We start from the raw sequence: 55,822 nt of genomic DNA, 5'->3' as shown, positions 1-55,822 counted from the left end.
CGGGCGCCCAGCGCGGACAGCTCCGAGGCGGCGAGCGGATCGTCGGTGACCACGATCACCTCGGCGACCAGGGCGCAGCGCAGCGCGGCGGCCACGGTGTCGGCGGCCACGGCCAGCGCCAGCGCCTCCCGCAGGGGCCCGGCCGCCGCGGCCATCCGGGTCTTGGCCCTGGACAGCACCTTCACGGGCAGGACCAGCGACCATGACGTCTTGGTGTGATGTGAGGTTTCGGCAGGCATCGCAACTCGACACTATGCGGCGACACCCGCGAAACTTGAGGCCCACCCCGGGAGTGGCATGCTCCTGGCGGGGAACGGCCGGAGGAAGGCAGGCATGAGTCACGAGTATTCGCCGCGGTGGCGCAAGTTCACGATCGTGGTGCTGCGCCCGTTGCTGTACGCGCTGCTCAAGCGCGACTGGCGCGGACGGCACAACGTGCCCAGGGAGGGCGGCATCATCATCGCCGCCAACCACCTGTCCTGGGCCGACCCCCTCGCGCTGGCCCACTTCGTGTACGAGTCCGGCCGCTACCCGGTCTACCTGGCCAAGTCTCCGCTGTTCGAGGCCAAGTTCATCGGGGCGGTGCTGCGCGGCACCGGGCAGGTCCCGGTGTACCGCGACCGCGCCGACGCCGCGCTGGCCCTCAAGACCGCCGAGGAGGCGCTGAAGGCCGGCGAGTGCCTGATGTTCTACCCGGAGGGCACCTGCACCCGCGACCCGGACCTGTGGCCGATGACCGGGCAGACCGGCGTGGCCCGGCTGGCCATCTCCACCGGCGCCAAGGTCGTGCCGGTCGCCCACTGGGGCGCGCACGAGCTGCTGCCGTACGGCAGCAAGAAGTTCCGCCCGTTCCCGCGCAAGACCATGCACGTGATCGCCGGCGAGCCGGTCGACCTGTCCAAGTACGCCGGCAGGCCGATGACCGCGACGGTGCTGCGCGAGGCCACGGGTGAGATCATGAGGGCCATCGCCGACCTGCTGGGCGAGCTGCGCGGCGAGGAGCCGCCCAAGGAGCTGTACGACCACAAGAAGGCGATCGCCGAGCGCCGCCGGCGCGAGGGCGGGGACGCGGCCGCCTCGTGACCGGGCCGCCCGGCCGCCGGGGGACGCCCGGCGGCCGGGCGTACACGGCGGACACGGGTACCAGGGCATCGACGACGGAGCGGGCATTGACGAAAGCGGCAGTACTGGGTGCGGGATCGTGGGGCACCACCTTCGCCAAGGTGTTGCATGACGCGGGCACCGAGGTGATCGTGTGCGCCCGCCGTCCGGAGATCGCCGAGCAGATCAACGAACGGCACGAGAACACCCAGTACCTGCCGGGCATCACGCTGCCGGAGGGGCTGCGAGCCACCGCCGACCCGGCCGAGGCGCTGGACGGCGCCGACCTGGTGGTGCTGGCGGTGCCGTGCCAGACGCTGCGGGAGAACCTGCACGCCTGGCGGCCCCTGCTGCCCGGCGACGCCGTGCTGGTCAGCCTGATGAAGGGGATCGAGCTGGGCACCGGCCGGCGGATGAGCGAGGTGATCGCCGAGGTCACCGACGCCCCCGCGGACCGGATCGCGGTGGTGTGCGGCCCCAACCTGGCCCGCGAGATCGCCGCCGGCCAGCCCGGCGCGGCGGTGGCGGCCTGTGTCGACGAGCGCACCGCCCAGCGCATCCAGGCGGCCTGCATGACCTCGTACTTCCGGATCTACACCAACACCGACGTGGTGGGCTGCGAGCTGGGCGGGGCGGTCAAGAACGTGATCGCCCTGTGCGTCGGCATCGCGGTCGGGCTGGGCTTCGGCGACAGCACCCGGGCGCTGCTGATGACCCGGGGGCTGGCCGAGATCGCCCGGCTGGGCGCGGCGCTGGGCGCCGACGAGCACACCTTCGCCGGGCTGGCCGGGCTCGGCGACCTGGTCGGCACCTGCAGCTCCCCGCTGTCGCGCAACCGCACGTTCGGGGAGAACCTGGGCCGCGGCATGACGCTGGAGGAGACCATCGCGGTCACCAAGCAGACCGCCGAGGGCGTCAAGTCCTCCGAGGCGGTGCTGGAGCTGGCCCGCAAGCACAACGTGGAGATGCCGATCACCGAGGTGGTGGCGGCGGTGATGCACCACGGGATGAGCATCGCCGAGGCGGCGTCCCTGCTGATGTCCCGCTCGCCCAAGCCGGAACGCTACGGCGTGTGAGGGCCGCCGCCCGGCGGGCTCAGCGGTCCCGCAGGGCCGAGGCGCACAGGCGTTCGCACAGGTCGCCGAAGCCGATGCCGGCCGCCGCCGCCGACTGCGGCATCAGGCTGGTGGCGGTCATCCCCGGCAGCGTGTTGGCCTCCAGGCACCACAGCCCGCCGCCCGTGTCCATCCGGAAGTCGATCCGGCTGTAGGAGCCCAGCTTGAGCGCGTGGTGCGCGGCCACCGCCAGCCGCTGCGCCTCGGCGGTGACGTCGGCGGGCAGGTCGGCGGGGAACGTCTCGACCGCCCCGCCCACCTGGTACTTGCTCTGGTAGTCGAAGATCTCGCCGAGCTGCGGCACGATCTCGCCGACCGCCAGCGCCCGGCCGTCCAGCACCCCGACCACCAGTTCCCGGCCGGGCACGAACCGCTCGATCATCACCTCGCGGTCGTAGGCGGCGGCCGTCTCGATCGCCCCGGCGAGCTGCTCGGGGGCCTTGACCACGGTGAGCCCGATGGTGGAGCCCTGGGTGTTGGGCTTGACGATGGCCGGGAACCCGATGCGCTCGGCGACCTCCTCCACGGTGGCCGGCGCCATCAGCCAGTCCGGGGTCGGCACCCCGGCGCAGCGGAACAGCCGCTTGGACACGTCCTTGTCCATCGCCACCGCGCTGCCCAGCACCCCGCTGCCGGTGTACGGGACGTTCGCCGAGTCCAGCAGCGCCTGCAGGGTGCCGTCCTCCCCGGAGCCGCCGTGCAGCGCCAGGAACACCACGTCCACCTCGCGCAGCGGACCGCCCTCGGCGACCAGCCGGGCGGTCACCTCGGCGGCCGGGATGTCGGACAGGCCCGGCGGATCGTAGGCGACGGTGGCGCCGACGAACGCGGCGACCTCCTCGGGGGCCAGCGGTCCCCGGGCGGTGTCGATGGCGACGACGTCGTGCCCGCGATCCCGCAGTGCCGTGAAGACCTGTGCGGCGCTGGCGATCGAAACGTCCCGTTCCGCGCTCGCCCCTCCGAACAACACGGCAATACGCATCAGCCATCCCCATTGCTGCTGTGTGCTGGGCCGATCCGGGTTCGGGGCCCGCGTCCGCAGCAGGGTAGCAAGACACCCGGGTGCCCCCGGAAGCCCCGGCGGCGGCCCGTGGCGGGCGGGTCCTTACCGGGTCGTAAGCGCCGGGAAACCGATCCGAAACAGCGGCGGGAACACCATTTCCCATCGAGTTCACCGCGAAGGGAAGACCACTGTGATGTTGTCGCCGGCGCCGCTGCTTCCGCACTCGCCCGTCCCGGCCGCCGCGCAGGCCGTGCCCGGCCACAACCGCTGGCACCCCGACATACCGGGCGTCGCCGAGGTGATCACCGGCGGTTCGATACGGCTGGAGTGCGAGGGCGGACCACCCGGCCGTGAACCGGTGCTGTGCGGGCCGATCGTGGTGGTCGGCGCGGAGGCCGGCGACGTGATCGTGGTGGACGTGCTCGAGGTGGGGCGCGGCGACGGGGATTCCGGCCGCGGCCACCCCGGCGTCATCGGGTGCGCGCCCGCGCCGCAGAGCCTGCCGGCCGCCGGGCTCGGCCCGGTGGACACGCGCGGCGCGCTGCTCGGGCGGGTGCACCCGGGGCTGTTCGGCTACGAGCAGGTCGCCGCCGAGGCGGTGCCGACCGTGGCGCGCGGCCGGGAGATCGGCTCCTGCGCCATCGCACCGCTGACCTCCGGTTCGCGGATCCTGCTGCCCGTCCACGTGCGCGGCGCCAAGCTGTCGGTGGGCGACCTGCACTTCCCCGGGCGCGGGGCGCCGGACTGCGGCCCCGCCCGGTCCGGCTGGATCGACCTGCGGATCAACCTCACCAAGCAGGGCGTCGAGCGGTTCGGCATCCGCGGCCCGATGCTCATGCCCGACCCGGACGTCGCCTGACCCGTCCCACCGGCCCCGGTCCGCCGTTCTCGCGTCGTTCGGTGCCGGAACGGGCCGGTTCGCGCCGCCCGGCGGCCGATCCCAGACCGTCGGCGGGGATTGTCTTGAACCGTGGCCAGGTAGACGCCTGTTCATGATGCGACAGACGATCCTCACGGCCGCGCTGGCGCTGGCCGTTCCGACGTTGCCCGCCCTGCCCGCCCTGCCCGCCCTGGCCGCGCCCGGTGACGGGCGGATCACCGTCCGCCCCGCCGGCGTCTCGGAGGACACCGCCCAGGACGCGACCCGGGTCTGCCGGTTCTACCTGGACGCCACGGGCTTCCAGGACGACCGTGCGCTGCGCTACCGGCTCCAGCGCGAGAACTCCTCCTCGACCGTGATCGTCTCCGGCACGATCCACCTGGACAACGGCTCCGGCAGCAGCGGCGTCATCCGCGTCCCCGACGGGGAGTACGCGCTGACCTGGAGTTCGATGGGCTCCCTGGTCGCCGCCGGCCAGAAGAGGATCACCGTCGACTGCAAGGGCTCCACCGGCTCCCAGCCCGCCTCCGGCAACGCCTCCACCGGCACCGGCCAGCAGGCGGCGGAGACGACGGCCCAGGCGGACGACGACCCGTCCTTCCTAGACCTGTCCCGGTTCCTGTAGAACGCCCGCCGGGACAGAGCCCCGGTCCGACCTAGCCCCGGACCGGGGCGCTTCATGTCCGGAGGCGTGCCGGCCGGCAGGTCCTGGCGCTCTCCTGCTCACCGGCCGGGAAATCCCGCCGGGAAAATGCGTTGCCCCGTTCCCGAACGGGTGGCAGAGTCTTACCCGTCAGCCGGAAACGAGAACGGCGCACGAGGGACCCTGAGAGGAGGACCGGCCATGAGGCGGCTATCGCTTCGACTGCCCTGGGCGTCACTCGCCCGCCACGGCCGGATCCTTTATCCCTGATTTCCGGGCCGCGACGATCGCAGTGACGCCTCCTCGATCCACCACGCGGCTCTACTCCAACAGGCAGAGAGGCCACTCTCAGGAAGTGGATGTTCCGGGTTCGAATCCCGGGAGCCGCACCATGCCCTCGTGGTCCAACCGGTAGAGGCGCTTCGTCGAGAGCGAAGAGGTTGCAGGTTCGAATCCTGCCGGGGGCACGCGGCACACGGTTTTCCCCGTCCCGGGGGCGGCGCCGACGCGGGAGAGTCGGGCCTGCCTGTAAAGCAGGTGCCTCGCGCTGAGTGGGTTCGAATCCCACCCGCCCCACCGAAACGGTGACACAATGATCGCTCCGCCGGATCTCCGGTCGCCGAGGGGGGCCATGCAGGATCGGGAGCTGAAGCTCAACTCGCTGTCGCGGTACGCCAAGTCGTCGCCGTTGTTCATCCTCGAGGAGCACGGGCACTGCGAGGTGCCGGCGGGCTGCGGGGGAGTGGTCCTGCGCTGGCGGGACCCACGGGCCGGCGTGCCGTTCACCCTGTGGTCCCACACCCCGGGCCGGGTCAGGCTGTGGCTGGACGGGACCGAGCCGCCGTCGTCGCGGCCGGTGGTGGGGTTCGGCGAGCACGCGCTGGCGCTGGCGATCGAGGGCGTCGATCCGGCGTTCATGGTGCTGATGTTCGCCGCCGGCGACCGTCCCGACCAGGACCGGCACGTGAAGCGGTCGGCTCCGGAACTGGTCCGGCACACGCTGACGACCGCTGACGACGGGACTTGGCGGTACACGTTCGACGAGCCGCGCGACGATTCCTGGAAACTCCCCGGATTCGACGACTCCGGCTGGCCGCCGATGGTCCGCAACGAGGAACGACCGCCGCCCGAGGACCCGGAGAAATGGGATCCCGCCGCCTACCGGATCACCAAGCTCACCGGATTCGGGGCCGTCGGGCTGGGCGTCGAGGGGCGGGACGACCGGGTGTGGATCCGCAAGGAGTTCACCATTCCGGCGCCCGGCGGGCAGGAGGCGTGATGCGACCGCTGGTCCTGATCCCGCAGTTCTTCGGCAGCCTGGTGTTCGACCGGCGCACCTCGCGGTACCTGCCGTTCGACGACGCCGCCACCGCCGTGCTGCGCCGGTTGCACGACGCGCCGATCGAGGCCGTTCTCGCCGATTCCGCGGACGACGAGCGCGAAACGGTCGTGCGGTTCTTCGAGCATTTCTACGAGCTGGGATTCTTCACCGTCGACGGCCGGTTCGCCGGGACCGTTCTCGGCGATGTGCGCGTTCCGCCGGACCATCTGGTGGGGCCGCTGGCGGTGCACCTGGAGGTCGCCTCGTCGTGCAACCTGACCTGCACCCACTGCTTCGCCGGTGAACTGCCGCGCCGGGAGCGGCGGCTGACCCTGGCGGAGATCGACCGGCTGTTCGCCGAGATGGCCTCGCTGGGCAGCTTCCGGCTCGGGCTGACCGGCGGGGAGCCGCTGCTGCGCAGGGACCTCTTCCAGATCATCGACCTGGCGCTGGAGCACGGGCTGGCGCCCTGCGTCACCACCAACGGGCTGCGGATCACCGAGGAGATCGCCCGCGAGTTCGGCAGGCGCGACCTGGTGTGGCTGAACGTCAGCCTGGACGGCGCCACCGCGGAGTCCAACGACCGGATCCGCGGCGCGGGCACGTTCGAGCGGGTGCTGGAACGGCTGGAGGTGCTGCGCCGGCACGCCCGGTTCACCCTGGCGTTCACGATCATGAGCGGCAACGTGGCCGAGGTCGAGGAGTGCGCCCGGCTCGCCCACCGGGTCGGCGCCGACACCGCCGTGTTCCGCCCGCTGTACCCGGTGGGCGTGGCCCGCGACCACCCGGAGCTGATGCCGAGCTTCGCCGAGTACAACACCGCCCTCGACACGCTGGCGCGGATGGGGGACGACGGGTCCATGGACCTGCGGCACATCGACCCGTTCGGCCCGCACTCGCGGAGCGAGACCCAGTCCGTCGTCCACCAGAACTACGGGTGCGGCGCCGGCAACCTGGTCTGCTCGATCTCGGTGTCCGGCGACGTCAACCCGTGCAGCTTCCTGGGGCCGCAGTTCGTGGCCGCCAACGTGCGCGAGTCGTCGCTGGCCGAGATCTGGCACCACAGCGCCGGGTTCCGGGCGATCCGGGCGCTGCCGCACTCCGAGCCGGCCAGCGGGCGGGGCAACACCGCCACGTTCGCCGGGGGCTGCCGGGCCCGCGCGCTGGTGCTGAACGGGTCGGTCAACGCTCCCGACCCGTGGATCACCGACCAGGTGAGCCTGGAACGGGACCCGCACCGGACGGTCCGCAACCCGCTGTCCATCGTCGACGTGACCCCGCGCCGCCGGGGCTCGTGCGGGTGAGGCGCATGGACCTGGAGACCGTCGGCGACCCCCGCGAACTGCTGGCGCTGGCGCGGGAACTGGAGGCGGCGGGGGACCGGCACCGCGCCGCGACCGCCTACGACCGGGCCCACGGGCTCGACCCGGCCGACCCCGAGATCGCCGAGGCCCGCGCCGCGCTGCTGGACTCGCTGGCCGTGGTGGAGCACGGCATCACGTTCCGCTACGTCCCCGGCGGCACCTTCCTGATGGGCTCCGAGACCGGGGAACCGGACGAACGGCCGGTGCATCCGGTGCGCCTGCCGCACTACTGGCTGTCGGAGGCCCCGATCAGCTGGGCCGCCTACTGCGCGCTCATGGACTGCGAGCCGCCCCCGGACGGGTCGCCCCGCGGTGGGGACGACGACTTCGGCTTCTTCCTCGAGAACAAGATCCGCCTCCAGTACTGCGAGGACGCCACCACCCGCGCGGTCGACTGGCACGCCCACGCCGCCCCGCACAAGTGGTACAGCGGCGACCGGGAGATCGACTCGCGGGACATCTTCGGCACCCCGCCGCGCGAGGACCCCGAGCGGCCCTGGCGGTACGACACCAAGCCGATGGTCAGCGTCTCCTGGGAGCAGGCCGCGGAGATGGGCCGTCGCCTGACCACCGGGCGGGCCGTCTACCGGCTGCCCACCGGGGCCGAGTGGGAACGGGCCGCCCGCGGCGGGCTGATCGGCCGCCGCTACCCGTGGGGCGACGAGCCGCCCACGCCGGAGCGGTGCGACTTCGACCGCTTCGACGAGTTCTCCGTCCTGCCGTCGCGCCGCCTGCCGCCCAACGGGTACGGCCTGTACGCGATGTCGGGCTCGGTGTGGGAGTGGACGGCCGACTGGTACGACGCCCGGTACTACGCCCACAGCCCGGAGGCCGACCCGACCGGACCGGCCGAGGGACAGGAGAAGGTGCTGCGCGGCGGATCCTGGGCGGACTGCGCCGATGTGGTCACGGTGTCGTTCCGGATGTCCTGCGCGGTGGGCGACCACGGCAACTACATGAGCCCCACCATCGGCTTCCGGCTGTGCCGCCGGGAGCCGCGGACCCGGCGCTAGTCTGGAGGCGCATGTCGCACCGGCGCGGTCTCCGAAGAAGCCGCAAACTCTCTCAGGGGACCCGGCCGGGACTTGCGTGGCAGGCGGTCGGAGTCCTCCGGCCGCCTGTCGTGCGCCGTCAGCGCTGCAACGCCGCCACCGGCTCGATCCGCATCGCCCGGACCGCCGGGAGCAGGCCCGCCACCGTGCCGGCCGCCGCGCCGCCCAGCGACGCCGCCACCGCCACCCCCAGATCGATCACCGGGGTCCAGCCGTTCCACAGCGACACCCCGGAGATCACCGCCACCCCGGTCAGCGCCCCCGTCACCCCGCCGAACCCGCCCAGCAGCGACGTCTCCCCGAGCAGTTGCAGGAAGATGTGCGACGGCCGGCCGCCCACCGAACGGCGCAGCCCGATCTCCGGGATCCGGGCGGCGATGCCCGCGGTCGCGGCGTTGCCGATGGACACCGTGCCCATCGCCATCACCACCACGCTGAGCATCAGGCTGATCCGGGTCACGTCCCCCTCGATCTCCCGGCGCAGCGTCCGCGGATCCGGCGGGGCGACCGCCTCCAGCGCCCCGGGTCCCTCCGGGCGCAGCGCCAGCGGCGCCTGGGCGCTGATCGTCTGGGCCGCGCCCGGCACCGTCGCCACCAGCACGTCCCGTTCGGCCTGCCCGGCCCCGGCGGCCAGCGGATCGGCGGTCCGCGCCGGGACCAGCAGCGCCAGCATCGCCTCCGGCCGCCGCGCCACCTGGTCGTACACGCCGATCACGGTGTACGGACGGTCGCCGATGAAGATCGCCGTGCCGATCCGGGTCACCCCCAGCTGCCGGGCCAGCGGCGCGGGCAGCATCACCACCGGCGCCGCCCGCCGTTCGTGGAAGTCCCCGTAGGCGCGGCCCGCCGTGATCCGCGGCCGCATCGCGCGCAGCGCCTCCGGATCGGCGCCCATCAGCTTGATGCGGGACTGCTCGGCGGTGAAGGCGGCGAACCGCCGTACCGGCTGCTCCTCCAGCAGGATCCGCCGGCCCGCCGCCGCCACCCCGTTCAGTTCCCGCAGCCGCGCCAGCCGCCGCTCGGAGTGCCAGTCCGCGGCCAGCCCCGCCTGCCCGGGCCGCACCAGCACCTCGGTGGCCCGCCGCACGTCGAACGACTCCGACACCTGGTGCTCCAGCGTGGACCCCAGGCCCAGGGTGGACACGAACGCCGCCGCGCCCAGCACCGTGCCCAGCGCGGTCAGCAGCGACCGGCCCGGATGCCGCAGCGTCGAGGTCACCGACTCGCGGCCCAGATCCCACGGCCGCAGTCGCGGCGGGCGCACCCCCAGCGCCGCCATGGCGTCCCGGTGGCGGGCCCCGGCCCGCCGCAGCGGCCTCATGCCGGTCCCACGACCCCGTCGACCACCCGGAGCCGCTGCTCGCCGGCGGCGGCGACCTCCGGCTCGTGGGTCACCACCACCACGGTCAGCCCGGCCCGGCTCAGCTCCCGCAGCAGCTCCAGCACGTTCGCGGTGTTGGCCGAGTCCAGGTTCCCGGTCGGCTCGTCGCAGAACAGCACCCGCGGGCGGGCGGCGATGGCCCGGGCGATCGCCACCCGCTGCCGCTCCCCGCCGGACAGCGTGCGCGGGTCGGCGTGCAGCCGGTGCGTCAGCCCGATCCGTTCCATCGCCTCCGTGGCGAGCGCGCGCCGCGCCCGGCGGCCGTGCGGCCCGTACAGCATGCCGATCTCCACGTTCTCCAGCGCGGTCCGCCCGGGCAGCAGATGGAACGCCTGGAACACGAAGCCGAACATCTGCCCCCGCACCGCGTTCCGCAGCACCTCGGCGGCGCCGCACAGCTCCACCCCGTCCACCCGGTAGGACCCCGCGGTCGGGGTGTCCAGCAGCCCCAGCAGGTTGAGCAGCGTCGACTTGCCCGAGCCGGACGGGCCGGTGATCGTCACGTACGCGCCGCGGGCGATGTCCAGGGTCGTCGGGCGCAGCGCGTGCACCGGGAAGCCGTCGTCGTAGACCCGGCTCACCCCGTCCAGCCGCAGCAGCGCGGCGCCGTCAGCCTCGGCCACCGGTGCCTCCGAGGTTGCTCTCGCTCACCACGACGGGGGTGCCGGGGCCGAGCACGCCGTCCGGCACCGCGTCGGTGATCTCCACCCAGCCGCCGGCCATCTTCCCGGCGGTGACCGTCACGTCGGTGCGCCGCCCGCCGGGGCCGAGGACGGTCACCTGGGTGCCGCCGTCCGGGCGGGAGAACACCGCGGTCACCGGCACCGCCAGCACCTCGGCGGAGCCGTCGGCCGCGCCCACGTCGATGCGGACGGTCCGGTCCTCGGCCGGTTCGAGCGGCGCGCCGGTGAACTCCAGCCGGATCCGGAACCCGCTCTCCTCGCCCTGCCCGCCGTTCACCACGCTGCGCCCCACCGAGACGATCTCCGCCTCGGCCCGGCGGCCCGCCACGTCGTCGGTGACCTGTGCCCGCAGCCCCTCGCGCAGCAGGTCCACCTGCTCGGCGGTGGCCAGCGTCTCCAGGTACGGGTCGCCGCCGTCCAGTTCCACCAGCGGGCTCCGGGCGTCGGACAGCACCGACCCGACCTTGACCCGGACCCGGGTGACGCGCCGCCCGGTGCGGTCCACCCGCAGTACGGCCGAGCGGGCGAGCACCGGCCCCGAGGCGGGCGCGTCCGCCTGGGGCGACGGCTCCCGGCCGCCGGGGTCCGGCTCGCCGTCGCCGCCGTCGCCGCCGCCGCCGGTGTCCGGCGCGGCCGAACGCGGGGCGCGGTGCCCGCGGTCGCGGTACAACCTGTCCACCGCCGCCTGGGTGACCTCGTCGTATGCGCCGCGCGCCCCGGTGCGGTAGCCGAGCCGCCGCAGGACCTGCTGGATCTCGGCCACGTCCGGGCCGGTCATCCCGGGCAGGATGTCGCGGTAGAGCGCGAACGGCATCCGGACGACGAACATCGGCTCGCCCGAACGGACCAGCAGCACCTGTCCCTCCCGGAGCCTGTCGCCCTTGCGCACCGGCACCGAGGTCACGACGCTGGCCTCGCCCACCGCCGCCGCCGGGGGACGCAGCGGGACGCTCGGCCCCGGCTTGACCCTGCCGCGCAGGATCACCGGCTCGGTCAGCCGCCGTTCCTCCGCCACGGCGGTGACCACCGACGCCTCCGGCGGCGCCGCGTCGGCCACCACCTGCGCGGGCGACTTCAACCGCGGGCCGACCACCACACCGCCCACCGCCAGCGACACCACGACCGCCGCGAACACCGCCACCCCGGCCCGCCGCCCCCGCCGCACCGTCCGGCCACCGGGAACGCCGGACTCCTCCTCCGGCTCGCTCATGTTCTGCCGATCAGGGTGGCGGCGCGGGTGACGAGGGTGTCCAGTGTCGCGGTGAGCTCGGTGAACTCGGTCTCGTGGCGGCGCATCACCTCGTCCTGGAGTTTCCGGGAGATCTCCGTCAGCGTTCTGGTACGGCCGGTGCTCTGGTTGCACTCGGCGTACACCACCGCGAACTTGACCTCCTCGGCGGTGGGCACGTAGGCGCGGGCGGGGATCGCGGGTCCGACCTGCACGGTGCCTCTGCGCGGGGTGGGCCGCCAGGACTCCTCCCGGCCGCCGAAGCCCAGCCGGACGCCGAAGCTGCGCGGCTCCGGCTGGCCGGCCGAGGACGCGGGCGCGCCGGCGGCGCCGGGATCACGGCCCTGGCCCTCCTTGCCGGGGCCGGCGCCGCCGCCGGGGGTGGCGACCGGCCGGTATCCGCTCTCGGCGAGACAGCTCAGCAGCGCCTTGTTGAGGCGTGTCCATTCCGGGTGGGCCTGTAGTTGCCGGCCATAGTCGGTGATCAGTTTGTTGGACAGGTCGTTGATGCTCGAATAGAGCCGCTTGGCGGACGGCCCGATCTTGCGCCAGGCGTCCTCCTGGCAGCGTTCGTGGCTCTTGTCGAAGGACTTGTCGAAGCTGACGACGGACGGCGGCTGGGCGGGAGAGTTCCACTCGTAGCCGAATCCGTACCGGCGGGCGTGCGCCTCGTCGGGCGGCCCGAAACGGGCCGGGGTGATCCGCATGAGGTTGCGGGCGCGGTCCGGTTCCGGAACTCCGGCCTGCGCCAGTTGCGGATATCCCGCCTGTTTCATGCATTCGGCGGTGAGCTTGACATGGGCATAGTTGAGCAGTTCGACCTTGTATTCGGGGAACTGCTCGAACGAGAGCCGCCCGGCGGACTCGGGTGCCGGGCCGGCGCCGGAGGAGTCGCCGGAGGAACAGGAGGCGCACAATGCGCCCAGCGACAGGGCGGCCAGCCCGCCGGAGATCCATCGAGCTTTTCTCACCATCGTCACTGTCCTATCTCGGCGGGCCGGGACGCGAAAGGCGGCCGTCGGGGACCGGCCGGGGCCGGGTCCCCGACGGACCCGGCCCCGCGGTCGCGTGCTAGCAGCGCACGTGCCAGTTGTTCACGTCCTGCCACCCGCTCGGGAAGTTCCGGTAGACGCCGTCCCGCGGCATGGTCACGTAGCCGACGCCCTCGTTGTACATGCGGACCGAGCACGCGGTGTCGCGGTTGCGGTACGAGCGCGAGTTGTCGTGGAACCGCACGCCGCTCAGCCCGCGGTTGTTGAACGTGTCGTCCTCGTGGTAGTAGTCGCTGTACCAGAAGTGGCGGGTCGGGTTGGAGTTCTCGGCGATGGACGTCGAGTAGTAGAAGAAGCAGATCTCGCCGGTGTTGCAGGCCAGTTGCCCGTCGCCGATGTCGGCGGCGGAGGCGGCCGGCGCGGCCAGGATGGCCGCCCCCGCCATGGCGCCGATGAACGCGCCGCCGGTGGCGGCCCTGACCGCCGTTGTCCTCAGTTTGCCGAGCATGATGTCGGCCCTCCTTGCCGTCGCTGCGGCCGGGCGCCCGAAGAAGCCGCAAACCGAACCCCCGAACCGTCGCCGGCATAATCGCATCTGGCGATGCCGGTGCAGCCGACGGAAAAGAGTTCTCTCTCTCAAGGCCCCCGTGCCTGTTTGCGTGGATGTCCAGGACATTAACACGGCATTTATGGCGACGGTGGAGATCATTTGTCCGGAGTCGGCCGGAGGTGCCGTTCCGGTCGGTCATTTCCGGTGCTTTCGCGGCGCGGTCCGAAGATCGTCGATATTTCACGCCGTCTCCTTTCCGGTGGTGGATCGGCGGAGCCGGCCGTGGGGGCGGTCGCCGCCGGTCCGCGGGACCGCCGTCCCGTGCGGCTCCGGTCCGGCTCGACGGACCCGTCCCCGGGACCGGCCACCGGGTTTCGGGCGCTCGCCGGGGCGGCCGGAGCGGTGGCCGGACCCGGTCAGACCGGCTTTTCACCGCCGTGGCACGGCCAGCGGATGGCCGGGCACGATCACGTCCACCCCCGGCAGCGCCGCGATCGCGGCCGTGACCGCCGTGTACCGTTCGGGGGCGCGCAGGACCACCCGGAACACCGCCGGGACGCTCCCCGGCTGCAGGGACGCGGTGGTCCCGGGATTCTCGGCGATGCGGGTGCGCAGACGTTCGGTGGCCTGCTGCGCCGACTCGAACGTGACCGACCTGACCTCGGGAAGGGCGGCCAGCCGCCGTTGGACGTCCGCGCGCTGGGCGGCGGTGACGTCGCGTCGCCCGCAGGCGGGGTTGCCGGAGTCACGTCCGCACAGGAAGACCGACAGGTTCCGCTCGTGGACCGGCGCGGAGGCCGCCGTCCGGGAGGGGCGGGCCGCCGGTTCACGGCCGTCGCCGCCCGCCGGGGCGAACGCCAGGAACGTTCCGGCGGTGACGGCCGCCAGCGCCGCCGCCACCGCGAGGGGAGCGGCTCGCCGGGAGGCGCGGGGCCGTTCCGGCGGCAGCCGCAGTTCCGGGACGTCCTGCGGGCCGAGCGTGTCGCCGACCGCGGTGAGCGCGTCGCGCAGGCGCCGCTGCGTGTTCATTGGACCTCCCTGAGCATCCGGGCCAGCGCGGCCATCGCCCGCGAGGTGGTGGACTTGACGGTGCCCCGGCTGATCCGCATCGTCTCGGCGATCTCCGCCTCGGACAGCTCGCAGAAGTAGCGCAGCACCAGGGCCTCGCGCTGGCGGGCGGGCAGGCGGTGCAGCGCGGTCATCACCTCGCGGCGGTCCTCGCCCACGATCGCCGCGGCCTCCGCCGACCAGATCGGCGGCAGGTGCTCGGCCCGGAACGGCAGCCGGCGGCGCCGCAGCACGTTGCGGCACCCGTTGAGGACCGCCGACCGGGCATAGGTCAGCGCCCGGTCCCGGTCCCGCAGGTGCGGCCACCGCCGGTACAGGCCGAGGAACGCCTCCTGAACGACGTCCTCGGCGGTGGGCCGGTCGCCGACCATCACCAGCGCCAGCCTCATCAACCCGAGGGCATGCCCCTCGTAGAGGGCGGTGACCGCCGTCGCGACGTCCTCGGAATGCCCGTCCATCGCCCGGCCGAACACCACTGCTTCAGCCTCCATGTCCCAGAGACACCGGGGAATCCCTCCGGTTGCTCCGCCCGGCCCGGAAAACGGACCGGAACGGCGAAGGGCCCGCACCTTTGCTTGGGTTCTAGGGGTCGATGCAACACCTCAGTTCTTGGGGGGTTGTGTTGGACTTCGAGATCCGTGGGGTTCGGTCGCCGCAGGGGCCGGTGAAGCTGGCCGCTGAGCGGGCGGCATACTTCGAGCTCATGCGGCAGGGCCACGGCAACGAGGCCGCGTGCCGGATCGTCGGGGTGAACCCGAAGACCGGCAGGCGCTGGCGGAACGGACGCAGAGCGTCCGGGAAGAACAAGGCGGCTCCACCGGCGAACGTGCCGGTGGAGCCGCCTTCGTGTTCGGGCAGGTACTTGAGCGAGGACGAGCGGATCGTGATCGCCGACCGGCGGCGGGAGAAGATCTCGATCCGGCAGATCGCCGTTGAGCTGGGCCGACCGGCCTCGACGATCAGCCGGGAGATCAAACGCAACCGTCACCCCGGCAGCGGCGACTACCGGCCGCATGCCGCCCAGGCCCGTGCCGACGCCCGCAGGCCCCGCCCGAAACAAGGGAAGATCGCGGCCAACCCGGAGCTCAAGCAAGCGGTGCGGGCCGGGCTTGAGCGGGAATGGAGCCCCGAGCAGATCAGCAACCTGCTGAAGCTGGCCCACCCCGACCGCCCGGAGATGCACGTGTCCCACGAGACGATCTACCAGGCTCTCTACGTCCAGGGCCGCGGCGAACTACGCCGCGAACTCACCAGGGCGTTGCGGACGGGGCGGACCGTCCGCAAACCCCACCGGCGTCCCGACCAGCGCCAACCTCGCTTCACCGGCCCAATGGTGATGATCTCAAAGCGGCCGGCCGAGGCCGACGACCGTGCGGTCCCCGGCCACTGGGAAGGCGACCTGATCATCGGGGCGGGCAACCAGTCCCAGATCGGCACCCTGGTCGAGCGCGCCAGCCGCTACGTCCTGCTCGTCCCGCTGCCCGGCAGCCGGGACGCCCAGACCGTCGCCGCCGCCCTCACCACCACCATGCGCACGCTGCCCGCCGAGCTGAGACGGTCCCTCACCTGGGACCAAGGCGCCGAGATGGCCGATCACCAGCAGTTCAGCCTCGCCACCAACCTGCCCGTCTACTTCTGCGACCCGCACTCGCCCTGGCAACGAGGCTCCAACGAGAACACCAACGGGCTGCTCCGCCAGTACTTCCCCAAGGGCACCGACCTGTCGGTCCACACCCCCGAACACCTCGCCGCGATCGCCGCCCGTCTCAACAGCCGACCACGCAAAACGCTGGGCTGGGAAACCCCAGCCCAGCGTCTCGCTAAGCTACTGGCAACCGCCAGTTGACCATCTGTGTTGCAACGACCCGTTGAATCCGCCTTGCAGGTACGGGCCCTTTTGCGTCACCGGTCGTCGGCGTCAGTCCTTGTTGAAGTTGATGGCGCCTTCGACGGGGGGTGGGGTGTCGGGGACGCCGGCGGGCTTGGGCACGCCCTTGAAGGTGAACTTAGCGCCCTCGCCCTCGCCTTCGGTGTCGACGATGACGATCTGTCCGGCCTTCAGGTCGCCGTACAGGATCTTCTCCGACAGGGCGTCCTCGATCTCCCGCTGGATGGTGCGGCGCAGCGGCCGGGCGCCGAGTACCGGGTCGTAGCCGCGGGTGGCCAGCAGGTCCTTGGCGGCGGGCTTGAGTTCGATGCCCATGTCCCGGTCCCGCAGCCGTTCGTCGACGCGGGCGATCATCAGGTCGACGATCTGGATGATCTCCTTGGGGGTGAGCTGGTGGAACACCACGATGTCATCGACCCGGTTGAGGAACTCGGGCCGGAAGTGCTGCTTGAGCTCTTCTTGCACCTTGGCCTTCATCCGCTCGTAGTCCCCGGCGTGGTCGTCGGCGCGGGTGAAGCCGAGGGACTGGCCCTTGGAGATGTCGCGGGTGCCCAGGTTGGTGGTCATGATGATCACGGTGTTCTTGAAGTCCACCACCCGGCCCTGCGCGTCGGTCAGCCGCCCGTCTTCGAGGATCTGCAGCAGGCTGTTGAAGATGTCGGGGTGGGCCTTTTCGATCTCGTCGAACAGCACCACCGAGAACGGCTTGCGCCGCACCTTCTCGGTCAGCTGCCCGCCCTCCTCGTACCCGACGTAGCCGGGCGGGGAGCCGAACAGCCGCGAGACGGTGTGCTTTTCCATGAACTCGCTCATGTCCAGCTGGATCAGCGCGTCCTCGTCCCCGAACAAGAACTCCGCCAGCGTCTTGGACAGCTCGGTCTTCCCGACACCGGAGGGGCCGGCGAAGATGAACGACCCACCCGGCCGCTTGGGGTCCTTGAGCCCGGCGCGGGTGCGGCGGATCGACTGCGACAGCGCGCGGATGGCGTCCTCCTGGCCGATCACCCGCTTGTGCAGCTCCTCTTCCATCCGCAGCAGCCGGGAGGTCTCCTCCTCGGTCAGCTTGAACACCGGGATACCCGTGGCGGTGGCCAGGACCTCGGCGATCAGCTCCTCGGTGACCTCGGCGACCACGTCCATGTCGCCGGCCTTCCACTCCTTCTCCCGCTGCGCCTTGGCGGCCAGGAGCTGCTTTTCGGTGTCGCGCAGCGCGGCGGCCTTCTCAAAGTCCTGGGCGTCGATCGCCGATTCCTTCTCCCGGCGCACCCCGGCGATCTTCTCGTCGTACTCCCGCAGATCCGGCGGCGCCGTCATCCGCCGAATCCGCATCCGGCTGCCGGCCTCATCGATCAAATCGATCGCCTTGTCCGGCAGGAACCGATCCGAGATGTACCGATCCGCCAACTGCGCCGCCGCCACCAACGCCCCATCGGTGATCGACACCCGATGATGCGCCTCGTACCGGTCCCGCAGACCCTTCAAGATCTCGATCGTGTGCGCGAGCGAGGGTTCGGCCACCTGCACCGGCTGGAAACGCCGTTCCAGCGCGGCGTCCTTCTCCAGGTAGCGGCGGTACTCGTCGAGCGTCGTGGCGCCCACGGTCTGCAGCTCGCCGCGCGCCAGCATCGGCTTCAGGATCGACGCCGCGTCGATCGCGCCCTCGGCGGCGCCCGCACCCACCAGGGTGTGGATCTCGTCGATGAACAGGATGATGTCGCCGCGGGTGCGGATCTCCTTGAGCACCTTCTTCAGACGCTCCTCGAAGTCACCGCGGTAGCGGGAGCCCGCGACCAGGGCACCGAGGTCGAGGGTGTAGAGCTGCTTGTCCTTGAGGGTCTCCGGCACCTCGCCCTTGACGATCTTCTGCGCCAGGCCCTCCACCACGGCCGTCTTGCCGACGCCGGGCTCACCGATCAGGACGGGGTTGTTCTTGGTACGGCGGGACAGCACCTGCATGACCCGCTCGATCTCGGTGTCGCGACCGATCACCGGGTCGAGCTTGCCCTCACGGGCCGCCTGGGTCAGGTTGCGGCCGAACTGGTCCAGGACCGCCGACCCCTGCGGCGCCGACTCGGCCGGCCCCGCGGCCGCGGGCTCCTTGCCCTGGTAGCCGTGCAGCAACTGGATCACCTGCTGCCGCACCCGGTTCAGATCCGCACCCAGCTTCACCAGCACCTGCGCCGCAACACCCTCACCCTCCCGGATCAACCCCAAAAGGATGTGCTCGGTCCCGATGTAGTTGTGACCCAGCTGCAACGCCTCACGCAGCGACAGCTCCAACACCTTCTTGGCCCGCGGCGTGAACGGGATATGCCCCGACGGCGCCTGCTGCCCCTGGCCGATGATCTCCTCGACCTGCTGCCGCACCGCCTCAAGACTGATCCCCAGGCTCTCCAGAGCCTTCGCCGCCACACCCTCACCCTCATGGATCAACCCCAAAAGGATGTGCTCGGTCCCGATGTAGTTGTGGTTGAGCATCCGGGCCTCTTCCTGGGCCAGGACGACGACCCGCCGCGCGCGGTCGGTGAACCTCTCGAACATCCAGTCGCCTCCTCAGGCGCCGGTCCCCAAGGAGACCTTCGAGGCCGGGGACTATTGAGCCGTACAAGACATCCAACTACCTACCGGCCCCTGATGCTTCCTCCGTACGCCGCAAGCGAAAAGGCACGGTCACGCGCGAGTTGATCGTTTGTGACGGATCCCTTGTGGGAAGGCGGATGGGGATGGGTCGGCGGCGCCGGTGACGTCACTATGCGCGCATGCCTTCCCGCCCCCCGGGGCGCCGGCATCACCGGTCGCCCGCGGGGCGTGCGGCCTGGGTACCGTGAAGGCGTGCGGCTCACGAGGTTCACGGATCTGGCGCTGCGGATCGCCATGCGGCTGGCGGTGGCCGATCCCGCCGAGGTCTACACCACCCGCCAGGTCGCCGAGGCCGTGAACGCCCCGTACACCCATGTGGCCAAGGTGGTCGGCCGGCTGAGCGAGCTCGGCGTGGTGGAGGCCCGGCGTGGGCGCGGCGGCGGGCTGGTGCTGACCGAGCGCGGCCGCGACGCCTCGATCGGCGCTCTGATGCGCGAGCTGGAGGGCGCGGGCGACGTGGCGGGCTGCGAGGACTCCCCGCCCTGCCCGCTGCGGTCGGCCTGCCGGCTGCGCGACGCGCTGCGCCGCGCCCAGGAGGCGTTCTACGCGGCCCTGGACCCGGTGACGGTGCGCGATCTGGTGGACGGCCCCTCCGAGCCGGTGCTGGTCCGGCTGCTGGACCGGCGTCCCTAGCGGTTCCCCACCCCCGGTGCGGACCCCCGGCAGGGCGGCCGGATAATTCGAGTATCAGATTCCTATTTGGAGGAACGATGCTGTCCGACCAGTCGGCCGCCCTCGTCCGCGTCACCCTGCCCGCCGTCGCGAACGCCATCGGGGAGATCACCCCGCGTTTCTACGACCGGATGTTCGCCGCCCACCCCGAGCTGCTCCGCGACCTGTTCAACCGGGGCAACCAGGCCAACGGCACCCAGGCCAGGGCGCTGGCCGGCTCGATCGCCGCGTTCGCCGGGATGCTGCTGGAGCACCCCGGCCGGCGGCCCGACGCGATGCTCGCCCGGATCGCCCACAAGCACGCCTCGCTCGGCATCACCGCCGACCAGTACACGATCGTGCAGCGGCACCTGTTCGCCGCCATCGCCGAGGTGCTCGGCGACGCGATCACCCCCGAGGTCGCCGCCGCCTGGGACGAGGTCTACTGGCTGATGGCCGGGGCGCTGATCGCGCAGGAGGCCAGGCTGTACGCCGAGGCCGGTGTCGCGGACGGCGACGTGTGGCGGCCCTGGAGGGTCGTCGGCCGCCTCCAGGAGACCCCCGACGCGGTGACGTTCATGCTGCGCCCCGCCGACCGCTCGCCCGCCCCGCCGTTCCGGCCCGGCCAGTACGTGTCGGTGCGCGTCCCGCTGCCGGACGGCGCCGGCCAGATCCGCCAGTACAGCCTGTCGTGCGCCCCCAACGGCACGGACCGGTGGATCACGGTCAAGCGGGTGGCCGCGGCCGACGGCGCCCCGGCCGGCGAGGTCTCCACCTGGCTGCACGACAACGTCCGCGAGGGCGACGTGCTCACCGTCAGCGCCCCGTTCGGCGACACCGTGCTCGACGACGGCGAGTCGCCGGTCCTGCTGGCCTCCGGCGGCATCGGCTGCACCCAGACCATCAGCATGCTCGCCCATCTGGCCAACACCGGATCCCCGCGCCGCGTCATCGTCGTGCACGCCGACCGCAGCCAGGACAGCCACGCCTTCCGCACCGACCTGGACCTGCTCGTGGCCAAGCTCCCCGACGCGCAGGCGCACGTCTGGTACGAGCACCCGGTGGGGGAGTGGCCCGCCGAACGGACCGGCCTGGCCGACCTGTCCGGCATCGACGTGCCCGAGGACGTCCGCGCCTACCTGTGCGGCCCCCTGCCGTTCATGCGCGCCGTCCGCGCCCGGCTCCTGGACCGCGGCGTCCCGCCGTCCCGCATCCACTACGAGGTCTTCGGCCCCGACCTGTGGCTGGCCGACGCCTGAGCCGGCCGACCCGCATCAGGCCAGGCAGCGCAGTGCGGTGCGCAGCGGAGAGGGCAGCGGGTGGTCGTCCGGCAGGCGCGCGGTGGTGGCGTCCACGAACTCGGCCGGCGACAGTTCCGCCCGCTGCTCTCCCAGCCGCACCAGATAGCGGTCGCCAGCGGCCTCGACCTGGACGGGCGTGTCGGTCTCGCTCAGTGCGAAGAGCCCGACCCGGCACCGCCAGTCGGTGCGCTCGGGCGCCTCGTCGTCCGTCACCGGGGCCCCGACGTCGTCGGCGTGGGTGGCGTACTCGGAGCAGTAGTGGAAGGTCTGCAGGCCCACCGGATAGGGCCCGGCCATGGTGGGCAGCGCCGCGTCGGCACCGCGCTCGCGCATCCGCCGCCGGGTGTCGGCGTTCTGGGTGCGCCACTCGTCCAGCACCTCCGCCACCGGCCGGTCCCGGCGGGTGCTCACGCACCACTCGTTGAACGCGGCCAGCCCCCCGACGCCCTCCCGTTCCAGCAGGGCGAACAGGCCGGGCAGGTCGTCGTCCAGGCAGGCGTGGTTGTACAGCTCCTCACCGGCCAGATGCGCCAGCACGTCCCGTACCGACCAGCCGGCGCACCGCGAGGGGCGGTCCCACTCCTGACCGGACAGCCCGTCGAAGTACGCCTCCAGCCGGGCGGCCTCGGCGTCGAAGATGCCGAACGGGTCGAGGTCCTTCAGCGGTGCAACGTCCATCAGCCCAATCTACGCCGCCCGCCCCGCACATCACGGAACGGTCACATCTGCCCTTCGGGCTTTTCCGGAATCGTGGTCCTGATGGCGTCGCCCAGCTCGATCAGCACGTCCCCGGCGGGCTCGTACCTGGCGGGGACCGTCACCTCGACGTAGGCCTGCCGGCCCACCGCCGTGTAGGTCACCGGACGGCCCTCCGGGTAGGGGAACCAGTGCACCCCGTTGATCGTGATCAGCTGGGCGTCGGGCCGCATCGCCGGCGGCCGCGGCACCCCGCAGCGCAGCGCGATCGCCGGCGACCCCCACGCGGCGGTCAGCGGCGACTCCGGCGAGGTGTCCCGGCGTTCCCGGCCCTTGACCCGTTCGGGCAGCCGCAGCCCGGCGCACAGCTTCGCGGACGCCGCGTCCGGAGCGGGGGGCGGCACCTTCACCGCGCCGTCCCCGCAGGCCGCGGCCACCGGCAGCAGCCCGAGCAGCAGCAGCGCGCGCACCCGGCTAGATGTGGACGATCGGGCAGGTGAGCGTCCGGGTGATCCCCTCCACCGTCTGGATCTGCGCGACGACGAGCTTGCCGAGCTCGTCCACATTCCGCGCCTCCGCTCGCACGATGACGTCGTAGGGTCCCGTCACGTCCTCCGCCTGGGTCACCCCGGAGATGCCCGAGATCTCGTGAGCCACCTCGGCCGCCTTGCCTACCTCGGTCTGGATGAGGATGTAGGCCTGCACCATCACGTCCTCCCCGGGCGGAGAAAAAGCCGTTGGACGGCAACCGTATCGTGTATCCGCAGGGGCGCGGCAGCCGCCCCCGGAAAACCTACGGCACGGGACGTCGACGGGAAGAGCGGGGCGAAACGGAACCGATGAGCACCATCGGGGAGGCGGGCGAGTTCGCCCTGATCGAACGGCTCGTCGCGCGCCTGCCGCAGGGGCCGTCGGTCGCCCTGGGCCCCGGCGACGACGCCGCGGTGATCGCCGCCCCCGACGGCCGTGTGGTCGCCACCTCCGACCTGCTGGTGGAGGGCCGCCACTTCCGGCGCGACTGGTCGGGGCCGTACGACATCGGACGCAAGGCCGCCGCGCAGAACCTCGCCGACGTCGCCGCGATGGGCGCCCGCCCCACCGCCCTGCTGCTGGGCCTGGCCGCGCCGCCGGACACCCCGCTGGACTGGGCGCTGCGCCTGGCCGACGGGCTGCGCGAGGAGTGCGCCCTGGTCGGGGCGTCGGTGGCCGGCGGTGACGTGGTGCGCGCCCCGCAGATCACGCTCGCCGTCACCGCGCTGGGCGACCTGGGCGGCGGCCCGCCGCTGACCCGCTCCGGCGCCCGGCCCGGCGACGTGGTGGCCGTGCGCGGGCGGCTCGGGTACGCCTCGGCCGGGCTGGCGCTGCTGTCCGAGGGCCGCGACGGGCCCGCCGGACTGCTGGACGCCCACCGCCGGCCCCGGCCCCCGTACGAGGCCGGTCCGCAGGCCCGCGAGCTGGGCGCGACCGCCCTCATCGACGTCAGCGACGGACTGGTGCAGGACCTCGGTCATATCGCGGACGCCGCCGGGGTACTGATCGAACTGGACTCCGCCGCGCTGCCGGTCCCCGCCGAGCTGGGGCCGGGCGGGCTCCACCACGTGCTGACCGGCGGCGACGACCACGCCTTCGCGGGGACGTTCCCGCCGGACGCGCCGCTTCCGGGGAGCTGGACCGTGATCGGGCGGGTCGCCGCGGGACCGGCCGGCGTCGTGGTGGACGGACGTCCCCTCCAGGCGGGGGGTTGGGACCACTTCCGCTCCTGACGCCTGGTTGCGGGCCGTCCGCCCGACCTGGCCGGACGGATCACATTGGTGGGTTTATCGCTACAGTGGGCGCGCTTGGTCGGCCTTTTGATATATCTGCCTGTGACCGAAGAGGACGGAATGGGACGACACACCAAGCTGACCGAAGGCGACGCCGCCGCCGACGCCGACGAGGAGCACCGGCCAGAACGCCGCCCGGCCCGTAGCTGGAGCAGGATGCTCGTCTCGGTGCCGCTGCTGCCGATGGTCGCGCTGGTGGTCGCCATCGGGGTCGTCTCGTACGCGTGGGGCACCTCGCAGATCTCGCTGAACTTCGCCGGCGGCCCGCCGCAGCAGGCGCAGGCCGACTCCAGCGACAGCACCGTCGGCCGCGGCCGGGCGGCCGACCCGCAGCGCACCGGCGTGCTGATCTCGTTCCAGGTGGCCCGGCGCACCGAGACCGGCTACACCGGGACCGTGACCATCGCCAACCGCACCGGCAAGCCGGTGGAGCGCTGGCGGCTGGGCTTCAAGTTCGCCGACGCCCGGGTGCTGAGCGTACGGAACGCGGTGGTCGAGTCCAAGGGCCAGGTCACCTGGCTGCGCAACCGGGCCGCGGCCCCGGCCATCGCCCCCGGCGCCACCGTCAGGATCACCTACACCGCCGCCGGGACCCCGGCCCGCCCCACGGTGTGCAAGTTCAACGACGCCGCCTGCACGCTGGGCTGACCCGTCCGTCCGGGGACGCCCCTCGCCCCCCGGGGACGGCCGATCGCACGGCGGCGCGACGCGGCTAATGTGGGCCGCATGACCGATGAGCCCCCCATCGCACCCGCCCGGGTGCTCACCGTCGCCGGGTCCGACTCCGGCGGCGGCGCCGGCATCCAGGCCGACCTGAAGACGATGCTGGCCCTGGGCGTTCACGGGATGAGCGTCGTCACGGCCGTCACCGCGCAGAACTCCCTCGGCGTGCAGGGCTACTGGGAGCTGCCGCCGGAGGCGGTGCGGGCCCAGCTGGACTCGGTGCTGTCCGACATCGGCGCGCAGGCGGTCAAGACCGGCATGCTCGCCTCCCCGGTCCTGGTGGAGACGGTCGCCGAGGTACTGGCCGGGCTGGACGGCGTGCCGGTGGTCGTCGACCCGGTCGGCGTCTCCAAGCACGGCGACCCGCTGCTGGCCCCCGAGGCGGTGCACGCGGTGCGCACCGCCCTGCTGCCCACCGCCACCGTCGCCACCCCCAACCTGTGGGAGGTCGAGCAGCTCACCGGGGTGAAGGTGGTCGACGAGGCGGGGATGCGCGAGGCCGCCGAGGCGGTCAAGGCGCTCGGCCCGCGGTGGGCGCTGATCAAGGGCGGTCATCTGCCCGGCGAGCCCGCCGACCTGCTGTTCGACGGGGAACGCGAGTACCGGTTCAGCGCGTCCCGGCACGACAACCGGCACACCCACGGCACCGGCTGCACCCTGGCCTCGGCGATCGCCTCGCACCTGGCGCTCGGCGCGGAGGTGCCCGAGGCGGTGCGGCTGGCCAAGGAGTACGTCACCGGGGCCATCGCGGCGGGCTTCCCGCTGGGCGGCGGCATCGGCCCGGTGGACCACGGATGGCGGTTCCGGATCCCCGGCGCGACGGCCGATCAAACCCTCGAAAGGTAAAACCTGCTCGTCAGATTTGCCCATCCAGGTAAAACCGGCCCACCCTGGAGTGGCGGACCGAAACCCGTCGGTCACCTGGAGGTCAAGTCATGGCGACCGAAGCGCCATACCGTCACCTGGAAGAGCTCGCTACCCGGCTGAGCCGTGCCGGCCTGTGCACCCGTCTGGAGGAGCCGCTCGGCAAGGCCCCGCGCCTGCACGTCCTGAACCCGGACCTGCCCGTCGCCGAGGAGCACGTGATCATCGAGGCGCACAGCGACCAGGACTGGTTCTGGTGGGCCTGGGCTGAGCGCATCGCCCCCGCGGGCGAGATGGACCGCGCCGTCAGCGGCATCCGCCGCGTGCTCGGCGCCGCCGCCTGAGCCCGCCCGAAACGCTCGCCTCCCCCTGCACCCCCGCGGCGATGCCCCGGCCGGACGTTCGTCTCCCTTGCCCGGCCGGGGCATCGCCGTGTCATCCGGCGCTCACTCGACCCCGATGAGCAGCGGGTACAGCACCTGGCCGCCCTCGTAGGCGACCAGCTCGACGTCCGGCCTGGTCTCCCGCAGATGCCCCTCCAGCAGGTCGGCCAGGTCCTCCGGGGCGCGTTCGCCGGTGATCAGCGTGACCAGCTCGCCGCCGCCCCCCAGCATCCGGTCCAGCACCTGCCGGGCCACCGCCGCCAGGTCGGCGCCGATCACCGCCACGTCGCCCTCCACCAGGCCCAGCACGTCCCCGGCCCGGCACAGGCCCACGCTGGTGACGCCCTCCCCGGTGGCGATCTGCAGATGCCCGAACCGGGTCGCGCCCGCCGCCCGGGTCATCGCGATCACGTCGTCGTCGAACCGGCGCAGCGGATCGTGCACCGCCAGCGCCGCCAGCCCCTGCACCGACGCCTTGGTCGGCAGCACCGCGATCCGCGCCCCGCTGTCGCGGGCGCGTTCGGCCGCCGCCTCCGCCACCGCCAGCACCTCGGGCTCGTTCGGCAGCACCGCCACCTCGTCCCCGGCCGCCAGCATCGCCTCCGCGAGCACCGCCGCCGGCGGCACCGTGCCCGGCTCGCGCCGCACCACCCGCGCCCCGGCCTCCTCGAACAGAGCCGCCAGCCCCGCCGCCGCGGTCACCGCCACCACCGCGCGGCCCCGGCACGGCGCCTGCGGTCCCTCGGGGGCGTGCAGGTACGTCACCCGGATCCGGTGCGCCCGGCCCGCCGCCAGCCCCGCCTCGATCGCCGCGCCCGCGTCGTCGACGTGGACGTGCACGTTCCACAGGCCGTCCCCGCCGACCACCACGAGCGAGTCGCCGAGCCCGTCCAGCCGCTCGCGCAGCCCGCCGACCGCCTCGTCCGGGGCGTCCAGCAGGTACATCACCTCGTAGCCGGGACCGGGGCCGGCGGGCTCCTCCCGGACGGTCACCGGACGTTCCGGGGCGGGCACCGCGTACCATTCCGGGAACTCGTCGGTGATCACCGCCGTCAGCGCGTCCAGCAGCACGCACAGCCCGGCCGCGCCCGCGTCCACCACCCCGCCGGCGGCCAGCGCGTCCAGTTGCCCGGTGGTGCGCCGCAGCGCCCGGCGCGCCCCCGCCGCCGCGGCGCGCGCCACCTCCGGCAGCACCGGCTCGGCCTCACCGGCGGCGGCGGAGGCGGCGTCCAGCACGGTCAGGATGGTGCCCTCCACGGGATGCTCCACCGCGGCGCGCGCCGCGGCGGCGGCGTTGCGCAGCGCCTGCGCCAGCACCGGCCCGCCGACCTCGGCCGCCTCGCCGCCGCAGACCTCGGCCATGCCGCGCAGCACCTGGCTGAGGATCACTCCCGAGTTGCCGCGCGCCCCCAGCAGCGCCCCCCGGGCCAGTTCCCGCCACACCTCGGCGGACTCGGCGTCCTCCGGCAGCCCCGCCACCGCCTCGGCCGCCGCGAGCACGGTCAGATGCAGGTTCGTGCCGGTGTCCCCGTCCGGGATCGGGAAGACGTTCAGCGCGTCGATCTCCGCACGGGTACGGCCCAGCGCCTCCGCGGCCAGACCGCACCACCGGCGCACCGCCGGCGCGTCCAGGACCTCTCCCACACCCACCCCCTTGCGTGCCCCGGAAGGGTAGTACCGGCCTCGTCCCGGCGTCCGTGCGGACCGGCGCTGATTCGCGTACCCGAGCGAGGGTCGGCTACCCTGGCTGAGCGCACCCGCCAGGGGCGCCACTTGGCGAGCGCTCGAATCCGGGCGCCCACACGGCATCGACATCACTTGGAGTTTCCCGTGGCTTCCGTTTGCGACGTCTGCGGCAAGGGACCCGGTTTCGGCATGCGCGTCTCCCACTCGCACCGCCGCACCCCGCGCCGCTGGAACCCCAACATCCAGCGCGTGCGCGCCGTGGTCAACGGGGCGACCAAGCGCATCAACGCCTGCACCTCGTGCATCAAGGCCGGCAAGGTCGCCCGGCCGACCGTCTGAGACCTTCTCCGACAGCGAGCTTCCGGCCCATCGGCGCACCGCCGGTGGGCCCTCTCGTGCTGCCCGGGATCCGGCGGGTCCCGCCGTCATGCGGCATCCCGTCGGCGGCGCGCGGTAGAAAGTAGAGCGTGGCGAAACTCGACGAGCCGTTGCGCAACCTGCTGGGGGCGAGGACGGCCAAGGTGCTGGCGACCGGCCTGGACCTGCACACGGTCGGGGACCTGCTGCACCACTACCCCCGCCGGTACGCCCAGCGCGGCGACCTGACCGACCTGGACGGCCTGCACGAGGGCGAGTACGTCACCGTGATGGCCGAGGTGACCAAGGTCCAGGGCCGCACCATCCCGCGCGCCCCCGGCTACCTGCTGGAGGTCACCGTCAGCGACGGCCACGGCGACCTCGGTCTGACCTTCTTCGGCCGCAAGGGCTCCTACCGGGCCGAGCGGGAGCTGTCGCCGGGCACCCGCGGGCTGTTCTCCGGCAAGGTCACCGTCTACCGGCCGCGCGGCGGCGGGCGGCCGCGGCGGCAGCTCACCCATCCGGAGTTCCGGCCGGTCGCGCCGAGCGCGGCGGCGGGGGAGATGGCCCGCGAGTTCGCCGAGGAGATCATCCCGATCTACCCGGCCACCAAGGGCCTGGAGTCCTGGAAGATCGAGGAGTGCGTGCAGATCGTGCTGCCGCAGCTCGACCTCGGCCCGGACCCGATGCCCGAGCTCACCCTCAAGCGGCACGGCTTCGTCGGCCTGGCGGAGGCCTACCGGGGCATCCACAAGCCCCGCGACTGGGCCGAGCTGGAACGCGCCCGCCGCCGGCTGAAGTGGGACGAGGCGTTCGTGCTGCAGATCGCCCTGGCGCAGCGCCGGCTGGCGGCCTCCGCGCTGCCCGCCAAGGCCCGGCCCCGCGTCGAGGGCGGGCTGCTGGACGCCTTCGACGCCGCCCTGCCGTTCCCGCTCACCGAGGGGCAGCTCGAGGTCGGCGCGGAGATCGCCGAGGACCTGTCGGTCGAGCACCCCATGCACCGGCTGCTGCAGGGCGACGTGGGCGCCGGCAAGACCGTCGTGGCGCTGCGGGCGATGCTGCAGGTCGTCGACGGCGGGGGACAGGCCGCCCTGCTCGCGCCCACCGAGGTGCTGGCCCAGCAGCACTACCGTTCCATCACCGGGATGCTCGGCCCGCTGGCCCAGGCCGGGCAGATCGGCGGCGCCGAGACGGCCACCCGGGTCGCGCTGATCACCGGGTCGCAGGGCGCCAAGGCCCGCCGCCAGGCGCTGCTGGACGTCGCCTCCGGCACCGCCGGCATCGTCGTCGGCACCCACGCGCTGCTGGAGGACCAGGTGCAGTTCGCCGACCTCGGCCTGGTCGTGGTGGACGAACAGCACCGCTTCGGCGTGGAGCAGCGCGACGCGCTGCGCGCCAAGGCCGGCGACGGCCGCCCGCACGTGCTGGTGATGACCGCCACCCCGATCCCCCGGACGGTGGCGATGACGGTGTTCGGCGACCTGGAGGTCTCCACCCTGTCCCAGCTCCCGGCCGGGCGGGCGGAGATCAGGACCCACGTCGTGCCGCCGGAACGGCCCAAGTTCCTCGCCCGCACCTGGGAGCGCATCCGCGAGGAGGCCGCCCAGGGCCGGCAGGCCTACATCGTGTGCCCCCGCATCGGCGCCCAGGAGGGCGAGGAGGAGGGCGCCCCCGTGCTGCTCGGCGAGGACGAGGACGGCGCGCGCCGCCGCGCCCCGATCGCCGTCCTGGACCTGCTGCCCCGGCTGGAGGAGGAGCTGCTGCCCGGGCTGCGGATCGGCGTCCTGCACGGCAAGCTGCCGCCGGACGACAAGGACGCGGTGATGCGCCGGTTCGCCGCCGGGGAGCTGGACGTGCTGCTGGCCACCACGGTGATCGAGGTCGGCGTGGACGTCCCCAACGCCACCGTGATGGTGATCATGGACGCCGACCGGTTCGGGGTCTCCCAGCTCCACCAGCTCCGCGGCCGGGTCGGCCGGGGCACCCTGCCCGGCCTGTGCCTGCTGGTCACCGACGCCGAACCCGGCAGCAGGGCCCGCGAACGCCTGGACGCCGTCGCCTCCACCACCGACGGCTTCGCCCTGTCCCGGCTGGACCTCGAGCAGCGCCGCGAGGGCGACGTCCTGGGCGCCGCCCAGGCGGGCCGTGCCTCCAGCCTGCGCCTGCTCACCCTGCTCAAGGACGAGGAGCTGATCCGCCGCGCCCGCGAGGAGGCCACCGTCCTGGTCGACGCCGACCCCGAGCTGGAGGGCAGCCCCGCCCTGGCCGCCGAGCTGGCCGCCCTCCTCGACGAGGAACGCGCCGGCTTCCTGGAGAAGGCGTGAGCGCGCCGCAGGCGCGCGGCGCCGGATCGACGAGGAGAGCCGGTGCCCTCGGGCGCGCCGCAGGCGAGCGGGAAGCAGGCGTGAGTTCGTGACCAGGGTCATTGCGGGGGTGGCCGGGGGTCGGCGGCTGGCCGTTCCGCCGGGGCGGGACACCCGGCCCACCAGCGACCGGGCGCGGGAGGGGCTGTTCAGCACCGTGGGGGCGCTGCTGGGGCCGCTGGACGGGCTGCGGGTGGCGGACCTGTTCGCCGGGTCCGGGGCGGTCGGGCTGGAGGCGCTGTCGCGGGGGGCCGCGCACGCGCTGCTGGCCGAGTCGCACCCCCGGGCGGTCAAGGTGATCCGGCAGAACGTCGCCGCGCTCGGCCTGCCCGGCGCCGAGGTGGTCGCCGACCGGGTGGAGCGGCTGGTCCGGCGGTCCCCGGACGAGCCGTACGACCTGGTGTTCCTCGATCCGCCGTACGCGCTGGCCGACGAGGCGGTGACCGGGCTGCTGGAGGCGCTGCGCGACAACGGCTGGCTGGCCGCCGACGCGCTGGTCGCGGTGGAACGGGCGGCCCGCGGCCCGGCGCTGCGCTGGCCCGCCGGGTACGCCCCCGAACGGGACCGCCGGTACGGCGAGGCGATCTTCTGGTACGGCCGGGCCACCGGATCCGCGGCCGGCTGAGGTCCGTCCCGCGCACAACGGGTATGCCGGGCGCAGGGCGTGTTGATCCGGTTTGGTACGGTCGCGCCGCGGATCGCCCCTCGTAGGCACGGGTGGGCGTGGTCAGCCGAGGGAAGGGATGTGCTCGTGCGCCGTGTCCTGTGTCCCGGGTCGTTCGACCCCGTAACCAACGGGCATCTCGACATCATCAACCGTGCCTCCCACCTCTACGACGAGGTCGTGGTGGGGGTGCTGATCAACATCTCCAAGCAGAGCCTGTTCTCGGTGGACGAGCGCGTGGAGATGATGCGCGAGGTCACCAAGGACTACGGCAACGTCAAGGTGGACAAGTTCCACGGCCTGACCGTGGACTACTGCCGCCAGCACGACATCCCGGTGATCGTCCGGGGGCTGCGCGCGGTCAGCGACTTCGACTACGAGCTGCAGATCGCCCAGATGAACCACCGGATGTCCGGGGTGGAGACGCTGTTCATGGCCACCAACCCGCTGTACGCGTTCCTGTCCTCCAGCCTGATGAAGGAGGTCGTCAAGTACGGCGGCGACATCTCCGGCCTGGTCCCGGAGGTGATCCACCGGCGGCTGGTGGAGCGGCTGCGCGAGGAGTAGGGTCGTCGCGGCGATCCGCGCCTTGAGTTGGGACCGGTCCCGGCCGTTGGTAACCTTGGCAGTCGGCGCCATCCGGCCGCCGCCGACGATCGCGATCCACCATGTCCCACGAAAGCAGGAAAGCCCTGACCCGCCTCGATCCGCGCACTCCGCTGGTGCTCGACACCCGAGCCCTGGACCGGCGTCCCGGATCGATGCGAGAGCTGACCCGCACCGTGCCGGCTCCGGCGGATCTCGGCGTCGAGATGGTCGGCGTCCCGGAGGGCGCCGACATCGAGCTGGACCTGCGGCTCGAGTCCGTGATGGAGGGCGTCCTCGTCACGGGCACCGCGCGGATGCCCCTCACCGGGGAGTGCGCGCGCTGCCTGGATCCGCTCGAGGAGGACTTCGAGGCGGACTTCCAGGAACTGTTCGTCTACCCCGACACCCGCTCCGGTGGGGAGGCCGAGGAGGACGAGCGCCGGATCGAGGGCGATCTGATCGACCTGGAGCCGGTGCTGCGGGACACGGTGGTGCTCGCGCTGCCGCTGTCCCCGCTGTGCCGGGACGACTGTCCCGGGCTGTGCCCCGACTGTGGTGTGCGGCTGGCGGACGCCGAGCCCGGCCATCACCACGACACCGTCGACCCCCGGTGGGCGGCGCTGCGGGACCTGACCGACCAACGAGAAGAAAAGCAGGAGGGCTGAAGTGGCCGTCCCCAAGCGGAAGAAGTCGCGCAGCAACACGCGGCACCGGCGCTCGCAGTGGAAGGCCACCGCGCCGAACCTGATCGCGTGCCCGCAGTGCCGTGAGCCGAAGCTGCCGCACACGGCGTGCACCAACTGCGGCACCTACAACCGCCGTCAGGTCATCCCGCAGGACTGACCTCCGCGGGGGCGGCCGCCGGCCGCCCCCGGCCGGTTCATTGCTCGAACCGCCTTCTGTCGTCACCGTCGCGGCGACCGCCGGGCGACGGCGCGGGACCGGGTCCCCGCCGACATCGCAAGGGTGAGCCCGAGGCCGTGGTGCACGCCGGGGAATTCTCCGGCGCGCACCTCGTCTTCGCGGAACCCCCCTCGCGGGCGACGCGCAGCCGGCACGGACGGTTGCGGTCGTCCCGTGTACCGCGCGGCGGACGCCCCTGTCCGCGAGGAGGATCCGTGACCGCCAAACCGGCCCCCGGCCCCGCCCCCGACCGCGCCGAGCTCGAACGCGCCCTCGGCGTCTCGGTGGACCCCGAGCTGCTGGAACGCGCCCTGACGCACCGTTCCTACGCGTACGAGAACGGCGGCCTGCCCACCAACGAGCGCCTGGAGTTCCTCGGCGACTCGGTGCTGGGCCTGGTCGTCACCGACACCCTGTTCCGCGGCCATCCGGACCTGCCGGAGGGCCAGCTGGCCAAGCTGCGCGCCGCGGTGGTGAACATGCGGGCGCTGGCCGGGGTGGCCCGCTCGCTGGGCGCGGGCGCCTACATCCGGCTGGGCCGGGGCGAGGAGGGCACCGGCGGCCGCAACAAGGACTCGATCCTGGCCGACACGCTGGAGGCGCTGATCGGCGCGGTCTACCTGGACCACGGCCTGGGCGAGGCGGCCAAGCTGGTGCACCGGCTGTTCGACGGGCTGATCGACCGTTCCGCCAGCCTGGGCGCGGGCCTGGACTGGAAGACCTCGCTGCAGGAGCTGACCGCGGTCGAGGAGCTGGGCGTCCCCGAGTACCACGTGGACGAGAGCGGCCCCGACCACCAGAAGACGTTCCGCGCCACGGTGCGGGTCGGCGGGGTCACCTACGGGTCGGGCGAGGGCCGCAGCAAGAAGGAGGCCGAGCAGCACGCCGCCGAGGCCACCTGGCACGCGATCCGCGAGATGGCCGCCAAGCGCAAGGCCGAGGCGGGCGGCGGGCCCGGCGGCGCGGGCGGCGCCTGAGCCGATGCCCGAGCTGCCCGAGGTGGAGGTGGTCCGCCGGGGTCTGGACCGCTGGGTGACCGGCCGCACCATCGCGTCGGCCGAGGTGCTGCACCCGCGGGCGATCCGGCGGCAGGACGGCGGCGCGGAGGACTTCACCGCCCGGCTCGCCGGCCGTACGGTGTCGGCGCCCCGCCGCCGCGGCAAGTACCTGTGGCTGCCGCTGGACGACGGCGCGCTGCTGGCGCATCTGGGGATGAGCGGCCAGTTGCTGGTCGGCGACCCGGACCGGCCCCCGGACAGACACCTGCGGGTCCGGCTGACGTTCACCGACGGCGGCCACGACCTGCGGTTCGTGGACCAGCGGACGTTCGGCCACCTGATGGTCGCCGAGCTGGTGCCGGACGCGTTCGACGGGACGGTGCCCGAGCCGGTCGCGCACATCGCGGCCGACCCGCTGGAGCCGGTGTTCGACGACGAGGCGTTCTACCGGGCGCTGCGCCGCAGGCGGACGGGGCTGAAACGGGCGCTGCTGGACCAGACGCTGATCAGCGGGGTCGGCAACATCTACGCCGACGAGGCGCTGTGGCGGGCGCGGCTGCACTGGGCGCGCGCCACCGAGAACCTCACCCGGCCGGAGGTCACGCGGCTGCTGGCGGCGGTGCGCGAGGTGATGGCGGCGGCGCTGGCGGTCGGCGGCACCTCGTTCGACAGCCTGTACGTCAACGTCAACGGCGAGAGCGGCTACTTCGAACGCTCCCTGGAGGCCTACGGGCGGCGGGACGAGCCGTGCTCGCGGTGCGGGACGCCGATCCGCCGGGACGTGTTCATGAACCGCTCGTCGTTCAGCTGCCCCCGCTGCCAGCCCCGCCCCCGCCGCCCCAGGCTCTGACCCGCTCGCCCGGAGAGCAGGCCGGGCGATTCCCGCTTCGCCGCGGTCGCCCGACCCCGTTCGCCCGGGGTGACCGTGGGGTTCCCGGAGGGGGACCTTCTACGATCGTGCCGTGGACGACACCGAACCGGTACGGCTGACGGCATGGGCGCACGGGCGCGTCCAGGGAGTGGGTTTCCGCTGGTGGGTGCGGTCGCGGGCGCTGGAGCTGGGCCTGGTGGGCTCGGCCTCGAACCTGCCGGACGGGCGGGTGGAGGTGGTGGCCGAGGGACCGCGCACGGCCTGCGAACGGCTGCTGGAACTGCTGCGCGGTCCGGGCACTCCCGGAAGGGTCTCCACGGTCACCGAACGATGGTCGCAACCCCGCGGTGGCCTGCATGGTTTCGTCGAACGGTGACGAGTGGGGGAAACCGGTTTGCACCTGCTAAACTTGTGTCGACAGGTTGTTACCGGCCCGTGATGTCCGTCTTGACCGGCACCCCGGCCGGTGCGACTCTAGATGATACGCGCACCGTAATGAACACATGATCGGGCGCGATTCCTGCTGGTTACTCAGCGTGGAGGACCCTTAGTCATGGCGAAGGCTCTACTCGGCCACGTCGGCGGTCCCGACCCCCGGATGGTCGCGGAGATGCGGCGCCTGCAGCAGCGAGTACGTGATCTGGAGGCCGAGCTGGTTCGGCTTCAGGCGGAGAACGAGGCGCTGGCCGCGGGGGCACCACACGAGGACGTGTTGGCACTCGAGGTGAAGGACCGTGAACCGGCACTGACATGACGGTGCCGTGAGAGGAAACACCAGGGACGTCGAGGTCGGCGTCCCTTTTGTTTTGCCCTCCCTGTCTGGTTCATGCCTATTTGGGCGTTTTGACCTGCGCATTCTTCCCGGGAGCGGTCACCCGGTCCCGGCGGACATGGCACATTGGGAACCACGGGCGACATCCCGGCGGGCACCGGGCGACCGCCGCCGGCGGTAGGGTTCGCACTGGTCAAGCAGCAGGTCGGAGGGTTCGCGCGCGCCGTGGCCGGGCGCGCCGGCCCTGGGGACGGCAAGGAGACTCCCGCGCGTGTATCTCAAGAGCCTGACGTTGCGCGGCTTCAAGTCCTTCGCCTCCTCCACCACCCTGCGCTTCGAGCCGGGCATCACCTGCGTGGTGGGCCCCAACGGGTCCGGCAAGTCCAACGTGGTGGACGCGCTGGCATGGGTGATGGGGGAGCAGGGCGCCAAGTCGCTGCGCGGCGGCAAGATGGAGGACGTCATCTTCGCCGGCACCGCCAGCCGGCCCCCGCTGGGCCGCGCCGAGGTGATCCTCACCATCGACAACTCCGACGGCGCGCTGCCGATCGACTACACCGAGGTCACCATCAGCCGGTTGATGTTCCGGTCCGGGCAGAGCGAGTACGCCATCAACGGCGAGCCGTGCCGGCTGCTGGACGTGCAGGAACTGCTGTCGGACTCCGGCATCGGCCGCGAGATGCACGTGATCATCGGCCAGGGCATGCTGGACACCGCGCTGAACTCCGGGCCCGAGGGCCGGCGCGCGGTGATCGAGGAGGCGGCCGGCGTCCTCAAGCACCGCAAGCGCAAGGAGAAGGCGCTGCGCAAACTGGACGCGATGCAGGCCAACCTGACCCGCGTCCAGGACCTGACCGCCGAGCTGCGCCGCCAGCTCAAGCCGCTGGGCCAGCAGGCCGAGATCGCCCGCAAGGCCGCCGTCATCCAGGCCGAGCTGCGCGACGCCCGCGCCCGGCTGCTGGCCGACGACCTGGTCACCCTGCGCACCAGGCTGGAGCAGGAGGCCGCCGACGAGGCCGCGGTCAAGCGGCGCCGCGCCGAGGTGGAGCAGTCGCTGGCCGCCGCCCAGGAGCGCGAGGCGGTGCTGGAGGCCGAGGAGCAGGCCGCCGCCCCGGTGCTGGCCCGCGCCCAGGACACCTGGTTCCGGCTGTCGTCGCTGCGGGAACGGCTGCAGGGCGTGGCCAACCTGGCCGCCGAACGCCACCGCAACGCCTCCGAGGACACCGGCGAGGAACGCCGCGGCCGCGACCCGGAGGACATGGAACGCGAGGCCGTCGCGGTCCGCGAGCAGGAGGAGCTGCTGCGGGCCGCCCTGGAGGAGGCCCAGGACCAGTTGTCGGACGCGGTGCGGACCCGGGCCGAGGCCGAGGAGGCGCTGCGCGAGGAGGAACGCCGCCTGCAGGCCGCCGCGCGGGCCGCCGCCGACCGCCGCGAGCAGCTGGCCAGGCTGCGCGGCCGGGTCGAGGCGCTGCGCAGCAAGGCCCAGGCCGGGGAGTCGGAGATCGGCCGGCTCGCCGAGGCCCGCGACGACGCCGCCCGCCGCGCCGAGGCCGCGCAGGCCGAGTACGACGCCTACGACGCCGAGGTCGCCGAGGACCCGGAGCTGGTCGCCGAGCACGAGACGGCGCAGCAGGCGCTGGCCGCCGCCAAGGAGGCGGTCGAGGCCGCCCGCGCCGCCGAGGACGCCCCCCGGCAGCGGCTCAAGGCCGCCCGGCAGGCCGTGGCCGCCGCCCGCGCCGCCGACCAGGCCGCGCAGAAGGAGGTCGCCGCGCTGCAGGCGCGGATCGAGGCGCTGGAGCTGACCCTCGGCAGCGCCGCCGACGGCGGCGAGGTCCTGCTGTCGTCGGACCTGGACGGCGTCCTGGGCACCCTGGCGTCCATGCTCACCGTCGAACCCGGCTACGAGACCGCGGTGGCCGCCGCGCTCGGCGACGCCGCCCAGGCCATCGCCGTCGGGTCGCTGGAGACCGCCCGGGCCGCGCTGGCGCTGCTGCGTTCCCGCGACGCCGGGCGCGCCGGCCTGCTCGTCGGCGGGGGTGGGGCCGGTGCCGGTGAGCAGGCCGTCCCGGGCGTCCGGTACGCCGCCGACGTGATCACCGTTCCCGACGCCGTGCGGCCCGCCCTGCGGCACCTGCTGCGCGGCGTGGTGGTGGTGGACGACCTGGACGCCGCCGCCGATCTGGTGCGCCGCCACCCGGACCTGCGGGCGGTGACCCGCGACGGAGACCTGCTGGGCGCCCACTGGGCGCAGAGCGGCGGCGCGGGCGGCGCGCAGAGCCTGCTGGAGATGCGCGCCACCCTGGACGAGGCCGTGGAGTCCCTGGAGGCGGCGCGGGAACGCGCCGAGCGGTCCGCGCGGGGGCTGGCCGAGGCCGTGGCCGCCGAGCAGGAGGCCCAGGCCGCCCTGGAGGACGCCCAGGCGGCCGTCCAGCAGGCGCAGAGCGGCGTCAACCAGGCCCAGGCCGTTCTCGACCGGACCCGTGCCAAACTGCGCGAGTTCGAGGCTCAGGCCGCCCAGGAGGCCAAGCACGCCGCCCGGCTGGAGGCCGCGGTCCGCGCCGCCCGCGGTGAGGTCGAACGGCTCACCAAGGCCCTCGACGCCGCCGCCGAGGCCCGCGAGCACGACCTGCGGGCGATGGCCGAGCTGGAGGCCCGGCTGGCCGAGGCACAGGCCGCCGCCGAGGCCGCCGACGACCTCGGCGAGGACACCGACACCCGCGACGAGCTCGCCGAACGCGTCCACCAGGCCCGTTCCGCCGAGATGGAGGCCCGCCTGGCGGTCCGCACCGCCGAGGAGCGGGTCCAGGCCATCGCCGGCCGCGCCGACGCCCTGGAACGCGGCGCCCGCCGCGAACGCGAGGAACGCGCCCGCGCCGCCGCCCGCCGCGAGCGCCGCCGCCGCCAGGCCCGCGTCGCCAGGGCGGTGCTGGCCGGCACCGAGACCGCCCTGCACCGCATCGACCTGTCCCTGCAGGCCGCCGTCGCCGAACGCGAGGCCGCCCAGCAGGCCAAGGCCGACCGCGAGGCCGAGCTGAAGGTCGTCCGCACCCAGGTCCGCGACCTGTCCACCCAGCTGGAGAAGCTGGTCAACGTCGTGCACGGCAGCGAGGTCGCCCGCGCCGAACAGCGCCTGCGCCTGGAACAGCTCGAGCAGCGCGCCATGGACGAGATGGGCCTGGAGGTCGACACCCTCATCGCCGAGTACGGCCCCGACCAGCCCGTCCCCCCGGGCCCCGACGCCCCCGAGGACGCCCGGCCGGAGCCCTACGACCGCGCCACCGTGGAGAAGCGCGCCAAGGCCGCCGAACGCAAGCTCAACCAGCTCGGCAAGGTCAACCCCCTGGCGCTGGAGGAGTTCGCCGCCCTGGAGGAGCGCCACGCGTTCCTCAACTCCCAGCTGGAAGATCTCAAGAAGACCCGCCGCGACCTCCTCACGGTGGTCAAGGAGGTGGACGACCGGGTCCAGAAGGTCTTCGCCGAGGCGTTCGCCGACACCGCCAGGGAGTTCGAGCGCATCTTCACCCGCCTCTTCCCCGGCGGGGAGGGCCGCCTGATCCTCACCGACCCCGACGACATGCTCAACACCGGCGTCGAGGTCGAGGCCCGCCCCCCGGGCAAGAAGGTCAAGCGCCTGTCCCTGCTGTCCGGCGGCGAACGCTCCCTGGTGGCCATCGCCATCCTGGTCGCCGTCTTCAAGGCCCGCCCGTCCCCCTTCTACGTCCTGGACGAGGTCGAGGCGGCCCTGGACGACACCAACACCCAGCGCCTGCTGGGCATCCTGGAAGAACTCCGGGAGAACTCCCAGCTGATCATCATCACCCACCAGAAGCGCACCATGGAGGGCGCCGACGCCCTCTACGGCGTCAGCATGCGAGGCGACGGCGTCACCCAGGTCATCAGCCAACGCCTCCGCGACCGGGACCACGACCGCTCCCCGGACCCGGCCAAGTCCGGCTGAGGACCGAGGGTCGAGGACGTGCCGGAGCGGCATGACGTCCGCGAGGCCGAGACCCGGCTCTCGCGGATCATCGAGCGCGTGGAGCACGGTGACGAAGCGGTGATCAGCCGCGCCGGCGAGCAGGTCGCGGGCGGGCCGGGACCGGCCGATCCGGGCCGGTGCCTGGCCAGGCCCTGGCGGGAGTCTGGAAGACTGGGCATGTTATGGAATTCGTGATCTTGATCATTGCGCTGGCCGTGCTCGCGCTGGTGGTGGGAGGTCTGCTCCTGCTGCGGCCGGGCCGCCGGGCCGCCCGGCCGCAGCAGCCGCCGCAGCCGGGGGAGGGCGCCGGGGGGACCGCCGTCCTGGAGAAGGATCTCCAGGCGCCGACCCTGGAGCGGGCTCCGCCGGCGGAACCGGTCGCCCCGCCGAAGCCGGAGATCGAGATCCCGCCGCCGTCGGCGGGCCGGCTGGTGCGGCTGCGGGCCCGGCTGGCGCGGTCCCAGAACGCCCTGGGCCTGACGCTGCTGGGGCTGCTGTCGCGGGACACCCTCGACGACGATGACTGGGACGAGATCGAGGACACCCTGATCAGCGCCGACATCGGCGTGTCGGTGGCCCGGGAGATCGCCGAGGCGCTGCGCACCCGGGTCCAGGTGATGGGCGCGCGGACCCCCGACGAGGTCCGGGCGCTGCTCAAGGAGGAGCTGGTCAGGCAGGTCACCAACGGCTTCGACGAGTCCGCCGACCGGGCGCTGCGCACGACCCCGCACGGCAACCGGCCCGCGGTGGTGATGGTGGTCGGGGTGAACGGCACCGGCAAGACCACGACCTGCGGCAAGCTGGCGCGGGTGCTGGTGGGCGACGGCCGCAGCGTCGTGCTGGGCGCGGCGGACACGTTCCGCGCCGCGGCCGCCGACCAGCTGGAGACCTGGGGCACGCGGGTCGGCGCCCAGGTGGTCCGCAAGGACGAGGGCGCGGACCCGGCGAGCGTCGCGTTCGACGCGGTCAGGCAGGGCATCGAGAGCAAGGTCGACACGGTGATCGTGGACACCGCGGGCCGGCTGCACACCAAGACCGGGCTGATGGACGAGCTCGGCAAGGTCAAGCGGGTGGTGGAGAAGCAGGCCGCGGTGGACGAGGTGCTGCTGGTGCTGGACGCCACCACCGGGCAGAACGGGATGCAGCAGGCCCGGGTGTTCGCCGAGGTGGTGAACGTCACCGGGATCGTGCTGACCAAGCTGGACGGCACCGCCAAGGGCGGCATCGTGATCCAGGTGCAGCGGGAGCTGGGCGTTCCGGTGAAGCTGGTGGGGCTGGGGGAGGGCCCCGACGACCTGGCCCCGTTCGAGGCGGAGGCGTTCGTCGACGCGATCGTCGGCGGGTGAGCGGCACCGTATCCCCATCAGTCCCCAGCGCCCCGCCGGTCGCACCGGCGGGGCGCTTTCCCTTTCGCCGAGCGCCCAAACGTCGGCAATCCCACAGCCTCTCCGGGAACCCGGATCTTTTGGAACGCACCAGCGGTGAGGATTCGGAAACACTCCCGAAACACCGCGGAGATGGGTTTCACACTCCTGAAACACCGGGGCCGTTCGGGTGAAACCACCGGGCCGGAACCTCTACGCAGTCAGACGTTCCGTGCCGAGGAGGGGCTCTCTCCGAGATGAAAATCGACAGCGGTAGTACCGCCTGGGTGCTGATCAGCACCGCGCTCGTGCTGCTGATGACCCCTGGCGTGGCCTTCTTCTACGGAGGCATGAGCCGGGCCAAGAGCGTGCTCAACATGATGATGATGAGCTTCGTCTCCATGGCCACGGTGGGCGTGGTCTGGGTGCTGTACGCCTACTCGCTGGCCTTCACCGACGGCGGCGGCCTCAACCAGTTCGTCGGCGGCCTGTCCGACTGGGGCCTGGTCGGCCTGGAGACGGCGGCCACCGCCGACGACGGCAGCGGCATCCCCCAGCTGGTCTTCGTGGCCTTCCAGGCCACCTTCGCCATCATCACCGTCGCGCTGATCAGCGGCGCCATCGCCGACCGGGCCAAGTTCGGCGCCTGGGTGCTGTTCACCGTCGTCTGGGCGACCCTGGTGTACGCCCCGATCGCCCACTGGGTGTGGTTCTTCGGCCCGGAGGACGGCGAGGGCGGCTGGATCGGCGCCGGGCTCGGCGCGCTGGACTTCGCCGGCGGCACCGTGGTGCACATCAACGCCGGTGCGGCGGCGCTGGCGCTGGCGTTCGTGCTGGGCAAGCGCAAGGGCTGGCCGCGCGACCCGATGCGCCCGCACAACCTGCCGTTCGTGCTGCTGGGCGCGGCGCTGCTGTGGTTCGGCTGGTTCGGCTTCAACGCCGGCTCGGCGCTGGGCGCCAACGCCACCGCCGCGGTCGCGTTCATCAACACGATGGTCGCCACCTGCGCCGCCGCGTTCGCCTGGATCGTGGTGGAGAAGCTGCGCGACGGCAGCTCCACGACGCTGGGCATCGCCTCCGGCGTGGTCGCCGGCCTGGTCGCCATCACCCCGGCGTGCGCCTTCGTCACCCCGATCGGCGCCATCGTGATCGGCCTGATCGCCGGTGCGGTCTGCGCCTACGCGGTCAGCCTGAAGTACAAGCTGGGCTACGACGACTCGCTCGACGTGGTCGGCGTCCACATGGTCGGCGGCATCGTCGGCGCCCTGCTCATCGGCATCCTGGCCACCACCGCCGTCAACGACGCGGGCGCGGACGGGCTGCTGGCCGGCGGCGGCCTGTCGCTGCTGGGCAAGCAGGCGGTCGGCGTGCTGGCCACGCTGGTCTACTCCTTCGTGGTCACCTTCGTCATCGGCAAGGTCATCGACCTGACGATGGGCTTCCGGATCAGCGAGGAGGACGAGGTCGCGGGCATCGACAGCACCGCGCACGCCGAGACCGCCTACGATTTCGGCGGCATCCACGCCGGCGGCGCCGGCGGCGGCACCGGCCCGCTGCCCGCGGCCAAGGCCGCCGACAGCACCCCGACGAAGGTTGAGGCATAGCGATGAAGCTGATCACCGCGGTCATCAAGCCGTTCAAGCTGGACGAGGTCAAGGCCGCCCTGGAGACCTTCGGGGTCAAGGGCATGACCGTCAGCGAGGCCAGCGGCTACGGCCGCCAGAAGGGCCACACCGAGGTCTACCGGGGCGCCGAGTACAAGGTGGACCTGGTGCCCAAGCTGCGCGTCGAGGTCCTGGTGGACGACGACGCCGCCGACGACGTGATCGACGTGATCGTCAAGGCGGCGCAGACCGGCAAGATCGGCGACGGCAAGGTCTGGGCCGTCCCGGTGGAGACGGTCATCCGGGTCCGTACCGGCGAGACCGGAGCCGAGGCCCTCTAACCGGGGCCCCGGGAATCGGGGGAGCAATCGCTCAGGGCGCGAGACGAGGAGGGGCGTCCCGTACCGCACGGCCGCGGCACGGGACGCCCCTCCGCATAAGCGCCGGGCCGGGCGGTCGCGGTGGAGCGAGTAACACCTGCCCCGGCCTTGCGGGGCCTGGAGCGTCCGGACGAAGCCGGGCGCGGCGGAACGGTGGCGGTGTGATGGGCGGGATCGAGGTCGGGGCGATGACGGAAGCGGTGGACGGGGCGGCGACCCGGGACGCGGAACGCGCCGGCGACGCGTTCGCGCGGGCGCGCGCCGGACTGGCGGCGGCGCGGGCCGGACGCGGGATCGAACTGGACCGGTGGCTGGCCTCCCTGCTGGCCGAGACCGGCGCGGGCGAGGACGTGGCGCTGGTCGCGGTGGGCAGCCACGGCCGCGGCGAGCTGACCCCCGGCGGCGACCTGGACCTGGTGCTGCTGCACCGGGGCCGCGACGACATCGCCGGGATCGCCGACCGGCTGTGGTACCCGATCTGGGACCGCGGGCTGCGGCTGGACCACTCGGTACGGACCCTGGACGAGGCCCGCAAGGTCGCCGCCACCGATCTGAAGGCCGCCCTCGGCCTGCTGCACGCCCGGTGGCTGGGCGGCGACCATGACCTGGCGGACCTGCTGCGCGCGGCGGTGCTGGCGGACTGGCGTTCGCAGGCCCGGCGGCGGCTGGCCGAGCTGGCCGAGCTGACCCGGGCGCGCTGGGCCGACCAGGGGGAGCTGGCGTTCCTGATCGAACCCGACCTCAAGGAGGCCCGCGGCGGGCTCCGCGACGTGCACGCCATGCAGGCCGCCGCCGCCACCTGGGTCGCCCCCGGCCCGGGCGAACGCGTCCGCGCCGCCCACGACCTGTTGCTGGACGTACGGCACGCGCTGCACGAGACCACCGGGCGCGCCACCGACCGGCTGGTCCTGCAGGAGCACGAGGCGGTCGCCCGTTCCCTCGGCCTGGCGGACGGCACGGCGCTGCTGCGCGCCATCGTGGAGGCGGCCCGTACCGTCACCTACGCGGCCGACAACCTGTGGCGGCACGTCGACCGGTTCTGCGCCGACCGGAACCGCGCGGCGCGGTCCGGGGCCAAGGTGGAGCGGCGGCCGGTCGGCGACGGCGCGGTCGAGCACGACGGGGAGGTGGTGCTGGCCCGCGGCGCCGACCTGTCCGACCCGGTGCTGCCGCTGCGGGTGGCGTCCGCCGCCGCCCAGGCCGGGCTGCCGCCGGCCCCCGCCACCGTGGAACGGCTGGCCGCCGAGACGCCCCCGCTGCCGGTGCCGTGGCCCGCCGAGGCCCGCGACGCGCTGGTGACCCTGCTGGGCGCCGGGACCGCCGCCATCACGGTGTGGGAGGCGCTGGACCAGGCCGGGCTGATCGTCCGGATGCTCCCCGAATGGGCCCAGGTCCGCAACCGGCCGCAGCGCAACCCGGTGCACCGGTTCACCGTGGACCGGCACCTGGTGGAGACCGCCGCCGGGGCCGCCGCGATGACCCGCGACGTGGCCCGTCCCGACCTGCTGCTGGTGGGGGCGCTGCTGCACGACATCGGCAAGGGACTGCCCGGCGACCACTCCCGTACCGGCGCGGTGCTGGCCCACCAGATCGCCGTCCGGATGGGCTTCGCCGCCGGCGACGCCGACGTGCTGGAGACGGTGGTCCTGCACCACCTGCTGCTGCCGGACACCGCCACCCGGCGCGACCTGGACGACCCGGTCACGGTGCAGACCGTGGCGGAACGGGTGTCCGCGGTGCCCGGCCGGGGCCGCGAGGTGCTGGAGATCCTGGCGGCGCTGGCGGTCGCCGACGCGCAGGCCACCGGACCGGCGGCGTGGGGCGCGTGGAAGGCCCGGCTGATCCAGGACCTGGTGCGGCGGGTGGACGCCCGGCTGGCGGGCACCGCCCCGCCCCGCGACGCGCTGGACCCCTCCGCCGAGCAGCTCGCGCTGGCCCGCCACGACGGCGCGGCGGTACGGGTCGCCGGCTCCCGGGTCACCATCGCGGTGCCGGACCGGCCGGGCCTGCTGTGGCGCACGGCGGGGGTGCTGGCCCTGCACCGGCTGGTGGTGCGGACCGCCCGGGTGTTCTCGGCGTCGGACGCGGGCACCGCGGTGCTGGACTTCACCGCCGTGCCCGAGTACGGCACGCCGCCCGACCCGGCCGCGCTGGAGGCAGACCTGCGCCGCATGCTCGCCGACCGCCTGGACGTGGCCGGCCGTCTGGAACGCCGCGCCGCCGCCGCCCGCACCCGCCGCGGCGTGCCCGTCCCTCCGCCGCGCGTCACCGTCGTCGAGGACGCCAGCGACACCGCCACCGTCGTCGAGGTCCGCGCCCACGACCGCCCCGGCCTGCTGTGGCGCATCGGCCAGGCCATCGGCGCCTGCGGCCTCCAGGTCACCAAGGCCCGCGTGGACACCCTGGGCGCGGAGGCCGTCGACGTCTTCTACGTGGTCGACTCCACCGGACGCCCCCTGGAGGACACCGCCGCCCTGTCCGCCCTCCGCGAAGGAATCCTCGCCGCCCTCCGCTGAGGCCGCCGGACGGGAGGGGACGCCGGTCCCGGGACGGTCCGGGGCGGAATCCTCGATACCCTGAAACAGGTTCCGACGAGTTTCCTAGGACGGGTCGCACACGTGTTCGAGACGCTCTCCGACCGGCTGACGTCGGTCTTCTCCTCGCTGCGCAGCAAGGGCAGGCTGTCGGAAGCGGACATCAACGCCACCGCGCGCGAGATCCGGGTCGCGCTGCTGGAGGCGGACGTGGCCCTGCCCGTCGTCAAGGACTTCATCGCGCACGTCAAGGAACGGGCGCTGGGCGCGGAGGTCTCCCAGGCGCTCAACCCGGCGCAGCAGGTCGTCAAGATCGTCAACGAGGAGCTGATCCGGATCCTGGGCGGCGAGACCCGCCGGATCAACTTCGCCAAGCACCCGCCGACCGTGATCATGCTGGCCGGTCTGCAGGGCGCCGGCAAGACCACGCTGGCCGGCAAGCTGGCCCGCTGGCTCAAGGAGGAGGGGCACGCCCCCCTGCTGGTGGCGGCCGACCTGCAGCGGCCCAACGCCGTCCAGCAGCTGCAGGTGGTGGGCGAACGGGCCGGGGTGCCGGTGTTCGCCCCCGAGCCGGGCAGCGGCGTGGGCGACCCGGTGGACGTGGCGCGCCGTTCGATCGAGCAGGCCCGGCACGCCCAGCACGACGTGGTCGTCATCGACACCGCCGGCCGGCTCGGCGTGGACGCCGAGATGATGCAGCAGGCGATCGACATCCGCGACGCGGTCTCCCCGGACGAGATCCTGTTCGTGGTCGACGCGATGGTCGGCCAGGACGCGGTCAACACCGCGCAGGCGTTCATGGACGGGGTCGGCTTCGACGGCGTGGTGCTCACCAAGCTGGACGGCGACGCCCGCGGCGGTGCGGCGCTGTCGGTGCGGCACATCACCGGCCGGCCCATCATGTTCGCCTCGACCGGTGAGAAGCTCGAGGACTTCGACCTGTTCCACCCGGACCGGATGGCCGGGCGGATCCTCGACATGGGCGACGTCCTCACCCTGATCGAGCAGGCCGAGAAGGCGTTCGACGCCGAGCAGGCCGAGCGGATGACCACCAAGTTCGCCTCGGGCGAGGACTTCACCCTCGAGGACTTCCTCGAGCAGATGATGATGATCCGCAAGCTCGGGCCGATCGGGAACCTGCTCAACATGCTCCCCGGCATGGGCCAGGTGCGCGACCAGATCAGCCAGATCGACGACAAGGACCTGGACCGGGTCGCCGCCATCATCCGCTCGATGACCCCGTACGAGCGGGCCAACCCCAAGGTCATCAACGGCTCCCGGCGGGCCCGCATCGCGGCCGGCTCGGGCACCACCGTCGGCGAGGTCAACAGCCTGGTCACCCGGTTCTTCGAGGCGCAGAAGATGATGCGCCAGGTGGCCGGCGGGATGGGCCTGCCCGGGATGCCCGGCGGCCGGCGCAAGGCCGCCAAGGCCAAGAACGCCAAGAAGAAGGGCAAGCAGCGCAGCGGCGACCCGCGCAAGCGCGCCGCCGCGACCAAGGGCTCCGGCGACGGCCAGGGCGCGCCCCAGCCGGCGCCCCAGGGCCTGCCCCCCGCCCTGGGCGGCGGACTCCCCGGCGGCCTGCCCGGCCAGCTTCCGCCCGGCTTCCAGATGCCCGACCTCGGCAAGCTGCAGACCCGCAAGAAGAAGTGAGCACCCCCAAGCCCGTGACCTGAGCCGCTCCGTCGCGACCGGCGTTCGCGCACACAGGGCGTCCCGATGGCACGCCACGCCGTCCGCGCCCCTGGACCACGGCGCTCATGCGGGAGCGTCCCGGGCGGCGACATGGGCGCCGCAGCGTACAGTTCGCGGCGCCCATGCGCGCGGGCGTCCCGGCCACCGCGTCGCGACTCGGCTCACACCACGGCGTAGCGTCCCTACGTGCAGGGTGTCCCGAGGTGGCGGGGCTGTGCGACCGCACCCTGGAGCGCGGCGCTCATGCGCACGGGGCGTCCCGGTCACTGTGTCGTGGCTCAGCTCACGTTATGGCGCGGTGTCCATGCGTGCGGGTGTCCCGTGGTGGCGGGGCTGTGCGACCACGCCATGGAGCGCGGTGCTCATGCGCGCGGGGCGGTCCGCGCCGCGGCCGTACGGTACGGGATGCGCCTCTCCAGCGTGCCCTGAGCGGAGCGGTCCCCTGATTCGGGGGTGGTCCGGTCGTCCGCCGTACGAGCGTCGGGACGGGGTGGGAAAGGCCGGGCGACCCGTTCCGCGGGGGCGGCTGATCGATTGCACCTTCGGTCGCATCGTCTGGCAGAATGACAGGCTGGAAACCCGGTATCGGCAGGCGCCCTCTCTCGTCCTGGCGACCCGGAGTCCATCGAGCGGCCGGCAGCGGTGTCCCCACCTGGTGCGGGACCGCTCAGCATCTGTGAATCTGGAGAACACCACACCCGTGGCAGTCAAGATCAAGCTCAAGCGTCTGGGGAAGATCCGGAACCCGCAGTACCGGATCGTCGTCGCCGATGCCCGCACCAAGCGTGACGGCCGGGCCATCGAGGAGATCGGCAAGTACCACCCCAAGGAGGAGCCCTCGCTGATCGAGGTGAACTCCGAGCGGGTGCAGTACTGGCTGGGCGTCGGCGCGCAGCCGACCGAGCCGGTGCTGAACATCCTCAAGATCACCGGCGACTGGCAGAAGTTCAAGGGCGAGCCCGGCGCCGAGGGCACGCTCAAGGTGGCCGAGCCCAAGCCGGACCGCAAGGCCCTGTACGAGGCCGCCGTCAAGTCCGCCATGCAGGAGGACGAGGGCGCCGCCACCACCGCCAGGTCCAAGAAGAAGGCCGAGCCCAAGGCCAAGGCCGAGTCGGCCGACGAAGCCAAGAGCGAGGGCTGACGTGCTCGAAGAAGCGCTCGAGCACCTGGTCCGCGGTATCGTCGAGCACCCGGACGACGTCCGGGTGCGGCCCCGCCGGATCAAGGGCGGCCGGGTCCTGGAGGTGCGGGTGCATCCCGACGACCTCGGCAAGGTCATCGGCCGCAGCGGGCGCACCGCCAAGGCCCTGCGCACGGTGATCGGCGGCCTGTCCGGCGGCCGGTACGTGCGCGTCGACCTGCTCGACGTCAACGAGGTCCGCTGACCGTGTCCACGTCCGCCCCGACCCGCCCGCAGGCCGCCTGACCGGTGAACGACGACCAGATCGTGGTCGGCCGGATCGGCCGGGCACACGGCGTGCGCGGCGAGGTCGCGGTGGACGTGCGGACCGACGACCCCGACGCGCGGTTCGCGCCGGGGTCCGTGCTCCGGACCGATCCCGGGCATGTCGGCCCGCTCACGGTGGAACGGGCCCGCTGGCACTCGGGACGTCTGCTCCTGCGCTTCACCGGCGTCGACGACCGGACCGCCGCCGAGCAACTGCGCGGCACGTGGCTGGTCGTCGACGCCGCCGAGCTTCCCCCGCCCGAGGACCCCGACGAGTTCCTCGACCACCAGCTGGTGGGGCTGACCGCCGTCACCCCCGACGGCGGCACGGTGGGCACCGTCGTCGAGGTCCGCCACTACGGCCAGGACCTGCTGGTCGTCCGCCGCGAGACCGGCGGCGAGGCCCTGGTCCCGTTCGTCGCCGCCCTGGTCCCCGAGGTGGACGTGGCCGGCGGTCGCATCGTCATCGACCCGCCGCCCGGCCTGCTGGACGAGGCCTCGGAGGCCTGACCCATGCGCCTCGACATCATCACGATCTTCCCCGACTACTTCGCCCCGCTGGACATCTCCCTGCTGGGCAAGGCCCGCCGCCGCGGCCTCATCGAGGTGCACGTCCACGACCTCCGCCAGTGGACCCACGACCGCCACCGCACCGTCGACGACACCCCGTACGGCGGCGGCCCCGGCATGGTCATGAAACCCGACCCCTGGGGCGAGGCCCTCGACACCATCGCCCCCCCGCCCACCACCCCTGACGCCGTACCCGAACGATCCCAGCAGCCGCCGTCCCCGGACGCGGGCGAGCCCGCTGCTCAGACCGGATCTGCGGAGGCCGAGCCAGGCGCCGTGCCGTACGGTGAGCAGCCGCCGCCGGGCACGGGCGCGTCTGCTGCTCAGGCTGGATCTGCGGCGGCCAAGTCTGGTGCCGTGCCGTCCGGTGAGCAGCCGTCGTCAGACGCGGGCGCGTCCGCTGAACAAGCCGGGTCTTCCATGGCTGAGGGCGGTGCCGTGTCCGGACGCGAGGAGCGGCCGTTCTCCCTGGAGGGGGATGAGTCCGCCGGGCGGGTCAGGGCATCTGCGGCGGTGGCCGGTCCGGTGCCTCGGCTGATCGTGCCGACGCCGAGCGGGCGGCCGTTCACCCAGGAGATGGCGGTGGAACTGGCCGCCGAGCCGTGGCTGATCTTCGCCTGCGGGCGGTACGAGGGCATCGACGCGCGGGTCGTCGAGGAGGCCCGTACCCGGATGCGCGTCGACGAGGTGTCCATCGGCGACTACGTGCTGGCCGGGGGAGAGGCCGCGGTGCTGGTCATCGTGGAGGCGGTCGGCCGGCTGGTGCCCGGGGTGCTGGGGAACGCCGAGTCGGTCGCCGACGACTCGTTCGCCCCCGGGGCCATGCAGACGCTGCTGGAGGGCCCCGTCTACACCAAGCCGCCGGTGTGGCGGGACCGCGCCGTTCCGGAGGTGCTGCTGTCGGGCAACCACGGCGCGATCGCCCGCTGGCGCCGCGACCAGGCGCTGCGGCGCACCGTCGCCAACCGTCCCGACCTGGCCGCGTCGCTGGATCCCGGGCGGCTGGACGAACGCGACCGGCAGGTGCTCGCCGAGGCCGGATTGCCGACCGGCGGCGAACCTGTGGCAGACTAGAGCGTCGGCGCCCCATGTCCGGGCTGCCTCACGACTTCCACGAAGCACGATCCACTCTGCGCGGCGCGACGCCCCAGCCCGTTCGGGGCCTCTCGATGCCGGCTTGCGACCACGAGGAACCGCTGTCATGCACACCCTGATCCAGGAGATCGAGAAGGCCGCGATGCGTGCCGACGTCCCGGACTTCCGTCCGGGCGACACGCTGAAGGTGCACGTCCGTGTCACCGAGGGCAACCGGAGCCGGATCCAGGTCTTCCAGGGTGTGGTGATCCGCCGGCAGGGCGGCGGCGCCCGGGAGACCTTCACCGTCCGCAAGGTCAGCTACGGCGTCGGCGTGGAGCGCACGTTCCCGCTCAACAGCCCCTCGATCGACAAGATCGAGGTCGTCACCCGCGGCGACGTCCGCCGCGCCAAGCTGTACTACCTGCGCAACCTGCGCGGCAAGGCCGCCCGCATCAAGGAGCGGCGCGAGTCCTGAGCCGGCGGGCCGCCGCCCTGGCCGCGGCCCCTGGCAGCGCCCCGGGAACCCTGCGCGGTGCCCGGGGCGTTCAGCGTCTGGTCAAGGCCGCGTCGGCGGAGCGGATTCTCGGCCCCACGACACGGCGCCGCTGAGGGCCGTCGGCGGCGGCCCGCTATAGGCTCGCCTTGATGACTGACGAGGACGATCGGAGAAACGTGCGTTCGGAGGCCGAGGGCGCGGTGCCCAACGAGAAGCAGGCCGTGACCCCTGGTGAGGATGCCGCCGATCGGGCCGATGCGCCCGCCGCCGTCGAGGCCGCCGGGAGCGCCGGGCCCACCGACGACGCCTCGCCCGGCGACGACCGGCCCGCCGCCGGGGCCGCCCGTTCCGGCGCCGACGAGCCCGCCGACCGCACCGACGAGGCCGGGTCCTCCGACGACTCCGACCCCGACGCCGACGGCAAGGACAAGAAGCAGGGCTCGTTCTGGAAGGAACTGCCGATCCTGATCGGCGTGGCCCTGATCCTGGCCCTGGTCATCAAGGCGTTCGCCGTGCAGGCGTTCTACATCCCGTCCGCGTCGATGGAGAACACCCTGCAGATCGGCGACCGGGTGCTGGTGAACAAGCTCGTCTACCACACCCGCGACGTCAAGCGCGGCGACATCGTGGTCTTCAACGGCCTGGACTCCTGGAACAGCGAGGTCGAGGTCCCCGAGCCCTCCAACCCCGTCTCCCGCGTCGCGCACTGGATCGGCAACGCGTTCGGGGTCGTCCCCGGCGAGAAGGACTACATCAAGCGGGTCATCGGCACCCCCGGCGACCGCGTCAAGTGCTGCGACTCCAAGGGCCGGATGACCGTGAACGGCGTCCCCCTGGACGAGACCTCCTACCTGTACACCGACCCCGTCACCGGTGAGCAGAACAAGCCCTCCGAGGAGCCGTTCGACGTCACCGTCCAGCCCGGCAACCTCTGGGTGATGGGCGACCACCGCGAGGTCTCCTACGACTCCCGCCAGCACCGCGGCGACCCCGGCGGCGGCGCCATCCCCGAGAACCGGGTCATCGGCCGCGCCTTCGTCGTCGTGTGGCCCCTCGACCGCGTCGACACCCTCCCCATCCCCGACACGTTCGAGCAACCCGCCCTCAACGCCGCCGCCACCCTCCTCCCCGTCACCCCGCTGGCGCTGGGCTTCGCCGGCGCGTTCCCCGTGGTCTGGCTCCACCGCCGCCTACGCCTGCGCCGCCGATAATCCCGTCGCCACGCCGACTGGCCGGCGACGTCACGAAGCGCCCGGCCAACGTCCCATTACCTGCGGAAGGTTCGTCTCGAACGCCGCTGCGCCGTCGAAATCGGCGCTCGGTCGGCATGCCGGGGTGATCTGCCGGGCGTGGAGCGGCGATCCTCCCGAACCGGGAGACCTCTCGACAGGCGATCTCGTCGCTGCCGTGCTCTGATGCGTGGCGCCTTCGGAGTGACAGTGGCCCCGGGACGTGCGCGGTGTCCGAGGAGAAGGACGGCGAGGTCGCTGGTGACGCTCGCGAACCGTGTGGTGTCGCTGGTGGAGGAGCCGAGAACGAACGCCGGCAGGTGAGGCTTCCCTGAAGGTGTTCGTGGTCGGTGCCGAGGCCGGCGCTCCCGATGCATTCAAGTGGCATGTCACGGCACGACGTTCACATTGGTCTGTGGGTGTTGTGGGCGGAAGAACCGAGGCGGCGGGTTCAGCGGATTCGATGGGGTCGACGGGGTCGATGGGGTCGATGGGTTCGCTGGGTCGGCAGGCTCGGCAGTGCCGGCGGGGTCGGTGGGGTCGGCAGGTCTGACGGGTTCGTGGGGTTGGCGGGTTCGTGGGGTTGGCGGGTTCGTGGGTCGGCGGGTTTGGCGGGTTCGGTAGGGCTGGCGAGTTGGTGGGACTGGCGGCTCGGCGGGTTCGGCAGTGCCGGCGGGTTCGTAGTGCCAGCGGGCTTGGCAGGTTCGGCAGGGCTGGCGAGTTAGTGGGTTTGGCGGGCTCGGCGGGTTCGGCAGGGCTGGTGGGTTCGTGGGGTTGGCGGGTTCGTGGGTCGGCGGTTTGGCGGGTTCGGCAGGACTGGTGAGTTGGTGGGGACTGGCGGCTCGGCGGGTTCGGTGGGTCCGGCGGTTCAGCGGGGCTGGTGGGTTTGGTGGAGTGCGGTGGGGCGGTGGGAGATCCGCGCTGCGAAGAGTGCCGGTAGAACGTACGCTTCGGTGCATGATGAGGCGTCCGCTCCGGTTCACCCCCCGTCGTGACGCGGGGCTGTACGGGCTTGAGCGTGCTCTCGGGCATGCGGGGTTCACGCCGGTGGCGGGGGTGGACGAGGCCGGGCGCGGGGCGTGCGCGGGGCCGTTGGTGGTCGGGGCGGCGATCCTGCCGGCCGGGCGGCGGGGCGTGATCGACGGGCTGGCCGACTCCAAGCTGCTGACCCCGGGGCGCCGGGAGGAACTGTACGCGGAGATCGTCGAGCGGGCCGTGGCGTGGACGGCGGTGGTCATCCCCCGGCATGACATCGACCGGATCGGGCTGCACCGCTGCAACATCACCGGCATGCGCCGTGCGCTGGCGGGGCTGGCGGTCCGCCCGGCGTACGTGCTCAGTGACGGCTTCCGGGTCCCCGGGCTGGAGGTGCCTGCGCTGGCCGTGCCCAAGGGGGACCAGGTCGCGGCGTGCGTCGCGGCCGCCTCGATCATCGCCAAGGTCACCCGGGACAGGCTGATGACGGAACTGCACGAGCGCTACCCCCAGTACGGATTCGCCGACCACAAGGGCTACATCACCCGCGAGCACACGGCCGCCCTCGCCGCCCACGGTCCGTGCCCCGAACACCGCCTGTCGTTCGTGAACGTGGCCCGCGTGCGGAACAATGGGGTTCAGGCCGACGTGTTCGACCTGGCGGGGGAGGGAGCGAGAGCGTGAGCGCCGAAGATCTCGAGAAATACGAGACCGAGATGGAGCTGCAGCTCTATCGCGAATACCGCGACGTGGTCGGCCTGTTCACCTACGTCGTGGAGACCGAGCGCCGCTTCTACCTGACCAACTCCGTCGACCTCCAGGTCCGCAGCGCCGAGAACGGCGAGATCTTCTTCGAGGTCACCATGCAGGACGCCTGGGTGTGGGACATGTACCGCCCCGCCCGCTTCGTCAAGAACGTCCGCGTGGTCACCTTCAAGGACGTCAACATCGAGGAACTGGCCAAGTCCGATCTGGAACTCCCCACCGACACCTGACCCGCCCCGAACGGCCCCACGCCTCACCCGTCCAGATCACGTCCGCACAAACCACCTCCCGCCGCCATCTGACGTCACCGCACACGCCCGGCGGCCTCCGCTCGTTGCGGCCCTGGAAAGCGCTTCACAAGGTCCACGGGACACGCTCTGGGTTCTGTCTGGCGAATCTGGGGCTGCATCCGGGCCGTCGGGGGCCGGTCTGAGCAGTAAACGGGCTGTTCATGGCCATCGAGGACCCGGCGACTGTCTTACCGGCGCGGTCGCCGCCGGTTGCCGGGCACGCTCTGGTGTGGGCGGAGGGTGGGGCCCGATGGGGACGGTCATGGGGGTCGGGAGGGGCGGGGTTTCTTGGGGCGGCGGAGGCGCCAGCCGGTTTGGGCGCGTTCTACGAAGCCGGCGGCGGCCAGTTGGCCCAGGCGGCCTGTGGCGGTGGAGAGGTCGACCCCGGCTTTCACGGCGATCTGGGCGGTGCCTGCGGAGCCTCGTGCGGGCAGGGCCTCGAGAACGGCACGGGTGGTGGGATCCAGGGCGTCGTGGGGGAGGAGGGGACCCTGGGGGACGGGGGCCAGATCGACGCCGATGGTGCCGATCTCTTCGAGGACCTCGGCCGAGTTGGTGACGCACCGGGCGGGGGGAACCTCGCGCAGCAGCCTGTGACAGCCGACGGAGGTCAGGGAGTCGACGGGGCCGGGTACCGCCATCAGGGGACGGCCCAGGTCGCGGGTGTGGGCGGCGGTGTTGAGGGCTCCGCTGCGGGCGGCGGCCTCGATCACGACGGTGCCCCGGGCTAACGCGGCGATGAGGCGGTTGCGGATCAGGAAGCGCAGACGGCTGGGGTCGGTGCCGGGCGGGGACTCGCTGACCAGCAGGCCATGCTCGATGATCTCCAGGAACAGCACCTCGTTGCGGGGCGGGTAGAAACGGTCCACGCCGCCCGCGAAGACCGCGATCGTCCGCCCGTCCACGGCCAGCGTTCCCCGATGCGCCGCGCCGTCGATGCCCAGCGCACCGCCGCTGATCACCGTCCAGCCGGCGTCGGCCAGTTCGGCGCCCAGGTCGGCGGCGATCCGCGTCCCGTAGGGGGACGCCGCCCGCGCGCCGACGATCGCGACGGCGCGCAGGCAGGCATGGCGGAGGTCGGCGGAGCCCCGCAGCCACAGGGCGTAGGGGCGGTGGTCGCCCAGGTCGTCCAGGGCCGCGGGCCATTCCGGGTCGCCGGGGCAGATCATCCGGCCGCCGATCCGGTCGCAGATCTCCAGGTCGGTCTCGGGGTCGGTACCGGCCAGCCGCGCCTGCCAGGCGGCCAGCCGCGCCCGGGCGCGGTCGGTGATCGGCACGCCGTCCGGAACGGGTTCCGTTCCGCGTACGACGGCCAGCGCACCGCGGGCGCCCACCCGGTCGATCAGCCGTCCCAGCAGCGCCTCGCCCGGTTCGGCGATGGCGCACAGCGTGGCGCGGGCGAGCCGTTCCTCGTCGGGCACCGTCATGACCGCCTCCCCGTCCACAGCGCGAACGCGCTGTCGATGTCGTCCGCCGAGGGCTTGTCGCGCCCGGCCAGGTCGGCACATGTCCACGCGGTGCGCAGTACGCGATCCAGGCCCCGGGCGCTGAGCTCACCGGTCTGCAGGGGGCGGTCCACCGAGACCATGGCCTCCGGCGGCGGCAGGAACAGGCGCCGCACCTGCGGGCCGGGGATCTCGGCGTTGGTCCGCCACGGCGTCCCGGCCAGGCGCCTGGCCGCGCGTTCCCGGGCGGCCAGCACCCGCTCGGCTACCACCTCGCTGCGTTCCACCAGCTCCAGGTCGTACCGCAGCTCGGCACGGGTGGCCGGGTGCAGTTCCAGTTTCAGGTCGATGCGGTCCAGCAGCGGGCCGGAGATCCGCGCCAGGTACTTGTGGCGGACCGCCGGGGTGCAGATGCAGTCGATCGACTTGGCGGCCGCGCACGGGCACGGGTTGGCCGCCAGGACCAGGGTGAACCGGGCGGGGAAGCGGGTGCTGGCGCCCGCCCTGGCGATCATGACCTCGCCCTCCTCCAGCGGCTGGCGAAGGGCGTCGAGGACGCCGGCCTGGTACTCGGGCGCCTCGTCCAGGAACAGGATGCCCTGGTGGGCCAGCGAGGCCGCGCCCGGCTGGAGCAGCCGGCCCTGGCCGCTGCCGACCATGGCCGCGCGGGTGGCGGTGTGGTGCGGCGCGTAGAACGGCGGCCGGGAGATCAGCGGCCGGCCCGGCGGCAGCGTGCCCGCCACCGAATGGATCGCGGTGACCTCCAGCGCCGCCTCCCGGTCCAGCGGCGGCAGCAGCGTGGGCAGCCGTTCGGCCAGCATGGTCTTGCCGCAGCCCGGCGGCCCGTAGAAGAACAGGTGGTGTCCGCCCGCCGCACTGATCTCCAGCGCCCGGCGGGCCTCCGCCTGCCCTCGTACGTCCGCCAGGTCCAGATCACCGCGCAGGTCGCGGCCTCGTACGGCGGGCTGCTCCGGGCAGGGGGCGAGCCGCGCCGGATCCGGCTCGTCCTCCTCCGGGGGCGGCGGCTGGTCGCGCAGGTGGCACAGCAGCCCGCGCAGCGAGGCCGGTGCGATCACCTTCACGTCCGGGACCAGCTCGGCCTCGGCGGCGTTGGCCCGCGGCACGACGACCGTCCGGTAGCCCGCGTTGGCGGCGGCGAGCACCGCCGGCAGCACCCCGGGAACGGCCCGGATCCGGCCGTCCAGCCCGAGCTCGCCCATCATCACCATGTCGGCGCAGACCTTCGGATCCACCGTCTCCGCCGCCGCCAGCAGTGAAATCGCGATGGGAACGTCGAAGCCCGACCCCTTCTTCGGCAGGCTGGCGGGGAAAAGGCTGATCGTCACGTGCCTGCTGGGCCATGGCTCGCCCGAGTTGAAGATCGCCGCACGGACCCGGTCGCGGGCCTCGTTCAGCGCGG

Annotated in this window: 54 protein-coding genes, 3 tRNA genes and 2 pseudogenes (2 of these 59 cut by a window edge); 43 read left to right on the top strand and 16 right to left on the bottom strand. The window is 73.0% G+C overall.

Annotated features, from left to right (window positions below; all coding sequences use genetic code 11):
* Positions 1–239, bottom strand: partial view of a 2-phospho-L-lactate guanylyltransferase gene (gene cofC / locus HNR21_RS30150; RefSeq protein WP_182707811.1) — the start only. 448 nt of this gene lie to the left of the window's left edge; 239 of the gene's 687 nt are visible here — the first part of the coding sequence; the start codon lies at positions 237–239; the stop codon falls past the left edge of the window.
* A gap of 94 nt (positions 240–333) precedes the next feature.
* Between cofC and HNR21_RS30145 the strand changes: the two genes are divergently transcribed.
* On the top strand, positions 334–1,083 hold the full coding sequence (locus tag HNR21_RS30145; protein WP_182707810.1) for a lysophospholipid acyltransferase family protein: 750 nt from the start codon (positions 334–336) through the stop codon (positions 1,081–1,083).
* A gap of 86 nt (positions 1,084–1,169) precedes the next feature.
* Complete coding sequence (locus tag HNR21_RS30140) at positions 1,170–2,177, top strand: NAD(P)H-dependent glycerol-3-phosphate dehydrogenase (RefSeq protein ID WP_182707809.1); 1,008 nt, start codon at positions 1,170–1,172, stop codon at positions 2,175–2,177.
* A 19-nt stretch (positions 2,178–2,196) separates the two neighbouring features.
* On the opposite strand, the gene HNR21_RS30135 is transcribed toward HNR21_RS30140, so the two are convergent.
* Positions 2,197–3,198 carry a D-alanine--D-alanine ligase gene (locus HNR21_RS30135; protein WP_119729253.1) on the bottom strand — a complete coding sequence of 334 codons (1,002 nt, stop codon included), beginning with the start codon at positions 3,196–3,198 and terminating at the stop codon, positions 2,197–2,199.
* Positions 3,199–3,412: 214 nt separating this feature from the next.
* Here HNR21_RS30135 and HNR21_RS30130 point away from each other — a divergent pair, with 214 nt between their 5' ends.
* The 8 genes from HNR21_RS30130 (at position 3,413) to HNR21_RS30095 (ending at position 8,440) form a co-directional block, all read left to right on the top strand.
* Positions 3,413–4,078, top strand: coding sequence for an acetamidase/formamidase family protein (locus HNR21_RS30130; protein ID WP_119729254.1), 666 nt, complete (start codon positions 3,413–3,415; stop codon positions 4,076–4,078).
* Positions 4,079–4,211: 133 nt separating this feature from the next.
* A complete protein-coding gene (locus HNR21_RS30125) occupies positions 4,212–4,724 on the top strand; it encodes a hypothetical protein (RefSeq protein WP_182707808.1) in 513 nt (170 codons plus the stop codon).
* A 333-nt stretch (positions 4,725–5,057) separates the two neighbouring features.
* Positions 5,058–5,134 (top strand) — tRNA-Leu (locus HNR21_RS30120).
* A gap of 1 nt (position 5,135) precedes the next feature.
* A tRNA-Leu gene (locus tag HNR21_RS30115) sits at positions 5,136–5,209 on the top strand.
* 26 nt (positions 5,210–5,235) lie between these two features.
* Positions 5,236–5,318: transfer RNA gene (locus HNR21_RS30110), tRNA-Tyr, on the top strand.
* A gap of 55 nt (positions 5,319–5,373) precedes the next feature.
* Positions 5,374–6,021, top strand: a complete 648-nt coding sequence (locus HNR21_RS30105; RefSeq protein WP_182707807.1) for a hypothetical protein — start codon at positions 5,374–5,376, stop codon at positions 6,019–6,021.
* Positions 6,021–7,367 (top strand): radical SAM protein, encoded by a 1,347-nt coding sequence (locus tag HNR21_RS30100; RefSeq protein ID WP_182707806.1) that lies wholly within the window; start codon positions 6,021–6,023, stop codon positions 7,365–7,367. The genes HNR21_RS30105 and HNR21_RS30100 overlap by 1 nt, the downstream gene beginning before the upstream one ends.
* Before the next feature lie 5 nt (positions 7,368–7,372).
* Positions 7,373–8,440: an SUMF1/EgtB/PvdO family nonheme iron enzyme gene (locus HNR21_RS30095; protein ID WP_182707805.1), complete on the top strand. Its 1,068-nt coding sequence runs from the start codon at positions 7,373–7,375 to the stop codon at positions 8,438–8,440.
* A 118-nt stretch (positions 8,441–8,558) separates the two neighbouring features.
* Here the strand turns inward: HNR21_RS30095 and HNR21_RS30090 are convergent, their stop codons facing one another.
* The 7 genes from HNR21_RS30090 to HNR21_RS30060 all read right to left on the bottom strand — a co-directional run bounded on the left by HNR21_RS30090 (position 8,559) and on the right by HNR21_RS30060 (position 14,872).
* Positions 8,559–9,800: an ABC transporter permease gene (locus tag HNR21_RS30090; RefSeq protein ID WP_182707804.1), complete on the bottom strand. Its 1,242-nt coding sequence runs from the start codon at positions 9,798–9,800 to the stop codon at positions 8,559–8,561.
* On the bottom strand, positions 9,797–10,483 hold the full coding sequence (locus HNR21_RS30085) for an ABC transporter ATP-binding protein (RefSeq protein WP_312881419.1): 687 nt from the start codon (positions 10,481–10,483) through the stop codon (positions 9,797–9,799). Before HNR21_RS30085 ends, HNR21_RS30090 begins: the two co-directional genes overlap by 4 nt.
* Entirely contained in the window at positions 10,470–11,753 is a 1,284-nt protein-coding gene (locus HNR21_RS30080; protein ID WP_182707803.1) for a peptidoglycan-binding domain-containing protein, read from the bottom strand. Before HNR21_RS30080 ends, HNR21_RS30085 begins: the two co-directional genes overlap by 14 nt.
* Positions 11,750–12,742 carry a hypothetical protein gene (locus HNR21_RS30075; protein WP_182707802.1) on the bottom strand — a complete coding sequence of 331 codons (993 nt, stop codon included), beginning with the start codon at positions 12,740–12,742 and terminating at the stop codon, positions 11,750–11,752. The genes HNR21_RS30080 and HNR21_RS30075 overlap by 4 nt, the downstream gene beginning before the upstream one ends.
* A gap of 100 nt (positions 12,743–12,842) precedes the next feature.
* Positions 12,843–13,271, bottom strand: coding sequence for a hypothetical protein (locus tag HNR21_RS30070; RefSeq protein ID WP_119729262.1), 429 nt, complete (start codon positions 13,269–13,271; stop codon positions 12,843–12,845).
* Positions 13,272–13,742: 471 nt separating this feature from the next.
* Positions 13,743–14,342, bottom strand: a complete 600-nt coding sequence (locus HNR21_RS30065; protein WP_182707801.1) for a permease-like cell division protein FtsX — start codon at positions 14,340–14,342, stop codon at positions 13,743–13,745.
* On the bottom strand, positions 14,339–14,872 hold the full coding sequence (locus HNR21_RS30060; RefSeq protein ID WP_246442374.1) for an RNA polymerase sigma factor: 534 nt from the start codon (positions 14,870–14,872) through the stop codon (positions 14,339–14,341). The genes HNR21_RS30065 and HNR21_RS30060 overlap by 4 nt, the downstream gene beginning before the upstream one ends.
* A 101-nt stretch (positions 14,873–14,973) precedes the next feature.
* Here HNR21_RS30060 and HNR21_RS30055 point away from each other — a divergent pair, with 101 nt between their 5' ends.
* Positions 14,974–16,227, top strand: coding sequence for an IS30 family transposase (locus HNR21_RS30055; RefSeq protein WP_220500154.1), 1,254 nt, complete (start codon positions 14,974–14,976; stop codon positions 16,225–16,227).
* 72 nt (positions 16,228–16,299) lie between these two features.
* Here the strand turns inward: HNR21_RS30055 and HNR21_RS30050 are convergent, their stop codons facing one another.
* Positions 16,300–18,810, bottom strand: a complete 2,511-nt coding sequence (locus HNR21_RS30050; protein WP_182707800.1) for an ATP-dependent Clp protease ATP-binding subunit — start codon at positions 18,808–18,810, stop codon at positions 16,300–16,302.
* A 291-nt stretch (positions 18,811–19,101) separates the two neighbouring features.
* Between HNR21_RS30050 and HNR21_RS30045 the strand changes: the two genes are divergently transcribed.
* The gene (locus tag HNR21_RS30045; RefSeq protein WP_182707799.1) at positions 19,102–19,542 is read left to right on the top strand and encodes an RrF2 family transcriptional regulator; all 441 of its coding nucleotides are present in this window, start codon (positions 19,102–19,104) and stop codon (positions 19,540–19,542) included.
* Between the two features lie 77 nt (positions 19,543–19,619).
* Positions 19,620–20,819, top strand: a complete 1,200-nt coding sequence (locus HNR21_RS30040) for a globin domain-containing protein (RefSeq protein ID WP_182707798.1) — start codon at positions 19,620–19,622, stop codon at positions 20,817–20,819.
* Between the two features lie 15 nt (positions 20,820–20,834).
* Here the strand turns inward: HNR21_RS30040 and HNR21_RS30035 are convergent, their stop codons facing one another.
* From HNR21_RS30035 to HNR21_RS30025, 3 genes are read right to left on the bottom strand one after another with little or no spacing between them, the layout of a single operon-like run.
* Positions 20,835–21,539: a maleylpyruvate isomerase family mycothiol-dependent enzyme gene (locus HNR21_RS30035; protein ID WP_182707797.1), complete on the bottom strand. Its 705-nt coding sequence runs from the start codon at positions 21,537–21,539 to the stop codon at positions 20,835–20,837.
* 41 nt (positions 21,540–21,580) lie between these two features.
* Positions 21,581–22,027: a DUF3515 domain-containing protein gene (locus HNR21_RS30030; RefSeq protein ID WP_233358583.1), complete on the bottom strand. Its 447-nt coding sequence runs from the start codon at positions 22,025–22,027 to the stop codon at positions 21,581–21,583.
* A gap of 4 nt (positions 22,028–22,031) precedes the next feature.
* Positions 22,032–22,265 carry an Lrp/AsnC family transcriptional regulator gene (locus HNR21_RS30025; RefSeq protein ID WP_119729269.1) on the bottom strand — a complete coding sequence of 78 codons (234 nt, stop codon included), beginning with the start codon at positions 22,263–22,265 and terminating at the stop codon, positions 22,032–22,034.
* 131 nt (positions 22,266–22,396) lie between these two features.
* Between HNR21_RS30025 and HNR21_RS30020 the strand changes: the two genes are divergently transcribed.
* The 4 genes from HNR21_RS30020 to HNR21_RS30005 all read left to right on the top strand — a co-directional run bounded on the left by HNR21_RS30020 (position 22,397) and on the right by HNR21_RS30005 (position 25,311).
* A complete protein-coding gene (locus tag HNR21_RS30020; RefSeq protein ID WP_119729270.1) occupies positions 22,397–23,320 on the top strand; it encodes a thiamine-phosphate kinase in 924 nt (307 codons plus the stop codon).
* Positions 23,321–23,440: 120 nt separating this feature from the next.
* Positions 23,441–24,028, top strand: a complete 588-nt coding sequence (locus HNR21_RS30015) for a cellulose binding domain-containing protein (protein ID WP_182707796.1) — start codon at positions 23,441–23,443, stop codon at positions 24,026–24,028.
* A 78-nt stretch (positions 24,029–24,106) separates the two neighbouring features.
* Positions 24,107–24,949 (top strand): bifunctional hydroxymethylpyrimidine kinase/phosphomethylpyrimidine kinase, encoded by an 843-nt coding sequence (gene thiD / locus HNR21_RS30010; RefSeq protein ID WP_182707795.1) that lies wholly within the window; start codon positions 24,107–24,109, stop codon positions 24,947–24,949.
* Between the two features lie 89 nt (positions 24,950–25,038).
* Complete coding sequence (locus HNR21_RS30005) at positions 25,039–25,311, top strand: hypothetical protein (RefSeq protein ID WP_119729273.1); 273 nt, start codon at positions 25,039–25,041, stop codon at positions 25,309–25,311.
* Positions 25,312–25,413: 102 nt separating this feature from the next.
* Here HNR21_RS30005 and HNR21_RS30000 read toward each other — a convergent pair whose 3' ends face one another.
* Positions 25,414–26,994, bottom strand: a complete 1,581-nt coding sequence (locus tag HNR21_RS30000; RefSeq protein WP_312881418.1) for a fatty acid kinase ATP-binding subunit FakA — start codon at positions 26,992–26,994, stop codon at positions 25,414–25,416.
* A gap of 186 nt (positions 26,995–27,180) precedes the next feature.
* On the opposite strand from HNR21_RS30000, the gene rpmB reads away from it, so the two are divergent.
* From rpmB to HNR21_RS29875, 26 genes and pseudogenes are all read left to right on the top strand, one after another.
* Positions 27,181–27,375, top strand: a complete 195-nt coding sequence (rpmB, locus tag HNR21_RS29995) for a 50S ribosomal protein L28 (protein WP_119729274.1) — start codon at positions 27,181–27,183, stop codon at positions 27,373–27,375.
* Between the two features lie 128 nt (positions 27,376–27,503).
* Entirely contained in the window at positions 27,504–29,717 is a 2,214-nt protein-coding gene (gene recG / locus HNR21_RS29990) for an ATP-dependent DNA helicase RecG (protein WP_182707794.1), read from the top strand.
* A gap of 88 nt (positions 29,718–29,805) precedes the next feature.
* Positions 29,806–30,381, top strand: a complete 576-nt coding sequence (rsmD, locus tag HNR21_RS29985) for a 16S rRNA (guanine(966)-N(2))-methyltransferase RsmD (RefSeq protein WP_119729276.1) — start codon at positions 29,806–29,808, stop codon at positions 30,379–30,381.
* Positions 30,382–30,507: 126 nt separating this feature from the next.
* On the top strand, positions 30,508–30,987 hold the full coding sequence (gene coaD / locus HNR21_RS29980; RefSeq protein WP_119731918.1) for a pantetheine-phosphate adenylyltransferase: 480 nt from the start codon (positions 30,508–30,510) through the stop codon (positions 30,985–30,987).
* Between the two features lie 101 nt (positions 30,988–31,088).
* On the top strand, positions 31,089–31,673 hold the full coding sequence (locus HNR21_RS29975) for a YceD family protein (RefSeq protein ID WP_119729277.1): 585 nt from the start codon (positions 31,089–31,091) through the stop codon (positions 31,671–31,673).
* Position 31,674: 1 nt separating this feature from the next.
* Positions 31,675–31,851: a 50S ribosomal protein L32 gene (rpmF, locus tag HNR21_RS29970; RefSeq protein ID WP_119729278.1), complete on the top strand. Its 177-nt coding sequence runs from the start codon at positions 31,675–31,677 to the stop codon at positions 31,849–31,851.
* Positions 31,852–32,126: 275 nt separating this feature from the next.
* Positions 32,127–32,888 carry a ribonuclease III gene (gene rnc, locus HNR21_RS29965; RefSeq protein ID WP_182707793.1) on the top strand — a complete coding sequence of 254 codons (762 nt, stop codon included), beginning with the start codon at positions 32,127–32,129 and terminating at the stop codon, positions 32,886–32,888.
* A 4-nt stretch (positions 32,889–32,892) separates the two neighbouring features.
* Entirely contained in the window at positions 32,893–33,759 is an 867-nt protein-coding gene (gene mutM / locus HNR21_RS29960) for a bifunctional DNA-formamidopyrimidine glycosylase/DNA-(apurinic or apyrimidinic site) lyase (RefSeq protein WP_119729280.1), read from the top strand.
* Positions 33,760–33,871: 112 nt separating this feature from the next.
* Positions 33,872–34,156, top strand: a complete 285-nt coding sequence (locus HNR21_RS29955; RefSeq protein ID WP_119729281.1) for an acylphosphatase — start codon at positions 33,872–33,874, stop codon at positions 34,154–34,156.
* Positions 34,157–34,333: 177 nt separating this feature from the next.
* Positions 34,334–34,534, top strand: a complete 201-nt coding sequence (locus HNR21_RS29950; RefSeq protein ID WP_119729282.1) for a hypothetical protein — start codon at positions 34,334–34,336, stop codon at positions 34,532–34,534.
* A 289-nt stretch (positions 34,535–34,823) separates the two neighbouring features.
* The gene (gene smc, locus HNR21_RS29945) at positions 34,824–38,510 is read left to right on the top strand and encodes a chromosome segregation protein SMC (RefSeq protein WP_182707792.1); all 3,687 of its coding nucleotides are present in this window, start codon (positions 34,824–34,826) and stop codon (positions 38,508–38,510) included.
* Between the two features lie 18 nt (positions 38,511–38,528).
* Positions 38,529–38,726, top strand: coding sequence for a type II toxin-antitoxin system Phd/YefM family antitoxin (locus HNR21_RS29940; RefSeq protein ID WP_182707791.1), 198 nt, complete (start codon positions 38,529–38,531; stop codon positions 38,724–38,726).
* Positions 38,714–39,877, top strand: a complete 1,164-nt coding sequence (gene ftsY / locus HNR21_RS29935; protein WP_119731919.1) for a signal recognition particle-docking protein FtsY — start codon at positions 38,714–38,716, stop codon at positions 39,875–39,877. The genes HNR21_RS29940 and ftsY overlap by 13 nt, the downstream gene beginning before the upstream one ends.
* A 275-nt stretch (positions 39,878–40,152) precedes the next feature.
* Complete coding sequence (locus HNR21_RS29930) at positions 40,153–41,499, top strand: ammonium transporter (RefSeq protein WP_182707790.1); 1,347 nt, start codon at positions 40,153–40,155, stop codon at positions 41,497–41,499.
* A gap of 2 nt (positions 41,500–41,501) precedes the next feature.
* Positions 41,502–41,840, top strand: coding sequence for a P-II family nitrogen regulator (locus tag HNR21_RS29925; RefSeq protein WP_182707789.1), 339 nt, complete (start codon positions 41,502–41,504; stop codon positions 41,838–41,840).
* A 227-nt stretch (positions 41,841–42,067) separates the two neighbouring features.
* Positions 42,068–44,395: a [protein-PII] uridylyltransferase gene (locus tag HNR21_RS29920; protein ID WP_182707788.1), complete on the top strand. Its 2,328-nt coding sequence runs from the start codon at positions 42,068–42,070 to the stop codon at positions 44,393–44,395.
* Between the two features lie 102 nt (positions 44,396–44,497).
* Positions 44,498–46,066, top strand: a complete 1,569-nt coding sequence (gene ffh / locus HNR21_RS29915; protein ID WP_182707787.1) for a signal recognition particle protein — start codon at positions 44,498–44,500, stop codon at positions 46,064–46,066.
* A gap of 742 nt (positions 46,067–46,808) precedes the next feature.
* Complete coding sequence (gene rpsP, locus HNR21_RS29910; RefSeq protein ID WP_182707786.1) at positions 46,809–47,249, top strand: 30S ribosomal protein S16; 441 nt, start codon at positions 46,809–46,811, stop codon at positions 47,247–47,249.
* Position 47,250: 1 nt separating this feature from the next.
* Positions 47,251–47,493 carry an RNA-binding protein gene (locus HNR21_RS29905; RefSeq protein ID WP_119729288.1) on the top strand — a complete coding sequence of 81 codons (243 nt, stop codon included), beginning with the start codon at positions 47,251–47,253 and terminating at the stop codon, positions 47,491–47,493.
* 44 nt (positions 47,494–47,537) lie between these two features.
* Positions 47,538–48,065 carry a ribosome maturation factor RimM gene (gene rimM / locus HNR21_RS29900; protein WP_182707785.1) on the top strand — a complete coding sequence of 176 codons (528 nt, stop codon included), beginning with the start codon at positions 47,538–47,540 and terminating at the stop codon, positions 48,063–48,065.
* 3 nt (positions 48,066–48,068) lie between these two features.
* Positions 48,069–48,287: pseudogene (locus HNR21_RS34800) on the top strand (tRNA (guanosine(37)-N1)-methyltransferase TrmD); the annotation flags it as partial.
* A gap of 357 nt (positions 48,288–48,644) precedes the next feature.
* A pseudogene (trmD, locus tag HNR21_RS34795) lies at positions 48,645–49,199 on the top strand (tRNA (guanine(37)-N(1))-methyltransferase); the annotation flags it as partial.
* A gap of 127 nt (positions 49,200–49,326) precedes the next feature.
* The gene (rplS, locus tag HNR21_RS29890) at positions 49,327–49,677 is read left to right on the top strand and encodes a 50S ribosomal protein L19 (protein ID WP_119729290.1); all 351 of its coding nucleotides are present in this window, start codon (positions 49,327–49,329) and stop codon (positions 49,675–49,677) included.
* A gap of 170 nt (positions 49,678–49,847) precedes the next feature.
* Entirely contained in the window at positions 49,848–50,909 is a 1,062-nt protein-coding gene (gene lepB, locus HNR21_RS29885) for a signal peptidase I (RefSeq protein WP_182707783.1), read from the top strand.
* Between the two features lie 975 nt (positions 50,910–51,884).
* Positions 51,885–52,586 carry a ribonuclease HII gene (locus tag HNR21_RS29880; RefSeq protein ID WP_312881413.1) on the top strand — a complete coding sequence of 234 codons (702 nt, stop codon included), beginning with the start codon at positions 51,885–51,887 and terminating at the stop codon, positions 52,584–52,586.
* The gene (locus tag HNR21_RS29875; protein ID WP_119729291.1) at positions 52,583–52,897 is read left to right on the top strand and encodes a DUF2469 domain-containing protein; all 315 of its coding nucleotides are present in this window, start codon (positions 52,583–52,585) and stop codon (positions 52,895–52,897) included. The genes HNR21_RS29880 and HNR21_RS29875 overlap by 4 nt, the downstream gene beginning before the upstream one ends.
* A gap of 320 nt (positions 52,898–53,217) precedes the next feature.
* On the opposite strand, the gene dprA is transcribed toward HNR21_RS29875, so the two are convergent.
* Positions 53,218–54,384, bottom strand: coding sequence for a DNA-processing protein DprA (gene dprA, locus HNR21_RS29870; protein WP_182707782.1), 1,167 nt, complete (start codon positions 54,382–54,384; stop codon positions 53,218–53,220).
* Positions 54,381–55,822, bottom strand: the 3' portion of a protein-coding gene (locus HNR21_RS29865) for a YifB family Mg chelatase-like AAA ATPase (RefSeq protein ID WP_182707781.1). It continues 118 nt past the right edge of the window; the window shows 1,442 of its 1,560 coding nt (coding positions 119–1,560); the start codon falls outside the window, past its right edge; it ends in the stop codon at positions 54,381–54,383. The genes dprA and HNR21_RS29865 overlap by 4 nt, the downstream gene beginning before the upstream one ends.

It is taken from the genome of Thermomonospora cellulosilytica (assembly GCF_014138835.1).
Taxonomy (GTDB): Bacteria; Actinomycetota; Actinomycetes; order Streptosporangiales; family Streptosporangiaceae; genus Thermomonospora; species Thermomonospora amylolytica.
This window is presented reverse-complemented; position numbering and strand designations above follow the sequence as displayed.

What these genes read in the sequence shown, in the direction of transcription:
- HNR21_RS30145 (WP_182707810.1), top strand. Translation starts at nt 334, where the DNA reads ATGAGTCACGAGTATTCGCCGCGGTGGCGCAAGTTCACGATCGTGGTG.
- HNR21_RS30135 (WP_119729253.1), bottom strand. Translation starts at nt 3,198, where the DNA reads ATGCGTATTGCCGTGTTGTTCGGAGGGGCGAGCGCGGAACGGGACGTT.
- HNR21_RS30130 (WP_119729254.1), top strand. Translation starts at nt 3,413, where the DNA reads ATGTTGTCGCCGGCGCCGCTGCTTCCGCACTCGCCCGTCCCGGCCGCC.
- HNR21_RS30125 (WP_182707808.1), top strand. Translation starts at nt 4,212, where the DNA reads ATGATGCGACAGACGATCCTCACGGCCGCGCTGGCGCTGGCCGTTCCG.
- HNR21_RS30105 (WP_182707807.1), top strand. Translation starts at nt 5,374, where the DNA reads ATGCAGGATCGGGAGCTGAAGCTCAACTCGCTGTCGCGGTACGCCAAG.
- HNR21_RS30100 (WP_182707806.1), top strand. Translation starts at nt 6,021, where the DNA reads ATGCGACCGCTGGTCCTGATCCCGCAGTTCTTCGGCAGCCTGGTGTTC.
- HNR21_RS30095 (WP_182707805.1), top strand. Translation starts at nt 7,373, where the DNA reads ATGGACCTGGAGACCGTCGGCGACCCCCGCGAACTGCTGGCGCTGGCG.
- HNR21_RS30090 (WP_182707804.1), bottom strand. Translation starts at nt 9,800, where the DNA reads ATGAGGCCGCTGCGGCGGGCCGGGGCCCGCCACCGGGACGCCATGGCG.
- HNR21_RS30080 (WP_182707803.1), bottom strand. Translation starts at nt 11,753, where the DNA reads ATGAGCGAGCCGGAGGAGGAGTCCGGCGTTCCCGGTGGCCGGACGGTG.
- HNR21_RS30070 (WP_119729262.1), bottom strand. Translation starts at nt 13,271, where the DNA reads ATGCTCGGCAAACTGAGGACAACGGCGGTCAGGGCCGCCACCGGCGGC.
- HNR21_RS30065 (WP_182707801.1), bottom strand. Translation starts at nt 14,342, where the DNA reads ATGAACACGCAGCGGCGCCTGCGCGACGCGCTCACCGCGGTCGGCGAC.
- HNR21_RS30060 (WP_246442374.1), bottom strand. Translation starts at nt 14,872, where the DNA reads ATGGAGGCTGAAGCAGTGGTGTTCGGCCGGGCGATGGACGGGCATTCC.
- HNR21_RS30055 (WP_220500154.1), top strand. Translation starts at nt 14,974, where the DNA reads ATGCAACACCTCAGTTCTTGGGGGGTTGTGTTGGACTTCGAGATCCGT.
- HNR21_RS30050 (WP_182707800.1), bottom strand. Translation starts at nt 18,810, where the DNA reads ATGTTCGAGAGGTTCACCGACCGCGCGCGGCGGGTCGTCGTCCTGGCC.
- HNR21_RS30040 (WP_182707798.1), top strand. Translation starts at nt 19,620, where the DNA reads ATGCTGTCCGACCAGTCGGCCGCCCTCGTCCGCGTCACCCTGCCCGCC.
- HNR21_RS30035 (WP_182707797.1), bottom strand. Translation starts at nt 21,539, where the DNA reads ATGGACGTTGCACCGCTGAAGGACCTCGACCCGTTCGGCATCTTCGAC.
- HNR21_RS30025 (WP_119729269.1), bottom strand. Translation starts at nt 22,265, where the DNA reads ATGGTGCAGGCCTACATCCTCATCCAGACCGAGGTAGGCAAGGCGGCC.
- HNR21_RS30020 (WP_119729270.1), top strand. Translation starts at nt 22,397, where the DNA reads ATGAGCACCATCGGGGAGGCGGGCGAGTTCGCCCTGATCGAACGGCTC.
- HNR21_RS30015 (WP_182707796.1), top strand. Translation starts at nt 23,441, where the DNA reads ATGGGACGACACACCAAGCTGACCGAAGGCGACGCCGCCGCCGACGCC.
- thiD (WP_182707795.1), top strand. Translation starts at nt 24,107, where the DNA reads ATGACCGATGAGCCCCCCATCGCACCCGCCCGGGTGCTCACCGTCGCC.
- HNR21_RS30005 (WP_119729273.1), top strand. Translation starts at nt 25,039, where the DNA reads ATGGCGACCGAAGCGCCATACCGTCACCTGGAAGAGCTCGCTACCCGG.
- HNR21_RS29975 (WP_119729277.1), top strand. Translation starts at nt 31,089, where the DNA reads ATGTCCCACGAAAGCAGGAAAGCCCTGACCCGCCTCGATCCGCGCACT.
- mutM (WP_119729280.1), top strand. Translation starts at nt 32,893, where the DNA reads ATGCCCGAGCTGCCCGAGGTGGAGGTGGTCCGCCGGGGTCTGGACCGC.
- HNR21_RS29950 (WP_119729282.1), top strand. Translation starts at nt 34,334, where the DNA reads ATGGCGAAGGCTCTACTCGGCCACGTCGGCGGTCCCGACCCCCGGATG.
- ftsY (WP_119731919.1), top strand. Translation starts at nt 38,714, where the DNA reads ATGGAATTCGTGATCTTGATCATTGCGCTGGCCGTGCTCGCGCTGGTG.
- HNR21_RS29930 (WP_182707790.1), top strand. Translation starts at nt 40,153, where the DNA reads ATGAAAATCGACAGCGGTAGTACCGCCTGGGTGCTGATCAGCACCGCG.
- HNR21_RS29925 (WP_182707789.1), top strand. Translation starts at nt 41,502, where the DNA reads ATGAAGCTGATCACCGCGGTCATCAAGCCGTTCAAGCTGGACGAGGTC.
- HNR21_RS29920 (WP_182707788.1), top strand. Translation starts at nt 42,068, where the DNA reads ATGACGGAAGCGGTGGACGGGGCGGCGACCCGGGACGCGGAACGCGCC.
- rplS (WP_119729290.1), top strand. Translation starts at nt 49,327, where the DNA reads ATGCACACCCTGATCCAGGAGATCGAGAAGGCCGCGATGCGTGCCGAC.
- lepB (WP_182707783.1), top strand. Translation starts at nt 49,848, where the DNA reads ATGACTGACGAGGACGATCGGAGAAACGTGCGTTCGGAGGCCGAGGGC.
- HNR21_RS29880 (WP_312881413.1), top strand. Translation starts at nt 51,885, where the DNA reads ATGATGAGGCGTCCGCTCCGGTTCACCCCCCGTCGTGACGCGGGGCTG.
- dprA (WP_182707782.1), bottom strand. Translation starts at nt 54,384, where the DNA reads ATGACGGTGCCCGACGAGGAACGGCTCGCCCGCGCCACGCTGTGCGCC.